Source organism: Pedobacter sp. KBW06 (genome assembly GCF_003852525.1).
Classification (GTDB): domain Bacteria; phylum Bacteroidota; class Bacteroidia; order Sphingobacteriales; family Sphingobacteriaceae; genus Pedobacter.
Genome location: NZ_QAJL01000005.1, coordinates 617893 through 675563, shown reverse-complemented (window position 1 = coordinate 675563; position 57671 = coordinate 617893). Strand labels below are relative to the sequence as shown.

47 protein-coding genes and 1 pseudogene (2 of these 48 only partly in view) are annotated in these 57671 nt (G+C 43.3%); 28 read left to right on the top strand and 20 right to left on the bottom strand.

Translation table 11 applies throughout. From position 1 onward, the window contains the following. Positions 1 to 321, bottom strand: partial view of an FAD-binding dehydrogenase gene (locus DBR43_RS28955; RefSeq protein WP_124586805.1) — the beginning only. Its footprint begins 1344 nt before the window's first position; the window shows 321 of its 1665 coding nt (coding positions 1–321); the start codon lies at positions 319 to 321; the stop codon falls past the left edge of the window. A gap of 233 nt (positions 322 to 554) precedes the next feature. On the opposite strand from DBR43_RS28955, the gene DBR43_RS28950 reads away from it, so the two are divergent. The 5 genes and pseudogenes from DBR43_RS28950 (at position 555) to DBR43_RS28930 (ending at position 10918) form a co-directional block, all read left to right on the top strand. Continuing rightward, positions 555 to 2918 carry an outer membrane beta-barrel family protein gene (locus DBR43_RS28950; protein ID WP_158622624.1) on the top strand — a complete coding sequence of 788 codons (2364 nt, stop codon included), beginning with the start codon at positions 555 to 557 and terminating at the stop codon, positions 2916 to 2918. Positions 2919 to 3203: 285 nt separating this feature from the next. Beyond that, positions 3204 to 6221, top strand: a complete 3018-nt coding sequence (locus tag DBR43_RS28945) for a glycoside hydrolase family 38 C-terminal domain-containing protein (RefSeq protein ID WP_124586803.1) — start codon at positions 3204 to 3206, stop codon at positions 6219 to 6221. A gap of 67 nt (positions 6222 to 6288) precedes the next feature. Beyond that, positions 6289 to 6639 (top strand): annotated as a pseudogene (locus tag DBR43_RS28940) (glycoside hydrolase domain-containing protein); the annotation flags it as partial. A gap of 1 nt (position 6640) precedes the next feature. After that, positions 6641 to 9859: a GH92 family glycosyl hydrolase gene (locus tag DBR43_RS28935; protein ID WP_199757156.1), complete on the top strand. Its 3219-nt coding sequence runs from the start codon at positions 6641 to 6643 to the stop codon at positions 9857 to 9859. 168 nt (positions 9860 to 10027) lie between these two features. After that, a complete protein-coding gene (locus DBR43_RS28930; RefSeq protein WP_124586801.1) occupies positions 10028 to 10918 on the top strand; it encodes a helix-turn-helix domain-containing protein in 891 nt (296 codons plus the stop codon). Between the two features lie 34 nt (positions 10919 to 10952). On the opposite strand, the gene DBR43_RS28925 is transcribed toward DBR43_RS28930, so the two are convergent. Continuing rightward, on the bottom strand, positions 10953 to 11282 hold the full coding sequence (locus DBR43_RS28925) for a MazG-like protein (protein WP_233603259.1): 330 nt from the start codon (positions 11280 to 11282) through the stop codon (positions 10953 to 10955). Between the two features lie 177 nt (positions 11283 to 11459). Here DBR43_RS28925 and DBR43_RS28920 point away from each other — a divergent pair, with 177 nt between their 5' ends. Then, on the top strand, positions 11460 to 12266 hold the full coding sequence (locus DBR43_RS28920) for an SDR family NAD(P)-dependent oxidoreductase (RefSeq protein ID WP_124586800.1): 807 nt from the start codon (positions 11460 to 11462) through the stop codon (positions 12264 to 12266). Between the two features lie 66 nt (positions 12267 to 12332). Next, positions 12333 to 13259 (top strand): helix-turn-helix domain-containing protein, encoded by a 927-nt coding sequence (locus DBR43_RS28915; RefSeq protein ID WP_124586799.1) that lies wholly within the window; start codon positions 12333 to 12335, stop codon positions 13257 to 13259. Positions 13260 to 13372: 113 nt separating this feature from the next. On the opposite strand, the gene DBR43_RS28910 is transcribed toward DBR43_RS28915, so the two are convergent. Beyond that, positions 13373 to 14122, bottom strand: coding sequence for a M57 family metalloprotease (locus DBR43_RS28910; RefSeq protein WP_124586798.1), 750 nt, complete (start codon positions 14120 to 14122; stop codon positions 13373 to 13375). A gap of 141 nt (positions 14123 to 14263) precedes the next feature. Then, the gene (locus DBR43_RS28905) at positions 14264 to 14725 is read right to left on the bottom strand and encodes an Lrp/AsnC family transcriptional regulator (protein WP_124586797.1); all 462 of its coding nucleotides are present in this window, start codon (positions 14723 to 14725) and stop codon (positions 14264 to 14266) included. A gap of 235 nt (positions 14726 to 14960) precedes the next feature. Here DBR43_RS28905 and metE point away from each other — a divergent pair, with 235 nt between their 5' ends. From metE to DBR43_RS28885, 4 genes are all read left to right on the top strand, one after another. Further along, positions 14961 to 17276, top strand: coding sequence for a 5-methyltetrahydropteroyltriglutamate--homocysteine S-methyltransferase (gene metE, locus DBR43_RS28900; RefSeq protein WP_124586796.1), 2316 nt, complete (start codon positions 14961 to 14963; stop codon positions 17274 to 17276). A 508-nt stretch (positions 17277 to 17784) separates the two neighbouring features. Next, positions 17785 to 19314 (top strand): endonuclease/exonuclease/phosphatase family protein, encoded by a 1530-nt coding sequence (locus DBR43_RS28895; RefSeq protein WP_124586795.1) that lies wholly within the window; start codon positions 17785 to 17787, stop codon positions 19312 to 19314. Positions 19315 to 19444: 130 nt separating this feature from the next. Continuing rightward, entirely contained in the window at positions 19445 to 20581 is a 1137-nt protein-coding gene (locus DBR43_RS28890) for a peptide-N-glycosidase F-related protein (protein WP_124586794.1), read from the top strand. Between the two features lie 120 nt (positions 20582 to 20701). Next, positions 20702 to 21445 (top strand): phosphodiester glycosidase family protein, encoded by a 744-nt coding sequence (locus DBR43_RS28885; protein ID WP_199757155.1) that lies wholly within the window; start codon positions 20702 to 20704, stop codon positions 21443 to 21445. 4 nt (positions 21446 to 21449) lie between these two features. Here the strand turns inward: DBR43_RS28885 and DBR43_RS28880 are convergent, their stop codons facing one another. Then, positions 21450 to 22919: a serine hydrolase domain-containing protein gene (locus DBR43_RS28880; RefSeq protein ID WP_158622623.1), complete on the bottom strand. Its 1470-nt coding sequence runs from the start codon at positions 22917 to 22919 to the stop codon at positions 21450 to 21452. 221 nt (positions 22920 to 23140) lie between these two features. Here DBR43_RS28880 and DBR43_RS28875 point away from each other — a divergent pair, with 221 nt between their 5' ends. From DBR43_RS28875 to DBR43_RS28865, 3 genes are read left to right on the top strand one after another with little or no spacing between them, the layout of a single operon-like run. Further along, entirely contained in the window at positions 23141 to 23458 is a 318-nt protein-coding gene (locus DBR43_RS28875; RefSeq protein ID WP_124586792.1) for a hypothetical protein, read from the top strand. A 32-nt stretch (positions 23459 to 23490) separates the two neighbouring features. Next, entirely contained in the window at positions 23491 to 28419 is a 4929-nt protein-coding gene (locus DBR43_RS28870; protein WP_124586791.1) for an ELWxxDGT repeat protein, read from the top strand. Then, positions 28416 to 29102 (top strand): hypothetical protein, encoded by a 687-nt coding sequence (locus DBR43_RS28865; protein WP_124586790.1) that lies wholly within the window; start codon positions 28416 to 28418, stop codon positions 29100 to 29102. The genes DBR43_RS28870 and DBR43_RS28865 overlap by 4 nt, the downstream gene beginning before the upstream one ends. Positions 29103 to 29183: 81 nt before the next feature. Here the strand turns inward: DBR43_RS28865 and map are convergent, their stop codons facing one another. Next, complete coding sequence (map, locus tag DBR43_RS28860; protein ID WP_124586789.1) at positions 29184 to 29948, bottom strand: type I methionyl aminopeptidase; 765 nt, start codon at positions 29946 to 29948, stop codon at positions 29184 to 29186. Between the two features lie 204 nt (positions 29949 to 30152). Here map and DBR43_RS28855 point away from each other — a divergent pair, with 204 nt between their 5' ends. Next, on the top strand, positions 30153 to 30839 hold the full coding sequence (locus DBR43_RS28855; protein WP_124586788.1) for a substrate-binding periplasmic protein: 687 nt from the start codon (positions 30153 to 30155) through the stop codon (positions 30837 to 30839). A gap of 10 nt (positions 30840 to 30849) precedes the next feature. On the opposite strand, the gene DBR43_RS28850 is transcribed toward DBR43_RS28855, so the two are convergent. Both DBR43_RS28850 and DBR43_RS28845 read right to left on the bottom strand, forming a co-directional pair. Continuing rightward, positions 30850 to 31674, bottom strand: coding sequence for an ion transporter (locus DBR43_RS28850; protein ID WP_124586787.1), 825 nt, complete (start codon positions 31672 to 31674; stop codon positions 30850 to 30852). Positions 31675 to 31702: 28 nt separating this feature from the next. After that, positions 31703 to 32410 carry an arylesterase gene (locus tag DBR43_RS28845; RefSeq protein ID WP_233603258.1) on the bottom strand — a complete coding sequence of 236 codons (708 nt, stop codon included), beginning with the start codon at positions 32408 to 32410 and terminating at the stop codon, positions 31703 to 31705. A 74-nt stretch (positions 32411 to 32484) separates the two neighbouring features. Between DBR43_RS28845 and DBR43_RS28840 the strand changes: the two genes are divergently transcribed. The 4 genes from DBR43_RS28840 to DBR43_RS28825 all read left to right on the top strand — a co-directional run bounded on the left by DBR43_RS28840 (position 32485) and on the right by DBR43_RS28825 (position 37060). Beyond that, positions 32485 to 33174, top strand: a complete 690-nt coding sequence (locus DBR43_RS28840) for an ABC transporter ATP-binding protein (protein WP_124586786.1) — start codon at positions 32485 to 32487, stop codon at positions 33172 to 33174. Continuing rightward, a complete protein-coding gene (locus DBR43_RS28835; RefSeq protein WP_124586785.1) occupies positions 33167 to 35740 on the top strand; it encodes an ABC transporter permease in 2574 nt (857 codons plus the stop codon). Before DBR43_RS28840 ends, DBR43_RS28835 begins: the two co-directional genes overlap by 8 nt. Further along, entirely contained in the window at positions 35741 to 36130 is a 390-nt protein-coding gene (locus tag DBR43_RS28830) for a DUF2784 domain-containing protein (RefSeq protein ID WP_124586784.1), read from the top strand. Positions 36131 to 36307: 177 nt separating this feature from the next. After that, positions 36308 to 37060, top strand: a complete 753-nt coding sequence (locus DBR43_RS28825; RefSeq protein WP_124586783.1) for a hypothetical protein — start codon at positions 36308 to 36310, stop codon at positions 37058 to 37060. Here DBR43_RS28825 and DBR43_RS28820 read toward each other — a convergent pair. Further along, positions 37053 to 37910 carry an HD domain-containing protein gene (locus DBR43_RS28820; protein WP_124586782.1) on the bottom strand — a complete coding sequence of 286 codons (858 nt, stop codon included), beginning with the start codon at positions 37908 to 37910 and terminating at the stop codon, positions 37053 to 37055. The genes DBR43_RS28825 and DBR43_RS28820 overlap by 8 nt on opposite strands. 178 nt (positions 37911 to 38088) lie before the next feature. Between DBR43_RS28820 and DBR43_RS28815 the strand changes: the two genes are divergently transcribed. The 3 genes from DBR43_RS28815 (at position 38089) to DBR43_RS28805 (ending at position 42294) form a co-directional block, all read left to right on the top strand. After that, on the top strand, positions 38089 to 39276 hold the full coding sequence (locus tag DBR43_RS28815) for an MFS transporter (protein ID WP_124586781.1): 1188 nt from the start codon (positions 38089 to 38091) through the stop codon (positions 39274 to 39276). Between the two features lie 111 nt (positions 39277 to 39387). Then, on the top strand, positions 39388 to 41073 hold the full coding sequence (locus DBR43_RS28810; RefSeq protein WP_124586780.1) for a sodium/sugar symporter: 1686 nt from the start codon (positions 39388 to 39390) through the stop codon (positions 41071 to 41073). A 207-nt stretch (positions 41074 to 41280) separates the two neighbouring features. After that, positions 41281 to 42294, top strand: coding sequence for a type IX secretion system membrane protein PorP/SprF (locus tag DBR43_RS28805; RefSeq protein WP_233603256.1), 1014 nt, complete (start codon positions 41281 to 41283; stop codon positions 42292 to 42294). 38 nt (positions 42295 to 42332) lie between these two features. Here DBR43_RS28805 and DBR43_RS28800 read toward each other — a convergent pair whose 3' ends face one another. The 4 genes from DBR43_RS28800 to DBR43_RS28785 are packed head-to-tail and all read right to left on the bottom strand — an operon-like array spanning position 42333 to position 47334. Then, on the bottom strand, positions 42333 to 43535 hold the full coding sequence (locus DBR43_RS28800; protein WP_124586779.1) for a Gfo/Idh/MocA family protein: 1203 nt from the start codon (positions 43533 to 43535) through the stop codon (positions 42333 to 42335). Positions 43536 to 43537: 2 nt separating this feature from the next. Beyond that, positions 43538 to 44896: a Gfo/Idh/MocA family protein gene (locus tag DBR43_RS28795; RefSeq protein ID WP_124586778.1), complete on the bottom strand. Its 1359-nt coding sequence runs from the start codon at positions 44894 to 44896 to the stop codon at positions 43538 to 43540. Between the two features lie 12 nt (positions 44897 to 44908). Further along, positions 44909 to 46270 (bottom strand): DUF1080 domain-containing protein, encoded by a 1362-nt coding sequence (locus tag DBR43_RS28790; protein ID WP_124586777.1) that lies wholly within the window; start codon positions 46268 to 46270, stop codon positions 44909 to 44911. A 32-nt stretch (positions 46271 to 46302) separates the two neighbouring features. After that, on the bottom strand, positions 46303 to 47334 hold the full coding sequence (locus tag DBR43_RS28785) for a PmoA family protein (protein WP_124586776.1): 1032 nt from the start codon (positions 47332 to 47334) through the stop codon (positions 46303 to 46305). 185 nt (positions 47335 to 47519) lie between these two features. Between DBR43_RS28785 and DBR43_RS28780 the strand changes: the two genes are divergently transcribed. Continuing rightward, the gene (locus DBR43_RS28780) at positions 47520 to 48548 is read left to right on the top strand and encodes an LD-carboxypeptidase (RefSeq protein ID WP_124586775.1); all 1029 of its coding nucleotides are present in this window, start codon (positions 47520 to 47522) and stop codon (positions 48546 to 48548) included. Here DBR43_RS28780 and DBR43_RS28775 read toward each other — a convergent pair. Together DBR43_RS28775 and DBR43_RS28770 are read right to left on the bottom strand one after the other, a co-directional pair. Next, complete coding sequence (locus DBR43_RS28775) at positions 48545 to 48784, bottom strand: hypothetical protein (protein WP_124586774.1); 240 nt, start codon at positions 48782 to 48784, stop codon at positions 48545 to 48547. The two genes, DBR43_RS28780 and DBR43_RS28775, sit on opposite strands and share 4 nt — an antisense overlap. An 8-nt stretch (positions 48785 to 48792) precedes the next feature. Then, positions 48793 to 49053: a YtxH domain-containing protein gene (locus DBR43_RS28770; RefSeq protein WP_124586773.1), complete on the bottom strand. Its 261-nt coding sequence runs from the start codon at positions 49051 to 49053 to the stop codon at positions 48793 to 48795. A gap of 99 nt (positions 49054 to 49152) precedes the next feature. On the opposite strand from DBR43_RS28770, the gene xseA reads away from it, so the two are divergent. From xseA to DBR43_RS28755, 3 genes are read left to right on the top strand one after another with little or no spacing between them, the layout of a single operon-like run. Beyond that, positions 49153 to 50526, top strand: coding sequence for an exodeoxyribonuclease VII large subunit (gene xseA / locus DBR43_RS28765; RefSeq protein WP_124586772.1), 1374 nt, complete (start codon positions 49153 to 49155; stop codon positions 50524 to 50526). Then, positions 50504 to 50707 (top strand): exodeoxyribonuclease VII small subunit, encoded by a 204-nt coding sequence (gene xseB / locus DBR43_RS28760; RefSeq protein ID WP_069381539.1) that lies wholly within the window; start codon positions 50504 to 50506, stop codon positions 50705 to 50707. The genes xseA and xseB overlap by 23 nt, the downstream gene beginning before the upstream one ends. A 40-nt stretch (positions 50708 to 50747) precedes the next feature. Next, the gene (locus tag DBR43_RS28755) at positions 50748 to 51668 is read left to right on the top strand and encodes a tetratricopeptide repeat protein (protein ID WP_124586771.1); all 921 of its coding nucleotides are present in this window, start codon (positions 50748 to 50750) and stop codon (positions 51666 to 51668) included. On the opposite strand, the gene DBR43_RS28750 is transcribed toward DBR43_RS28755, so the two are convergent. The 3 genes from DBR43_RS28750 to spt form a co-directional block, all read right to left on the bottom strand. Continuing rightward, positions 51663 to 52649: an NAD-dependent epimerase/dehydratase family protein gene (locus tag DBR43_RS28750; RefSeq protein ID WP_124586770.1), complete on the bottom strand. Its 987-nt coding sequence runs from the start codon at positions 52647 to 52649 to the stop codon at positions 51663 to 51665. The genes DBR43_RS28755 and DBR43_RS28750 overlap by 6 nt on opposite strands. A 75-nt stretch (positions 52650 to 52724) precedes the next feature. Beyond that, positions 52725 to 53846, bottom strand: coding sequence for a hypothetical protein (locus DBR43_RS28745; protein ID WP_124586769.1), 1122 nt, complete (start codon positions 53844 to 53846; stop codon positions 52725 to 52727). Continuing rightward, positions 53843 to 55048, bottom strand: coding sequence for a serine palmitoyltransferase (gene spt / locus DBR43_RS28740; protein ID WP_124586768.1), 1206 nt, complete (start codon positions 55046 to 55048; stop codon positions 53843 to 53845). The genes DBR43_RS28745 and spt overlap by 4 nt, the downstream gene beginning before the upstream one ends. 448 nt (positions 55049 to 55496) lie before the next feature. Between spt and DBR43_RS28735 the strand changes: the two genes are divergently transcribed. Then, complete coding sequence (locus tag DBR43_RS28735) at positions 55497 to 55841, top strand: hypothetical protein (RefSeq protein ID WP_124586767.1); 345 nt, start codon at positions 55497 to 55499, stop codon at positions 55839 to 55841. Positions 55842 to 55913: 72 nt separating this feature from the next. On the opposite strand, the gene DBR43_RS28730 is transcribed toward DBR43_RS28735, so the two are convergent. Then, positions 55914 to 56558 (bottom strand): hypothetical protein, encoded by a 645-nt coding sequence (locus DBR43_RS28730; protein ID WP_124586766.1) that lies wholly within the window; start codon positions 56556 to 56558, stop codon positions 55914 to 55916. 228 nt (positions 56559 to 56786) lie between these two features. On the opposite strand from DBR43_RS28730, the gene DBR43_RS28725 reads away from it, so the two are divergent. Next, complete coding sequence (locus tag DBR43_RS28725; RefSeq protein WP_124586765.1) at positions 56787 to 57638, top strand: dienelactone hydrolase family protein; 852 nt, start codon at positions 56787 to 56789, stop codon at positions 57636 to 57638. On the opposite strand, the gene DBR43_RS28720 is transcribed toward DBR43_RS28725, so the two are convergent. Further along, positions 57619 to 57671, bottom strand: the final stretch of a protein-coding gene (locus tag DBR43_RS28720; protein ID WP_124586764.1) for a 7TM diverse intracellular signaling domain-containing protein. The gene runs 1306 nt beyond the window's last position; only the last 53 of its 1359 coding nucleotides appear in the window; its start codon lies off the right edge, out of view; the stop codon is at positions 57619 to 57621. The two genes, DBR43_RS28725 and DBR43_RS28720, sit on opposite strands and share 20 nt — an antisense overlap.

Sequence of the window (57671 nt, the reverse complement as noted above, 5' to 3'; positions counted from 1 at the left end):
TCCAGCGGCAAACTTCAGGTAAGCTTCGGCCCATTGCCTGGGCCAATAGTCTTCTTTACGATCGAAAGCCGCGGTACCCATCCAGTCCTGTAGGGCTAGTTCATAAGAATCTTTGATGCCCATTCTTCGTTGCTGGGGGGAATTGATTAAAAACAAGCCTCCAAATGACCAGAATGCTTGTCCGCCGATATTTTGCTCCGTTTCCTGATCGAGTAACAATACTTTTTTTCCAGAATTGGTAATTTCCATAGCGGCAACCAGTCCCGCCAATCCGGAACCAATGATGATGGCGTCAGCTTTAAACTCTTCCTTTATAGGCATATACACAAATATAAAAGAAAAGTTGAGGGTTTTATTTCAAAGAGATGGATAGTTTCATTTAACGATCGTGAATGCTGTCAATTGTAAATGTAACAATATTGTCATAGGATGATTATAATTATTTATAAGCATTCTAAATAATATACTTTTGTGCTTTTTCAATTATACCTCTTATGCGATTAACTCTACGATTGTTAAGCTTATTCCTTTTCTCTTTTATCTCCGGCAATTTAATGGCCCAGTCAAACCAAGGCATATCTGGAAGGATCCTGGATTCGATCTCCCGGGAGCCATTGGAGTTCATCACTGTTGGCTTATTCAATAAAGAGGGTAAGGTCATGCTAACCACGGTTACTACTCCGGAAGGTCGTTTTGAGCTGAAGACTGCCAATACTGAGGCATCTTTCATACGGATCTCATTTGTGGGTTATGTGACCAAACAACTTTCTGTTGCCTTACAGAGCGATAAGTCGCTTAAGGATATTTTACTTTCGCCTACGGTTAGCCAGCTCAGTGAAGTGAACGTTACAGCACTAAAGAAAATGGTGATACAAAAGCCGGGTATGCTGATCTATGATGCCGGCAATGACCCCGGAAACAAGGGAGGAACGGCAGCCGATGTATTGCGGAAAGCGCCTGTGCTCAATGTAGACGCACAGGGAAATGTGAGTATGCGTGGCAGTAAGAACATTAAAATCCTGATTGATGGGAAATATTCCGGACAAATGGCGCGAAGCCCTGCGGATGCCTTAAACATGATGCCTTCAAATATCATTGCCTCTGTAGAGATCATTACCACACCATCTGCCAAATATGATGCGGAAGGTGCGGCCGGGGTGATCAATATCATCACAAAAAAGGATAAAAAGCAAATGAACGGGGCTTTGGAAGCAGTTGCCAGTAACTGGGAACAGGCATTAAATCCGCGTTTCTCTATGGCAGATCAGAAATGGAATATTAATGTCAATGCGCACCTTCACCGTTTGCGTATGAAAAGTACAAGTGCTTACAGCCGAAACAATTTTAACGATCAGGGAGCTTTACTTTCTTCCCTTGATCAGACGAAAATACAAGACAATACAGCACCTCATGGTTCGGCTAATATTGCTATCGACTATACGGCAGATACATTGAACCGGTTTAGCTTTGGTTTTACGTCCTGGTTTGGCAACTGGCCAAACAACAACCGCCTTTTTAGTCAGGTTTCCGCAGCCAATGGCACTGTTCTGGAAAGCTATCGTCAGGATGTGGATACTAAAGCCGCCTACCTCGGCGGGGACATTAATTTTGGCTATATCCGGAAGTTTAAGGCCCCCGGACGTGAACTCGCTTTGCTGGCACAGTTCTCTCCTTCAAAAGACCGGTCACGATACCTGTCTGACAGGAGTGCTACAGACGATCAGCTTCTTTACCGGGAACTGAACAACAGCGGGACACGGAACTCCGAATGGACTTTTCAAACGGATTACCTGCATCCTTTTGGCAAAGAAAATAAATATAGTTTTGAAGGAGGGCTTAAAATGATCAGCCGGAATGTCAGCAATGATTACCGGGTAGAAGGAAGCAAAGCAGGGCAGCCAACGGTACTCGAACCAATCTCTGAACGGAACGATATATTTGAATACGGTCAGCAGGTGTATTCGGGCTATGCGATATTAAAATTCAACTTGCCGGCCAACTGGTATATAGAAACCGGTGCCCGTTTGGAGCATACCCGTTTGAATGGAAATTTCATTTCCGCCGGTAATACCTTCGCCAAGGATTTTACAAACCTGATTCCAACGGCTACCTTATCAAAAAAACTCAATGAGCGCCAGTCTTTAAGCATGAGTTATACCAGGCGACTTACCCGTCCCTATATCTGGGACCTGAATCCGAATTTAGATACCAGCGATCCGAAAAACATCGTTACCGGAAATCCTCAGCTGGAGCCGGAACTCGCTGATCAGGCCGAATTGTCTTATGCGATTTCCTTTAATTCAGGCCTTTCCCTGAACAGTGCTTTCTTTTGGAAACAGACCAACAATTCCATTGAAGACTTTACGGTTACCGATGCAAATGGGATCTCCACTACGAATAAACAAAATCTTGCGGCCAACCGTCAGCTTGGTCTGAACCTTTCTGTAGCATTGCCTTTGACCAGCAAATGGAACGTCAATTCGAATGTTAATATTTACAAGCTGGACTTTCAAAGTAAGGCCTTACAAGTGGATAACAAGGGCTGGAATGCAGAATTTAACCTGAACACTTCCTATAAGCTACCCGGGAATTTCACCGTACAGGCATTTGGGGATTACAACAGCAGGATAAGGATGCTGCAGGGCTATAAAACCTTTAAATATTTCTACAGCATTGCAGGGAAAAAGGAGCTGCCGTCTAAAAGGCTTTCTTTCACTTTAGCCTTTATCAATCCCTTTAACGAGACAATTAACCAGAGAGAAGTGATCAATAGTAAGACCTTTATTTCCAGTGCATACAACCGTAATTACAACCAGACCATAAAGATGAGTGTCACCTGGGAATTTGGAAGACTTTTCGAGCAAAAGGAAAGCAGGAAAATAAGCAATGATGATGTAAAGAGCCGCCCGAATGGCTAAGCTTTGCTGAAAAATATAAAGGAAGACCTTTTTTAGGAACAAGCCTGCAATCTTAGGATGAGCAGGCTTTTTTTATTTGCATCTTATCATTAAATCACTATGTTTGTACATGTTGTTTTGATTGGTTTGCTCGTAGCCGAGCTTATTTCTTTTAATTGCTGCTATTTAGCTTTATATAGGTGATTTGTGTTGGTTTTATATGTTTGTACATGTTGTGTTGTTTTCTCAGGTGATCTGGGGTTGCCTGACATAAACGAGGAACGTCCGACTTAAAAAAATATAGAAATGAAAGTGTTAAATTTTGCCTTGTCGATTAATTTAATTTTCGCGCTGAGCGGCTTTGATGGTTTTGCGGTGAGTAGCGCTAACAGTGGCCATTGCGCTGCCGGTATAAATCTTGCTTTCCCCAGTGGTATGGAATGTAAGTCAACCAGCGTGTACAGGTATGATAAAGACAGGAAGCCCGCGAGAGAAATCATACTCAATTTCAGCGGAAGTAATTTATATCAGGCTGCTGTAATTGAAGTTTCAGCAGAGGGAAGAACAGTAAGTACTGCTGTTCCGGCGCATAAAGAGGGCCTGGCATCAACCAAAGTAATCTTGCCATTTGGTCTTGGTGTGGAAAATGAGCTCTCCATCGCCGTTACCTTAAAATCAGGAAATAGAATTTTAAAAAAATCATTTGTTCTCGCCGCACAAAGACAATGGACCGTTTATATCTATCCGCATGCTCACGTAGACATCGGCTATACTAATACTCAGGCCAACGCGGAAATCATCCATAAACGAAACATTGTGAATGGGATAAAGCTGGCAAAAGAAACTGCAGGTTATCCGGAAGGGGCCCGGTATCTTTGGAATCCTGAAGTGATCTGGCCGGTAGAACGTTATTTAAAGGATGCCACGGCAAGCGAGAAGGAAACCTTGTTGGACGCGGTTAGAAAAGGTTACATCCATCTTGATGCCGGTTACATCAATGACAATACAAGTGTTACCGCAGATGAAGAATTTCCAAGGTATTTTAAAGATGCGAAGCTGTTGGAAAAGGCAACCGGAGTCCCCGTAAAGACGATTGTTCAGGTCGATGTGCCTGGCATGACCTGGGGAATTGTACCTATGGCCGCCCAGTTCGGGATAAAATATGTTTTTGCGCCTTTCAATGGATCTGATCGTGTAGGATTGGCTGATAAATTTAACTTTAAACCATTCTGGTGGATTGGGCAGGACGGTACTTCAAAAGTATTGTTCCTTCAGCCAGGTGATTATACGCCGGGAGCAAAAGCAAAGGGATTTAAGTACTGGCCGCTGATGGCTGGCCAAAAGGATCCTGAAAAATTGTTGCAAATTGTTAAAACCGATCATCCCCGCGAAAACTTTATTGATGGTTATTTATGGGAAAAGCTCACCGAGCTGGAAAATCATAAGGAATATCCTTATGATTTATTTCCAATGACCTGGGCCATGGCAGACAATACGCCCATTGATGCTGACTTGCCCGATGCCGTAAAAAGCTGGAATGAAGAATATGCATTTCCCCGTCTCGTCATTTCAAGTGCTACAACCATCATGTCTGCTTTCGAAAAAAAGTATGGAGATGTAATTCCTTCCTATCGGGGAGATTTTACAGAATACTGGACGGACGGTCTTGGCACAGCAGCTAAGGAAACGGCCATGAACCGCAATTCTAAGGAAAGACTGATTCAGTCTGACATTCTTTGGTCAATGCTTCATCCCAAAGAAAAAGCACCCAGGGCTGAACTGGACGAAGCCTGGCGTAATGTACTAATGGGATCGGAACATACCTGGTGTTATATGAATCCCGGACAGGCGGATATGCAGGATGTGATCTGGAAGACGAAGCAGGATTTCTTTAAAACAGCCGAACAGCTTAGTCTGCAATTGATTTCAAATGCCCTGAAACCTATGGCTGCTGAGAAATCATCTATAATAGGTGTTTTCAATACCTTGTCATGGTCACGGGATGGCTTAATTACACTCAGTGCGGATCAAAGTAAAGGCTATAATTCGGTCCGGGATGAACATAAAAATCCGGTTATTTCTCAGCGCCTGAGCACAGGTGAATTGGTTTTCCTGGCCAGTGATGTTCCGGCGTTTGGAACAAAAAACTATACGCTGAGCACCAGGTCTGCCCCTAAAACGGATCTTAAAATGGCAAAAGGGAATACCCTGGACAATGGCCTGTTCAAAGTAAGCATAGATCCGGTATCGGGAGATATTGTAAATATAACAGACAAAGCGGGGACTGAGTTTGTAAGTAAGACCGATGATGCTAAAATCAATAGCTTCAGGTATCTTCCCGGAACTGGCGAGCCGGCATCAGGAGGGCCTCAGTATGCGGCAAGCGCAGCAAGTATTAAACGCGACGATATTCAGAAAACGGTAAAAGCCAGCGGTCCGACAGAAGTGACGACTTTGATCAGGGAAAACGGGCCTCTTTTAGCCTCCATTCTGGTCAGCTCAAAAGCAGAAGGATGTAACAGCCTAACCCGGGAAGTCCGCGTAATTGCGGGCAAGCCTGAAATTGAAATCCATAATTTGATAGACAAAATAGCAATCACTAAAAAAGAAGGAATCCATTTTGGATTTGCCTTTGATATTCCAAAAGGGCATACCCGAATGGACATTCCCTGGGGAGTGGTAGAGGTGGAAAAAGACCAGCTTCCTGCTGCAAACCGCAACTGGATGAGTTTTCAACGTTGGCTGGACATCTCTAATGAAGAAAAGGGAGTTTCCTGGTGTGCCCTGGATGCGCCCACCTTTGAAAGTGGACACATGACCGCCAATGTGATTGGGGGAGCCTTTCATTCCCCGGAATGGATCAGTCACCTGCTCTTAAGTTCGACGATTTACTCCTGGGCACTTAACAACCACTGGCATACCAATTACCCTTTGTCCCAGGAAGGTAAACTGAATTTCCGTTACCGGATATTGCCACATAAACACGCTTACAACGCGGTGAAAGCGAATCGTTTTGGTCTTGAACAGTCACAACCCTTAATTGCTGCAGCCCTTAAAGAAAAAGTAAATCTTAAACCTGTAGTGACCCTGGATAATGAAAATGTGTTCATTTCGATCGTTAAGACTGCTGCAGATGGAAAGTCTATGATTATCCGGCTACGCTCCTTATCCGAAAAGGCAGAAACGGTAAAGCTGAGCCTTGCTGCTGCCAGTGGAGTAACCATCAGGAATTGCATCGCAGACGAAAGTCCGGCTGAGGAGGTAGGAAGCAGTATAAATCTGTTGCCATATGGATTAAAAACACTGACGATTGAATACAAATAATGACCATCAATCAAAACCACAGGAATCATGAAACTTAAGTTGGTAGCCTTACCAGGCCTGGGAAGGGGATGAAGACGAAGGGCAAATGGGCGCCTGGTTTGTCATGAGCTCCATGGGGTTGTTTGAAATGCGTGGCAGTACGGAAAGCAAGCCGGAACTTGACCTTACGACTCCCTTGTTTGATAAAATTGCGATTCAGCTGGACCCCAAGTATTATAAGGGAAAAACGTTTGTTATCGAAGTACATAATAATTCAAAAGAGAACATTTACATCCAGTCGGCTACCCTGAACGGCAAGGCTTTAGCCGGACCTAAAATTCATTTTAAAGATATCGTGAAAGGCGGTAAATTGCATTTTGAAGTCGGGCCGGTACCCAACAAAAGCTGGGCAGGAAAAGTACTGAAAATTGAGCTATAGCATGATACCATTAACTCCCTTAAAAGACAAATATACGCTAATGAAAAAAACCGGATTACTTTTAATATGCGCGCTCTTTTGCCTCTCTGCTTATGGCCAGACGCATACGGTTTGGCAAATCGGGAAGCAAGACAACAGTGCTGCCGAATTTGCATTGGCGTCCGATGGAAAAGGCGGTTTCCTCGCCGATTTTGGTGGCGAAAACACGGTGTTCTCCATAGGCTATTCTACACCTCAAAAACATTGGCCTTATCTATTGCCCGGTCCTTTGGATAGCTGGGCAGGCGGAGGGTACTGGTCCGGATTCTATCCACGTCATTTTCCGAGAATAGTGTTCAATCTCAAGGATCCTGTTGCCAAAGGAAGCTGCAGGCTCCTGATTGATTTTCAGGAAGTGAACGCAAAGCAGCCGACTGTATTACGTGTCGAGATAAATGGACATCGCCGGGAATTGGACCTGCCTGCGGGAAAAGGAACAACTGTATCGGTTGAAATACCGGAAAACTGGTTGAAAAAGGGACTCAATACGATCCAAATGGGAATGATTTCAGGATCATGGGCCTCATTTGACGACATTCGTATGGAAGGGAGCAGGGGCCTCAGGATTGAAGACATTTCCTCCTCCCTGGTTCTTTCGGCCAAAGCCGCATCATTCGAATTGAAACAGGGAAATAAGCGGGTTCAGCCCTTACTCGTTGACATCATTCAAATGGATAAAGAGAAAGCTGTGCGCATTTCCATTGCCGGCTTACCTTCAGTTACGAAGACAATAGAAAAGGGACATGCAATTATAGAGATCCCAATGCCGGCGGTAGCCGGTGCAAAGCAAGGCCTGACCTCGGCTGTTGCCATAACATCAGGCAATAAAACCATCTATCGCGGAACTATCACCCGATCCCGGCAAAACCTTCAAACCTATGCGGACTATGTAGACCTGCTAATGGGGACCGGCAACTCCCGCTGGATGTTTAAACCAGGACCTTCACTGCCCCTGAGTATGGTGCAGATCGCGCCCGACAACCAGGACGAAACCTGGAAAGCTGGATATGAATACAGCGTAGAAAATATTATGGGTTTCAGTCATTTTTCCGACTGGACAATGTGTGGTCTGCTGACCATGCCAACCAGTGGCCGGCTGCAGGTGAATCCCGGCACAGAAAAAGATCCCGATGGCGGTTACCGTTCCAGGATTGATAAAAAAACAGAGTCGGCACAGATCGGGAAATACAGTGTGTTTATGACAGACACCCGTATTAAAGCCGAAATCACTTCCACAAGACGGGCTTCTCTTCAGCGCTATACATTCCCTGCTTTAGATTCGGCAAGAATCCTGGTTGACTTGTTTACGCCAAACGAGTATCCCCATAACCTGAAAGCCGCGAAAATCACAAAGGTTTCCGATTCCGAAATAGAAGGCTTTGCCACTTATGATAACGCCTTTACCGGCTATTCTCTGGAGCAATTGTATACCGTTCATTTTGTGATGCAGTTCAGTAAGCCATTTCAATCTATGGGAGGCTGGGTTAACAATGAGGTAAAGCCGGTTACGGGATATATCGGGTCATGGAACCGTACCCATGAGTTTGATACTCAGGCCGCCATCCGGACAGATATCGATGCCATACAGGGAAAAGGAGACCTCGGGGTATTCCTGAATTTTAAAACAAACAACAAGGAAGCCATCCTGGTAAGAACAGGGGTGTCTTTGGTGGATTTAGCCGGGGCCAGAAACAATCTTGAAAAAGAAATGACCGGAGCTTTCGGCTGGGATTTTGAAAAAGTGGTGCAAAATGCGCGTACGATCTGGAACGAATACCTTGGGCGAATTCAGATAGAGACCGATGATTACCTGCAAAAAAAGAAGTTTTATACCAATTTGTACCGTGCGGTTGCAGCCAAAGCGATTTGGAGTGACGTTGATGGAAGGTATGTGGACGAGGAGGAAAAGATTCGTCAGTTTAAAAACAAAGAAGACTGCATTGTGAGCGGGGAATACTGGAATACCTTTTGGAATAACCAGCAATTGTTCAATTTGGTTACTCCCGAAATATCCTCAAAATGGGCACGTTCGGCCATTGAGCTTTACCAGAATAGCGGCTGGTTTAATACTGATCCGGCAGGAGTAGAGCATACCGGTGTGATGGTAGCCATGCATGGTATTTCACAGATACAGGGTGCCTGGCAAAGTGGGATCAGGGATTTTGACCTGGATGCGGCTTACAGGGGGTTCAAAAAAATGCTGACAACCCCTCCTCAGCACGCTCCAGGTGGTGGTACGGTAGGTGTAGAGGATATTCAGCCCTATATGAAATATGGATATGTTCCATCTGGAATGGGTTCGGTATCCAATACCATGGAGTATGCCTACGACGATTGGTGTTTGGCTCAAATGGCTTTGGTTTTAAATAAAAAAGATGACCACGCTTATTTTGATAAGCGGTCTGAAAACTGGAAAAACGTCTTTGATAAAGAATCCGGTTTTGCCCGGCCAAAAGACAAGGAAGGAAATTGGTTAAAGCCATTTGATCCCTATCATACGCCGGGTTTTGTGGAAGGAAATGCTTTTAATTACACCTGGTTTGTACCACATCGTCCGGAAGAACTGATCTTCGAAATGGGAAAGGAACGTTTTGTTGGTCGTTTAAATGAGGCTATGGAGAAATCAGCGGCAGCTAATTTTAATGCCTCCGGTGATGATTTTTCTTCATTTCCTATTAATCATGGCAATGAACCGGCAATGCAGGTTTCCTATTTGTTCAACTGGGCAGGCAAACCCTGGCTTAGCCAGAAATGGAACCGCGCCATTCAGGAACAGTATTATGGAACAACGCCTTATGATGCCTATCCTGGTGATGAAGATCTTGGACAAATGAGCAGTTGGTTCATCATGAGTGCCATTGGTTTATTTCAAATGGATGGAGGATGTTCGGCACAGCCGGTTTATGAAATCGGAAGCCCAAGGTACCCCCGGATCACCATCTTACTGAATCATAAATATAACAGAGGAGCGAAATTTATAATAGAAGCGCGGAAAGCCTCAAAAGAGCATAAATATATTCAGTCTGCGAAGTTAAACGGAAAGCCGATAGCGGATTTCAGGATTTTACAGAAGGAAGTCTTAAAAGGTGGAATATTGGAACTGCAGATGGGCCGGGAGCCAAACGAAGAATGGGGTGTTCTAATCCACTATTGCCAAGTTTACGCTTTTCCATATTTTTAATTTATAATGTAAGTTGATTTAAATTCTATACAACAAAGGTGAGGACTGAAAATGAACAGACAGGTATACATATTCCTGTATTTACTACCAATATTACTGATTGCATAACCGGTATGATTATAGAAACTTTCTAATGTTTATTTTTGTTTCATAGAAACAACAGCAGCTATGGAAGAGACGGTGAATTTTGCCAAGATCAGCGAATACAATGCTTTTAATAATCAGGAAACCTTACATCCACTGGTTAGTGTGGTGCATTTGGATAAAGCTGAGCCTCGACAGCTTAAGCGTTTGCGCTATGAATTCTATACTGTTTTCCTGAAGCAGATCAAATGCGGTGACCTCCGTTATGGACTAAATAATTATGATTATGAGGAGGGAACACTCATATTTCTAGCACCAGGTCAGGTCATCGGCGAAAATAAAGAGGGTTATTATCAGCCCCAGGGAATTGCACTTGTGTTTCATCCTGATTTGATCCAGGGCATGACATTGGGCAAGACCATTGCTAATTATTCATTTTTCTCTTATGCCGTGAATGAAGCCTTGCATTTATCAGAACAGGAGCGGAAAATCATAATGGATTGTTTTGCTAAAATTGAATATGAACTGCAACACGCCATTGATAAACACAGCAAACAACTGATCGTCTCCAATATTGAATTGTTCCTGAATTACTGTGAACGGTTTTATGATCGTCAGTTTATTACAAGAGACCATGCCAATAAAGGAATTTTAGAAAAGTTTGAGGAATTGCTGAATGGCTATTTTGCCTCGGAAAAACCATATTCCATAGGATTGCCTTCCGTTGCCTATTGCGCTGAAGAATTGCATCTTTCCCCAAATTATTTTGGTGATCTGATAAAAAAAGAAACAGGTAAATCTGCTCAGGAATACCTGCAAAACAAAATTATTGAAGTTGCAAAAAACAAGATCTTCGACCATAATAAAACGGTAAGCGAAATTGCCTATGAACTGGGCTTTAAATATCCTCAGCATTTTAACCGGCTTTTTAAAAAGCGTGTTGGCGTTACACCAAATGAGTACCGAAGCCAGTAGCAGGAACTCCTGGCTCCGGTAAGCATCACATCGCTTATTTTTCTAAAAGCTTTTCTGTTTTGCTGAGGAAACCTTCAAGGGCGGTATTAATGTCCATTCCCATACGGTCTGCTAAAATGGTCAGCCACCAGATACATTCGCCTAATTTATGTGATAGCTCGGTATTGGTATCGGCACCTTTAGGCCATCGGCCTTGCTGTGACATGGTCAACCTGCCGACCAGACCGGCGTCGGTCAAAAATGCCAGGGCATCTTCCTCAATGGTCCATTCGCTGCCATGGTGTTGTAATTCTAACTGGCGATAAAGTTCCCTGATCTTTTGCGACCTGGATATTACTTCATTGAAATTCAATTCAGTCATCATGATTTGGTTTAAATGTAATCGTTGTTATTTTCTGCTGCAAGTTAGTCTGTCTGGTGTATTGCAAGTAAACCGAATCTGTTTAAGTTGTAACCAAATAAACCGGATGAATGTTTTTTTGGTTACAACATTGACGGAAACGGCAACATAAGAGGAGGGAGTGCAATCTACATTTGGAGAATGAAAACTATACTCATCACAGGCGCATCTTCTGGATTAGGAAAAGCCGCAGCAAAATTATTTCAGGCAAGGGGATGGCAGGTAATTGCCACGATGCGCAATCCGGAAAAAGAAACTGAGCTTACCGGGCTTGAAAATATATCATTACTGGAAATGGACCTGACCAGACCGGATCAGGTGCAAAATGCAATAGAAATGGCCATTCGCGCTACAGATATTGATGTGGTACTGAACAACGCAGGTTATGGACTCACCGGACCATTTGAAGCATATGCTGCCGGGCAAATCGAAAAGCAGATTGACACCAATCTCACCGGTGTGTTGCGTGTTGCCCATCCATTCGTTAAATATTTCCGGGAAAACCAGCGAAAGGGATTGTTTATTACAGTGACCTCCGCTGTGGCCATTGCTGCAAGTCCTTTCGCCTCTGTATATACGGCAACAAAATACGCTTTGGAAGGCTGGTCTGAGTCGATGAACTACGATTTGAATGCCTTCGGTATCCAATTCAAAACAGTGGCTCCTGGAGGTATTAAAACCAATTTCGGCAGTGGCGCATTGGTGTTGGTGCAGCATCCGGCTTATGAGCCGCTTTGGAATAAGATGATGGCCGGTTTTCAGGATGGGAGCCTGATCCATTTTTCTGAACCTGAAGAAATCGCTGCGGTGATCTATCAGGCAGCTACCGATGGAAAAGACCAGCAGAAGTATGCCGCAGGAAAGGATGCCCTTGCTTTGTCGGCCAAAAGAGCGGAACTGGGTTTTGAAGCACACCGCAAAGAAATCACAAGCTATTATCAGGTTTAACCTTTCCAAGGGATGTTTATCCGGTATATGATCAGGTCCGACCGAAAAATAATTTGCTAACTTAGCATGGTGACTTCAGCAAAAGGAAATGCCCGGCCAGTAATCTTCCAAAGTATTTCAGCACTTCTTAAAGCGCTGGGCCTGGCCAGGCCAATGCATCCTCTAATCGCCCTTGTAGATTATAAAGACATCAAAGTAGATACTACTGAGATTGGCAAAGGGTACCTGCTTGATTTTTTTAAGATCTCCTTTAAAGCTCATTTTGCCGGACAAATCAGATATGGTCAGGGACATTATGATTTCGAGGAAGGGGGCTTGTCTTTCACAGCCCCAAACCAACTGATCGCTGCCGCGTCGGAGGAAAAGGATTATAGCGGATATACCTTGTTGTTTCATCCGGACTTTATCCGGAATTATCCTTTGGGAAAGCAGATCACTAAATATGGCTTTTTTGCCTATTCCGTCGCCGAAGCTTTGTATTTGTCAGATAAGGAAAAGAAAATTATTTTTTCTGTTTTTGATAACATCGCGATGGAATTGGATACCAATATTGATCATTTTAGTCAGGATGTACTGATCTCGCAGATCGAGGTGCTGCTTAATTACAGCAATCGTTTCTATGGGCGGCAGTTTATTACGAGAAAGGTGGTACATAATGATTTGATCTCCGAAATGGAAACCTATCTGTCGGATGTTTTTAAGAACGAGAAAGCGCTTATTAATGGACCGCTTGCCGTCCAGGAGATCGCGGATCACCTGAAGGTTTCAGCCCGTTACTTAAATGATATGCTGCGTTCGTTAACAGGGCAGACAACACAGCAACATATTCACGGCAAACTGATCGAAAAGGCCAAGGAGATCCTGAGCACAAGTAATCTGACCGTAGCTGAGATTGCCTATAGTCTGGGATTTGAACATCCTCAGTCGTTCAACAGGCTTTTTAAAACCAAGGTGAAAATGTCCCCACTTGAATTCAGACAGTTGTTTAATTGATGAAGCAGGTGTTTTAAAGATTAGGGGAAGATCAAAAGCTAAAAAAGAGCTGCCTTTTTTGAGACAGCTCTTTTTGATCACCACGATGGAATAGTGAGTTGTTATTTTATAAATTATAAAGGATATAATGCTGCGGTTGCCTGTTTATCTTTCGCTGATAAAACGGTAGCACCGCTTCCACATTGTCCGCCGTTCATTAATGATGAAGCGTCAGTTCCTCCAACTCCCGGTACATCAATACTGGTGGATTGGTTGGTGTGTTTGAAAGATATCGTATGTCCAAATTCGTGTGTAATCGTTCTTGTGCGTTGTGCAAAAGAATTATTTTGGATCAAGGCCTGATTGATCCATACCACACTACCTGCTTTACCGTTGCTGGTTGATAAATAAGCCTGTCCACATGTCGAAGCTCCGATGGTATTGTCTACTTTGATCAGAATATCATAAGTGCTGCCGGTGGTAAGGACAAATTTGATTTTAGAGTTTGGTACAGCATTCCATTGTGCGATCGCTGCGTTGATTTCAGCGGCCATACTGGTAATAGATGCATCAACTTTAACAAGGATATTATTGCTGTTGGTTACCAGATATCCATTGTAATACTGCTCTGTTTTTGGCCCTCCGTTATCTGCCGGAACCTCCATGTTTTTGTCTACGACCATATCTCCATCAACGATATATCTATCGCCTTTTTCGACGATTTGTGCGTCTGTGAATCCGAGACTTTTGATGTAAGCAAGAACTTTGTCTTTTTGTTCGGTTTTAACTTCTTGATTTGCAGGATTGTCATTCTTTTTTGAGCATGAAGTAATTAAAATAGCGAATACTGCGATGAGCGCAATGCTTTTAAATAGGTTTTTCATAATTTGAATTTTAGGGATGATCGTGATGATGTTACAATTTAATAATTATTCCAGAAATATATCACAGAATAATTATTAATCGTACCCCCGGTCGCTCAAATTTTAATGTCCACCGGTTTAAACCCTGTCCATGAAGCTATTTTAAAAGCTAATATTATAAGAGTTCTTGATCTCTGCCATCGCAAAAGTGCTGTGCGTACTTCCTATACTTTTAACCGAGCCCAATTTGTTAAAAACAAAATCCTGGTAATGTTTCATATCCCTGGCATGGACCTTCAATATAAAATCATAGTCCCCGGAAATATTATAACATTCTACAACTTCATCGATCTTTAAAATGTCTTCTACAAACTGATGACCTATTTTTCTATCGTGCTGTTTGAGCTTAATGTTGCAAAAAACGATAAAGCCCTGATTAAACTTTTCCGCGTCCAGTATTGCGATGTATTTTTTAATATATCCGGTGCTTTCCAGTCTTTTTACGCGTTCAAAAACAGGAGAGGGAGATAGGTTTACCTTAACCGCCAGCTCTTTTATCGTGTAATTCGAATTGCTGCCCAATATCTTCAGCAGCAACAAATCCGTTTCATCCAATTCTTCCATAGAATAATTTCCCTTAATGGTGGTAAAAATAAGGAGTTAAAAGCATAATATGCTTAGGTTTATTCATAAAAAAGTTATTTATGCTTATTTATTGCTATATGTAAAGTTTTATAATCTGCGCTTATACATTTGTGAAGAATTTAAAACTGACTTGTAATAATAGAACACTAAAGATTAAGAAATAATCCGGGAGTTTTTTACAATGATTATTAACCATTTAAAAAGTTGAAGAAAAATGCAAACGCACAACCTTGGCTACCCGCGAATTGGTAGCAACAGAGAACTCAAAAAAGCCTGTGAACAATATTGGTCAGGTAACATTTCATTAGCAGAGCTGTTAAGTAAGGGTAAAAATATCTACGAGCAAAACTGGAAATTGCAGCAGGAAGCAGGAATAGATCTGATCCCCTCCAATGATTTTTCGTATTACGACCAGATCCTGGATATGTCCCTAACCGTAGGGGCGGTTCCGAAACGTTACAATCAGGTAGCTCTAAAATCCAATAATGAAATGGATTTATACTTTGCGATGGCAAGGGGCTACCAGAAAGACGGACTGGACATTACCGCAATGGAAATGACCAAATGGCTGGATACAAATTACCATTATATTGTTCCTGAATTTTACAAAGACCAGGAGTTTAAATTATTCTCGAACAAAATCGTCAATGAATTTGCCGCTGCAAAGCAATTGGGGATCAACAGTAAGCCGGTCATCATTGGACCAATATCCTATCTGTTATTAGGGAAGGAAAAGGAAGAGGGCTTTGATAAATTAGATTTAGTGAAAAGGCTGTTGCCGGTTTACATCCAGATTTTAAACGAATTGAAAGCTTATGGAGCGGAATGGGTACAATTTGACGAGCCATTTTTAGCCTTAGACATCAATGATAAAGCAAAAGAAGCTTACCAGTATGTGTATGCGGAGATCAGAAAACAATTTCCGTATCTGAAAATCCTCGTGGCTACCTATTTTGATGGCCTGAAAGATAACCTGACTTTAGCCTTGTCACTACCCGTTTATGCCTTGCATATTGATGTGGTACGTTCTCCGGAGCAGCTGGATGATGTGCTGAATGCCATTCCTGAACAACTGGTGCTGTCGCTGGGCATCGTAGACGGAAGAAACATCTGGAAAAATGATTTTGAACAGTCCTTGGCCATCATAAAAAAAGTCACAGATAAAATAGGAAGCGATCGCATCCTCCTGGCACCATCCTGCTCATTACTGCATTCCCCATGTGACCTGGATCTGGAAACCAATGATAAAACCTTAACTCCGGAAATTAAAGAATGGCTGGCTTTTGCTAAACAAAAAATTGATGAAGTCGTGGTATTGAAAGCCCTGGTGGGCGGAAGCACAGACCAAAGTGCATTGGATAAACTGGAAGAAAATAAAAGAGCCCTTTCCAGTCGCAGAACTTCCAAACTGATTCACAATGAGCAGATCAAACAACGGGTAAGTTCCATTACTGCTAAAGATGCGCAACGGGAAAATCCTTTTTCAATCCGTAAAAAAGCACAGCAGGAAATTTTACAGCTTCCGCTTTTTCCAACAACAACCATTGGTTCATTTCCACAGACGGCAGAAGTAAGAAGCTGGAGGGCACGCTTTAAAAAAGGCGAGATTAGTGCTCTGGAATACGATAACCTGCTGAAAAAGGAAACAGAAGAAACCATACGCTGGCAGGAAGAAATTGGTATTGATGTATTGGTTCACGGAGAGTTTGAACGCAATGATATGGTGGAGTATTTTGGCGAGCAGTTGAACGGTTTCAGCTTTACCAAAAATGGCTGGGTGCAAAGCTATGGCAGCCGCTGTGTTAAACCGCCTGTTATTTACGGAGATGTCTATCGTCCTGCAGCGATGACGGTTTACTGGACTGCCTATGCACAATCCTTAACCAAAAGCCTGGTAAAAGGGATGCTGACAGGCCCGGTTACGATTTTACAATGGTCTTTTGTCCGCAATGACCAGCCCCGTTCCCTGACCTGTAACCAGATCGCATTGGCGATCCGTGATGAAGTTGCAGATCTGGAAAAAGCAGGGATCAAAGTTATTCAGATTGATGAACCCGCCATTCGCGAAGGTTTACCATTGAGGAAAAACGATTGGCAAAATTACCTGCAATGGGCGGTAAATGCATTTAAAATCTCTTCCAGTGGTGTAAAAGATGAAACACAAATTCATACACACATGTGCTATTCTGAATTCAACGACATCATTCAGAACATTGCCGATATGGATGCCGATGTGATCACCATTGAATGCTCCCGTTCACAAATGGAATTATTAGATGCCTTTGCAGACTTTAAATATCCCAACGAAATAGGACCAGGGGTTTACGACATTCATTCCCCAAGGGTGCCTTCTAAAGAGGAAATGGTGCAGCTCTTGGAAAAAGCCAGGGCAGTAATCCCTGCAGAACAACTTTGGGTAAACCCGGACTGTGGATTAAAGACCCGTCATTGGCCGGAAACAAAAAGTGCTTTAATTGCAATGGTGGCGGCCGCTAAGGAATTGAGCGCGAATCAATTGGTTGCTTATTAGCCAGATTCTTTAGACCCCTTTTTACAAATTGTAAAGAGGGGTTTTTTACAGGTGTTTCCACCTGACCGATCCATGTTCAGCCTGCTGCAATGGCCTGCGCAAAAAAACAGGGCTCAGTAAGTCTGACCGCATTCTCCGCAACCCCAAAATTCCTCATTGCCATCGTTTACATAGCAGATGATCCCTTCAGCACATTGAGGACACTTAACAGGCTCAGCGCTGGTATGGGCTGATGGCTCATCTTTTTGGGCTTCATGAGATAGAAGATTGCCCGGATTGACAGGGACATTCCAATAACATTTGGGGCAGTCCAACATCACCAGTCTTTGGCCTTTGCCTATTGCATAGGTCAGTAATTCGGCTTGCTGTTGATCTGCTTAAAATGTTTCCTGACAATGTGGGCACCTTACGTTCATGTCATAAAAGTAAAAAGAAAAGATGCCAGTCACAATAGCGTAGAAAGAATGTTATGTTTGTCTACCTAAAACCAAACCATTGACCATAACAGATGACTTTTAAATTTAAATTGATGACCATGCTTGTGATGACCAACACAAGTATTTTTGCACAAAAACCAGTATACCTTCAGTCTTTTGAACCGGCTGCTCAATACAGTACGACAAAAGGAATCTCCGGATCTGCACTCGACCTTTCCGCCAGCGCAGGGATCCGTAAAATCTTAACCGTAAAAAATCAGCTGAAAGAAAGTGATGGAGATTTTTCCGTTATGCTATGGGTTAAGGCTTCCCCTCAGCTGGCCAGTGATTATGATGTGCTTTCTTCTACCAGTTTAACAGATAAAAAACCGAGGGGCTGGAGATTGGGTGTTCAGGCAAGTGGCGCATGGCGATGGGAAGCTATGGGCAAAAGCCGGTACGAATATAACCCCACTGTAGAACGTCAAACCGTAAAAGACAACAAATGGCACTTGCTCGCCTTTAGCTATTCAAAAGAAAAGGAAGAGGTACGGCTATATTATGATGGTTTAAATACCGCAATTTATTACTGTCCGGGTTTAGATTCTTTAAATGCAGATGAACTCTTTATCGGGGGGCGGATCGCAGATCCGACAAACTCCTCAAGCGCAGAATATCGCGACCAGTGGCATGCCTTCAACGGACTTCTGGACCAGGCGGCGCTGTTCGCGGAAATACTGAGTCCGGATTTTATTCAAAAACAATACCGTGCTTATTTTCCAGCGCTACATACAAAGTCCTTGTCCGGTGAAAAGGATGTGCTCAAAGTGATGAACTTTAATATCTTCCATGGAGGAAATGAGACCGGAAAAGAAGTGGGTGTGGAGCGGATTGTGGAAGTGATCAAAAATTCCGGAGCGGATTTGATTTCTATGCAGGAAACATATGGTTCAGGAGCAAAAATTGCAGACCGCCTGGGCTATTACTTCTATTTGAGAAGCACCAATATTTCGATCATGAGTCGTTATCCCATCGAAGAAACCCTGAAAGGCTATAAGTCATTTTATAATGGCGGCGCTCACATCAGATTGTCTAAAGATCAAAAAATAGCATTCTTTGCCAACTGGCTGAATTTTCCGACCGACTACTGGGGAGATCTGGAGAAAAAAGTTAAACTGAATGCAGATACCCTGACAAAACAAATGGACGAAGGAAATACCGGGGATTTGCGTCATATCCTGCAAATCATCCAGCCCTATGTTGATCAGTCATCCGCTACACCGGTAATCTTTTGCGGTGATTTTAATTCAGGGTCGCATCTGGACTGGATCGCATCAACCCAACACCTGAATGGTGGTTTGGTAGTTCCCTTTCCTTCCGGACTCTTGCTGATGAAAAACGGATTTAAAGATTCATTCCGGGAAATCCATCCTGACCCACTTAAAGTAAGAGGAATTACCTGGAGCCCGATGTCTGTTGATGCATTTAAAGACAGAATTGATTATATCTATTACAAGGGCTCAAAAATAAAGGCCATTGCTTCCAGAACCATCGATCAGCATCCGGTAAAATATCCTTCTGATCATGCTGCATTACTGACGACTTTTAAAATCCGGAAATAGTGGCAACTGTGTGCCAACCTTTGCGGGCACACAGGCGATACTTCCTCTGAAGAACGCAGAATAGGGATCTGGGTTTTGGTAAATAAGTATAACTTTATGATACTTAGTTATTAACCAAAACCCTCATCCCATGAAAAAAATCAATTTTATCTTATCCTTTCTGCTATTGTTAGGATCAACCGGCTTTTATGCTTGTAAGAAAAACGCCAATGAAACAGAAGCTGGCAAGTCAAAAATGGAAATGTCAAATGCCCCTAATGGAACTTTGGCCAATAATTTTACCATTAAAACTTTTAACAAAGAGCCAATTGCAAATGCTGCCGTAGTCTCAAAGAAATTCAGCTTTCCGGCAAGCTCAGATAGCGTTACCAAGGTACTCATGCATGTTTATCTTACTTGTCCTGCAGGTGGATGCCCGCCATGGGATGTGTACGCAAACCTGAGACTGATGAAAAGCAACGGCGACGATACCCGGACCTATGGCTATGAATTAGGGCGCTGGATTACGCCGTATGGCAAAGACAATACTTCTATTCCTGGCGGCTGGGTCATAGATGTAACCGACTTTCGCTCTCTCCTGATCGGAGACGTTACACTGGAAACCAGAGCGGAGGTCTATAGCGGGACCTGGCAGTTCTCCGTTGATTTCGAATATTTTATAGGTACACCACAGTATAAATATTCTGCCGTTGTGCCGGTCATGGAATACAATGCCTGGTCAACATCCGGCATCACTTTCGGTAAAGGCCTGGTTACTGCAAATTCATACAATGGCAAGCAAATGGGCTTTTCCATTCAAATGCCATCCAATGCAGAAAAGACATCTTTCAGGAGCATCATCTCAGGTTGGGGCCATGCTCAGCCATTGGCTCAGGGAGGACGCGGTTTTGCGGAATGGGCTTTTAGGAAACACCAGATAAACATAGATGATACCCCGGCTTTCTGGCACGAAATGGGGAGCCTGGGCTGCGGAACAAATCCTAAAGTGGTGAAAAACCAGGGTGGCAACTGGACGGGAAACAGGGCAGGATGGTGTCCGGGAATGGAAGTGCCGGTAAGAACAGATGTGCTGGCAACTCCAAAAGCAGGTCAGACTTTTAATTTTAATTATGTTTTACAGGAAGACCAGTGGAACCCCGCTGATATGACCAGAAAGTGGAGAGATAATGATGCAGTACCGGGCGCTTATTATGCGCTGTCTACTTATTTAGTGGTGCAAAGTAATACCCCGGTTACCACTATGCCGGTCCTGACCAACAGACCATAAAAACAGGAGAGGAGCTGAAGGTCAGAGATCTTTTAGCTCCTCTTTTTTGTCTTTTGCCAATGGAGAATAAATAGTTGTTTATGCTATATTTGTGTTGCCCTCAAACAGAATAGAAATTCGGTGAACAGTAACAAAATCTTCTTATCGACCACATTACTTGTGCTGATCACAACAGGGATGCTGGCTTTTGCCCAAAAACCAAAATCCGATGATGAGCACTTTCTAAGCTATATTGTCGACACCAAAAAGCAGGACATCAAACTTTACTGGAAAGACGATCGGCAGGAAATCTTTAAAAGCATACAGAATTTAAAAAGCTGGCTTGACAAAAAGCATAAAAAATTAGTGTTTGCAATGAATGCGGGAATGTATAAAAAGGACAATTCAGCACAGGGGCTTTTCATTGAAAATCAAAAATTAGTAACGGCTTTAGATACGACAAGCGGAGCCGGAAATTTCTACTTAAAGCCAAACGGTGTTTTTTATATCAGGGTCGACAACTTACCCTTCATCTGTACGACTTCAAAATTCATCAACAATGGAAAACTGAAGTATGCCAGCCAATCAGGCCCAATGCTGGTCATTGACGGACAAATTCATTCCGCCTTTAAAGAAGGCTCCACAAATCTTAACATCAGAAACGGAGTGGGAATTTTGCCAGACAACAGGGTTGTTTTTGCAATGTCAAAGACGGAAATGAATTTCTATGATTTTGCAAATTTCTTTAAAAAAATGGGCTGTAAAAATGCCTTGTATCTTGATGGGCTTGTTTCCAGAGCTTATCTGCCTGAAAAAAACTGGAAACAAACGGATGGTAATTTTGGCGTTATCATAGGTGTGACGGCAGACCCGCGCCAACGTTAAGCCCTTACAAACGCTTGAAATAACGGTCGTTAGAATAGACCCCTACAATCACCTTGTTTTCCTTTTTGACAGAGAAAGAACGAATCATTGTCCTGAAATTAATCAAGCCCGTGCTGTCACTTTGCAGGTGTAATTGTCCTTTCAGGTTGCCCCAGGAAACTTCCCCGGCACTGTTTATTTCCATTGTGCCGGATTTTTCAGCGCCGTCGTATTGTCCGGAAAGCTTTTGATCCATGGTCATTTTTTTGTTCATCACATCGCTTATTTCCTTCGTTTCCAATAGGTCCGACTCGAAGTTTTTCTGTAGTGAGGCGAGGTTTTCCCCGACAATGTTGTCCTTATTGCCTTTGTTCAAAAGCGAATTGTAGATGTAATTTGCTACCAAATGAGGCAGAGCCTCCATTCCTTTTTTGTTGCTCAAAACCACGATGCCTATCTTTTGATCTTTCATGAACGATAAATGTGAAGAAATGCCACTGTAACCGCCAAAACGCGAAACGAGCTGTTCCCCATTAAAAACGGATTGTTCCCATCCCAATCCATAACCGGATCTTTCATAAGATTGATAGCGGTTTTTTTGAGGAACAATGGCAGAGGTGGCCACAGCAATTTCTTCTTTGCTCAATATGCCAGGAACTGAATTTCCCCCGCTCATGAAAAATTGCAGGTATTTGAGCAGGTCATTTACCGTAGTCAGATGGCCACCAGCGGCCGACATCGAGTTATCTGCCTTATCAAATACACTTTTCAGTTTGCCTTCCGACTCGTCTATCATATAGCTGATGTACTTGGCATCTGCTTTTGAAACATAAGCGGTCGTCTTTTTCATGCCCAATGGCTGAAAAAGCTGTTCGTCCATCACCTGTTGCCAGGGCTTTCCTAAGTGCTTCTCCACGATCATTGCATAGATAACGGAGCCAAGATTAGAATAGCTAAAGCTGCGGTCCGGCAATGCAGTACTTCGCTTCCTGAGCAGTTCCAAAAGCTGTTCGGTACTCCTGATTCCGATGAAAGCGCTCCATACCACCGCATCATTGTTTTTGATGCCGTGGGTGTGGGTGATTAAGGAGCGTATGGTGATTTGACCGGGCCGGATCTTTTGATCATCAAAGTTAAACCCGGGAAGGTAATCTGCAATTGTTCCATCGAGCTTTATGATGTCTTTATGATCCAAAATGGCGGCTAGTGTTCCCGTTAACGACTTAGAAGTCGAAGCAATATATATTTGTGTCCGGTCAGAAAACGGTGTTTTGGTTTCAGGGTTTGAATAGCCGTAATTCTTTTTTAAGAAAACACGACCATCCTTTACTACGCCTATTGTTAAATCGGGCGCCTTTCCACCCAATGATTGCCTGACCTGATTTAACAGCACATCCAGAGAATCGCCTAATTTTTTTGCGGCTTTATCTTTATAGTAGTCGTTCCTGACATTTCTTTTTTCGTTGTTTGAGGAATAGCTAAGTGCTGAAAACAAGATAAAAATAATTAAGCAAAGCATATAGGATACTAATCTTGACGGCTGCTTAGGTTTGTGGAATAACATCATAAATCAATCAATTAAGTGATATAGATGCTAAGACCACAAAAGAGACTGGCAGGTTACAGCAGATTTAAGCAATGATGAAGTCGAAGATTTTCGTACTTGCATATTATTTTTTTACTTTTACTACTCCTATTTTTATTAAAACTATTTTCATGAAAAAATACGCTTTCATTCCATTTGCTTTGGCAATTGCTGCCTGTAATAACCACTCGGAAACCACAAATGCAGCACTTAGTGATAGTTTGCAGGTGGAAGCTGCAAAAACACTCCTTGATTCTTCAAATGCATATGTAGCCAGAGGAATAAAAAAGGAATGGACCAAAGTACAGGTAAATGAGAAAGTGAATCCAACAATGGAAAAATTTTGGGTGATCTATAAAAAATTAAAGCCAGCAGATACTTTAAAAGTTTATGAATATCGGATTGATGGAATTAATAAATTGATTGATTTGCAAATGAAACAACATTAATTCTCCTGAAACACTCTTATTCGTAAGTCTATATGTTTAAAAAAGCGTTCGCCGTGCTGGTAGTCATCGTACTCTGCGGCTATTCTTCTGTTTTTTCTCAGAATTTTATTAAAAGTTTTCGATCGGTTTCTTCTTTTACCAAACTGGATAACCTATTGCTATTTGCGGGCCAAAAGGATGCAAATGAGATAGAATTATGGAAAACCGACGCAAGCAAAGAAGGAACAAAGCTGGTCAAAGACATTAATCCGGGTGATGCCTCCGGCCAGGTCTCAAATCTTTATTTCTTTCGTGGAAAAGTCTATTTTTCTGCAAACGACGGGATCAACGGATTAGAGCTATGGGTTACGGACGGAACTACTGCCGGCACAGTAATGCTCAAGAACATTAATTCCGGAAACAACACTGAAAAAGGATCCAATCCCAGCCGGTTTACAGTTTGTAATGGCAGCTTATATTTTATTGCCAGTGAAGGGGGGCTTTATCCTGGTCTATGGAAAACCGATGGTACACCTGCCGGCACCATACAGCTGACAAAAGATGAATATTATGGGCCAGGGCAACTGACTCAGGTTGGAAATATATTATACTTTACCAATGGACCCGGTTCGTTATGGAAAACAGATGGAACGGTTGGTGGAACGGTGAAAATTGTGACCGACGACTACTACACTGTCGATTTGCTGACAAATATAAACGAGGAGCTTGTGTACATCACGAATACAAGTTACCGCCAGAAAATCAGACTTTATAAAAGAAATCCGGCCACTGATGCTGCGACGCTGCTGCAGTCTTTTGAGGCTGCTACGTATGGTGATCTTGATATCGACAACATTACACAGGTTGGAAATGATTTCTATTTTTCAATCAGGACGGATAAGGAAAATAACAATGATGTGTTATGGAAAAGTAACGGCAGCCCGGAGGGTACCAAAGCCGTCAAATCTTTCAGTAGGCAGGTACACATCAGTGCTTCAGGCATGAGCAGTTTTTGCCAGTTTAAGAATAAGTTATACTTTGCCGTTTCAAATAATCATTCCTTATTCAGCAGTGATGGAACCGAAGGCGGGACGGTCAAAGTTTCTGATGTGACATTACTAAAGAAGCCGATCGTGTCTAACCAAAAACTATATTTTACAGGCAACCGGACTTTGTGGAGCTATGATGGCAGCACCGCCCCAAGGGAAGAGCAGAGCCGCCCTGAAAATCCGGATAACTTGTTTGATGTAAATGGCCTGATATATTTTATCGCCGGTGGACAAAACCTTTGGAATAACAAAGCCGAGGGGCAAATGCAAATGACAGGTGGCTATCAGAATCTGGTTGACGGTAGTATCCTTAAAATGGAAACGAAAAAGGACAGCGTATCGACCACCCTGATCACCATAAAAAATACAGGAAATGCGGCTCTTGGATTTGGAGACATCAGCGTAACAGGATCATCGTTTTACCTGAGCGGCCTACCTGATCAAACCTTGTCACCCGGTCAGTCAACTACTTTTAACCTGCATTATCTTCCTTCCAAAGAGGAGGAAATAAAAGGCATGCTGATTGTGAAAAGTAACGATAGCTTTAATGGTGAGACAAGCGTGAACCTGAATGGACTGGCTTCTGGTACCGCGAAAACAATGGTCGCGGTGGAGGGACTGGTCAAGACGATTTCCTTTAGTAACAGCATTACCGCGTTCGACCTGACTAACAAATCAATCGGAGAAAATGCAGCTTTAAATACGTTAATAGGGAATTTTAAGGCGGAAAATGGGGGAGAGAGCTACCAATATACATTTACGACCGGTCTGGGAGATACAGACAATAAGAGTTTTAAAATTGAAGACGGCATACTAAAGTCCGGTCAGTTGTTTGATTTCAATACCAAAAATAGTTACACGATCAGGGTAAAAGCAAGTACTGCTACGGTAAGCAATGAAAAAACGTTCAACATCTCTGTCAGCAATATTCAGAAAAACCTGGCTGCAGAAACCTGTGGCCCTGCTGTCGAAATGATGAATTATACCCTTGATGATGTCGCTTACGTCAATTCTCGCATTATCGCCGTCGGCAACAATGGCAAGATTCTATTGTCTGATAACGATGGGAAGGACTGGAAAGTGATCAACTCCGGGGTCAGTGACTCTTTTTCAAAGATACAGATGACAGACGAACGTACAGGTTATATTATAGGTTATTATGGAACGATACTAAAAACGGAAAATGGAGGCGACAGCTGGTTCCCGATTTCCTCTCCTGACATGGCTTATCCCTACCTCAATAATTTTCAGTTCTATTCTTCCCTGATTGGATTTGCTTTTGGTGAAAACAAGCTTTATAAGACGATAGACGGCGGTAAAACCTGGAAAAAAATGAATGCAAATTTCTCCAGTGACCGGCCATACAGTGCAGCATTCACTGATGAAAATAATGGCTTTATCTGCGGTTCTGGAAAATTACTCACCCGTACTAAAGACGGTGGTGTAACCTGGGAAAGGATCACCATAGCTGATCCCGGATATAATTCAGCGTTTAATGCGATCACTTTTGTGAATAGCAAAACAGGCTATATGACAAGTTCATCCGGAATTGTGCAAAAAACAATAGATGGTGGAAATACCTGGACAAAAGCGGGTACCTATACAGACGGTAGCGTTACGCGAATCAATTTTACAGACGAGCAAAACGGATATATCCTGTCTGGATTTAATGGTTCGTCATTGTATAAGACCACAGATGGTGGCCAAAGCTGGAGTCTTGAACCATACGCATCGGGCACTTTGCTGGGACTCGCCTATAACAAGGTTTCCAACAAATATTGCATCGTGGGGCATGGTACAGGTTTAGGCAGTACAGCTGAGCAGGCCAGGACAATACTTCTGAAAGATGGCGCCGGACCATGGAAAACCAGATCAATCATGATGGATGGTGATTATTATAGAGGTCACTTTTTTGAAAACAAGGTGGGTTATATTTTTGGTTCGGATAATTTAAAAACAAATGACGGAGGCATAAACTGGGAGAAAATAAACATCAGCAGTGATAGCTATAATAGCGTACGGAGCAGTTTCTTTATAAACAAAGATATCGGCTTCTATGGAGACCTGTATAATCTTTACAAAACTGTTGATGCCGGAGCAACATGGGTAAAACGTACCCCGGCCGATTATTCAAATGCTTACAACATATATTTCATAAATGAGAAGATTGGCTTTGTGACAAACCATACCTACATCTTTAAAACTACAGATGGCGGAGATTCATGGTCAAAGATGGCGGTAAATGAAGGGGCCGCAGGGCTCTGGGATTTTCAGTTCATTGATGAACAAAACGGATTTGGACTTACGTATGGTAAATTGTACAAAACTACGGATCAGGGTAAATCATGGTCAGGCTCAGCTTTGCCAGGTGAGCCCTTCATGCGGGCACTTTATTTTTTTGATGCTCAAACTGGTCTGATTGGCGCAAATGATGGTAAACTATTTCGCACCACCGACGGAGGCAACACATGGACCCCGATTATATCACAGATCAGGCTTCATTTTGTTGCGCTTAAATTTACAGATAAACTGCATGGCTATGGTCTTGTGAACTACAATGGGAATACAAGTGAGCTATATGAGTCTTTTGATGGAGGGATCAGCTGGAAGCTCGTCCTTTCTGATTCAGATATTTACGGTCTTACCGTTGTTGATAAGGTGGTATACCTTATGGGAAAACGGGGAAAATTGATCAAAGTAGGTGGTCAAACAAAACTACCTGTAAACGCCGGCTATATCAGTGGAGAAACTAAGGTGGCTTCATCGGTCAGGAATAGCTATTCCGTACCGGCAGTTAATGGTACGTTTTACAACTGGACGGCAAATGGCCCCGCCGATATTGAATACAAAAACAACCTCATCCAGGTGACCTGGAAGCAGGCAGGTAAATTCCAATTGACGGCCAGGCCTTACAACAGCTGTGGTCAGGCTGAAACCAGGTCTTTAGAAGTGAATGTTCAGGATATGCCGGCACCGGAAATTACAGGCCCGGATAGTGTTGCAAATTTTTCCAATAACATTCGCTACACAACAATGAACCATGCGGGGAATACTTATGCCTGGGCTGCAGTAGGTGGTACAGTGAGTTCCACAGGCAATGATGCCAGCGTAAACTGGGACCTGCCGGGAGCGGGTAAAATTATAGTAACGGAAATCAATCCGGAACTCAATATGAAAAAATCAGCAATACGTTATGTAAATATCCATAAACCACCTGTATTGCCAGCCGATCTTTTCAGCATCAGTATGAATGAAGTGAGCTGTAAGGGGAATAGCAATGGTCTGATCAAAGTAAAAGCGAAGCAGAAGTTCAACTACAAAGCTGTAGTAACAGCTGTAGGCCAGACGGCGCAAAATTATGCATTTACTGATAGTCTTAATGTAAACGGATTGGCAAGCGGAGATTATAAGCTGTGTTTATCGATTGAAGGTAATGCTTCTTTTGAGCGCTGTTTTAACCTGACTATAGGCGCACCTCAGAACCTGTCGGTCTATTCTGCAGTGAACGAGCGGGACCAGTCACTGACCCTGAACATGAGCGGGGCAGATCTTTACATCGTAACGCTCAATGGAAAGCGCTTTGAAACCAATAAATCACAGTTGAGCCTGAAACTGGAAAATGGACCGAATAAGCTCAGCGTTTCTACGGATAAGGCCTGCCAGGGAGTCTTCGAAAAAAATCTTCCGCTAAGCACCATCACACCCTACCCGAATCCGGTTACAGATTGGCTTAATATAGATTTAAGCAGCAGCAGCGCCTCGAAAGGTAGCGTTGATGTCACTGATATCAGTGGAAGAATCATCTACAGTAAAACTTTTGTAAACAGCGGTAGTCCCATAGCGGTCGATATGACCAGATTCGTTTCCGGATTGTATGTTTTGAAACTGACGCTTGACGATACCCGGACCATTCATAAAATTGTTAAAAAATGAGAAACTTTATCTATATCATCATTGCCTGTTTCCTGCTGACAGGATGTAGCAAGAAAAAGACAGATGGTCCTGTTCTGGAGCCGGGAAAAGCATTGTTGGTTTTCCCGGAACAAAATGCCTTGTGTATTACAGGAACAGAAACATCTTCGGCGCAGAGTACAGTCGTATTTAAGTGGAATAACGCGGTGAATACCGGGAGCTATGATCTTGTTATTAAAAACCTGCTGACCGGACTCTCTGATACCAAATCGGTACCTGCAACTGAAGCCTCAGTCTCCCTGCTAAAAAATACGCCTTATTCCTGGTTTGTCGTATCCAAATCAGCCTCCGGTAACAGGACTACACAAAGTGAGAGCTGGAAATTTTATAATTCCGGAGATGGAATTCTTTCTTATGCGCCATTTCCTGCAGACGGATTAACTCCGGCCAGCGGTCAGCTGAACGCGCTGAATGGTAAAATAACACTAAATTGGAAGGGAAGTGATACTGATAATGATATTTTGAACTATGATGTCTACTTTGGGACCGTTGCAAATCCACCTTTGTTATATAAAGGAGTGACAGAGATGCGTTTAGAGAATGTTTTTGTGACCTCTAAAACGAAATATTACTGGCGGGTACTGACCCGGGATACCAAAGGAAATACTTCTGAATCTGAACTCGCTGTATTTTCTGTAAACTAAGGGCGCTTAAATGACCACATTTTCCTGAAAAATAAGACATATTGTATGAGGTCTGGTTTTCTCCAGACCTCATACAGTTAGTTAAGAAAAAATCTCATTCATCGAGGTCAGGATCACCGGAGCGCCACCTGTAACCATAATCGTATGCTCATGCTGAGCTACAAAACCACCTTTATTTCCTAAGAATGTCCATCCGTCAGCTTGTTCCACTGCAAGGCTGGACTGGGTAGCAATAAAAGTCTCAATCGCCACTACAGAATTTTTCTTGAATCTTTCCTGATTAAAGCGGTCATAATAATTAAGGATCTGATGCGGTTCTTCATGTAAGCTTCTGCCCACACCATGTCCCGCAAGATTTTTAATCACCATATAACCTGCTTTTTTGGCTTCTGTTTCTATGATTCTTCCAATTTCAGAAATTTTTACACCTCCTTTAATATGTTGAAGTGCCTTTGTTAAAATTCTTTTCGATGCTGCTACCAAGGGGGCGTGGTTGTAAAAATCCTGTCCCAATACGAAGGATCCTCCGTTGTCAGACCAGAAGCCATCCAGCTCTGCAGATACATCTATATTGATCAGGTCACCTTCTTTAAAGACCTTATTCTCAGTAGGAATACCATGTGCAATTTCATTATTTACGCTGATACAGGTCCATCCCGGAAAACCGTAAGTCAACCTCGGTGCTGATTTTGCTCCTTTAGACTGAAGCAGCGCTCCGCCAAAATTATCCAGCTCTAAAGCCGACATTCCTGGCTCCGCATATTCCCTCATTTCCTTTAAAACAAGGGCTACAATTTCACTTATTTTACTGATACCCAGTAACTCGGCTTCTGATGATATCGACATATTTTCTCGTTTATTTCTTCAATCAAAGTTACAGAATTAGCTATAACCTTTCATTTCATTGATGTAATTTTATTTATTTTGTCCAACATGTAAAGTTTTTGCTTAAATTCCTGTAAGAAATATCTTCTTTACATTCATTATAGGAACAAATTGCTTTTACTGTCGTAAATTAGCCGCGCCAAATCACTTAATCCCGGAATAATTATGGCCCCAAAGAGAGTATTGAAAGTCGGTTTAGATTCTGCCGCACCATTTCCCATGCATTCGGACTATAATTCTGAAAAATTTGAAGGATTTGAGGTAGATTTATTAAGTGAAATTGCTAAACACCTTGATTTTGAGATACATTACGAAGTTTCTTTGTGGAAAACGATCCTGGAGAAACTTTTTAAAGGAGAATTAGACCTGATTTGTTCGGCAGTAACAGTAACTTCCTCACGCAAGCACATTCTTGAGTTTACAGAACCTTATTTACATTTCAGACTTTGTGCAGTAGTACCTGCAGAAGGCGCACTGGATGAGCTTAAAGACTTTAAAAACAAAACCATTGGGGTTAGAACGGCAACAGAAGCAGAAAGACATGTCCATACCAAATTCCCTGATAACAACATGTTTCATGCAGATACCAATAAGGAACTGTATAGAAAGCTTCAGGCAGGAAAGATCGATATGCTCGTTGATGATTCGCCGATTGCGGGAGGTTTTCTTCAGAATAACAGCAAGCTGAAAATAGGCATGTTCCTGCCCAATACCGATTCCCATTATGCCATTGCCATGAAAAAAGGGGACCTGGAGTTGAGAAAACAATTCAATACAGGTCTGAAAATGCTGAGAGAAAACGGAATCTATGATGCCATTTATGCAAAATGGTTCAGTGAGATTCAGTTCTAAAACTTAGCACTTAAAGCTTTGTTGCGCAATACTTACAGAATTTAGCATCCTGATCATGGCCTTCACGTCCACATCCGGGACATACCTGATGGTGGAATCCTTTATTTCTTGCTGCTGCAGCCATTTCGGTGGTGATAATTCCGGTGGGGACGGCAATGATCGCATAGCCGATCAGCATCATGAATGAGGCCACAAACTTGCCCATAGGCGTAACAGGGGAGATGTCTCCATAACCAACGGTGGTAATGGTCACAATGGCCCAGTAAATGCTCTCGGGAATACTGGAAAATCCGTTTTCCCTGTTCTCCACCAGGTACATGACAGAACCCAGAATCACCACAAGCGTAAGAACAGTGAGCATAAATATGCTGATCTTGCGCAGGCTGCCACTGATGGCCACGGTTAGGAACTTCATTTCCGAAAGAAACCGGCCTAACTTAAAGATCCTGAAAATCCGCAATAGCCTTAAAGCACGCAAAGCGAGCAAAGACTGCGCACCTACAAAAATGACGCTCAGATAGGAAGGAATCAGGGCGAGCAGATCAATGATGCCAAGCGGGCTTTTCACATAATTGAGCGGATGTTTAATGATCACAAGCCGAAGTATATATTCTATGGTAAACAGCACCGTAAATGTCCATTCAATCGCAGAAAAAAACGAGCCGAATTGCCTGTGATAACTTTCAATGCTGTCCAGCATCACCACGAGGATACTGGCAAAAATAGCAATGAGCAGCGCTACATCGAAAGCTTTTCCGGCAAAGGTATTGGATTCATAAATGATTTCATGGAGCTTCGCCCGCCAGTCTTTATTCTTTTCGTTCTCCGTATTCATAGTTCTTTATTGGAATTCCCTGATTTCTTTACAAAAGCCCTTTTAGCTGGGCCCATACATTGTCGGCCAGAATTTTTTGTCCTTCCACTGTCGGATGAATTCCGTCTTTCTGGTTGAGTTTAGGTACACCACCAACGCCCTGCAGCAGGAAAGGGATCAATACCATATTGTTTTTCTTTGCCAATGCCGGAAAAATAGATTTGAATTCCTGCGCATACTCAGCGCCCATGCTCGGTGGAATTTGCATTCCTGCAAGTACAAACCTGACCTGAGGGTATTTCTTTTTCACCTTATCGGTGATTTGCTGAAGGTTCTCTTTTGTTTCAGCCAGCGGAAGGCCTCTTAATCCATCATTTGCCCCAAGTTCCAGGACCATGATGTCAAAAGGCTGGTTCAATAACCAGTCGATCCTTGTTTTTCCTGCGGCTGAGGTTTCCCCGCTTAATCCTGCATTAACTACTTTATAAGGCAATTTCAGGGAATCGATCTTATGATGGATCAGCGCGGGAAAAGCTTCCGTCACATCAAGGCCATAACCTGCCGTAAGGCTCGTTCCAAAAAACAGGATCTTCTTTAAGCCTTTATCATCGGTTTTCTTTTCCGTGGATTTCGTTGAATCTGCTTTTTCTTTTCCGGATTGCTCATTTCCTTGTCCGCCGGCACAGGAAGAAAACAAGGATGCCATGGAAAACAGCGTTGTTAAAACGATAGAACTTACAAAATAATGACGTAACATATGTGTTGAATAAGGGTCTGAATATAGTCAATATTGCCGATAGCGTGTATATTTAAACAAAAAGAACTCCGCCTGTGGAAAATATCCTTAACATCCGAAACGTAAGTAAAATTTATCAAAATGCCGGGCATCAGCTCACTGTACTGGACAACATTAGCTTTTCCATTCAAACCGGATCAACAGTTTCCATTACAGGACCTTCAGGAAGCGGAAAAACAACTTTATTAGGGCTTTGCGCCGGACTGGACCGTTCCAGTTCAGGTAGCGTCGAACTAAATCAGGTGGCATTAGATCAGTTAACGGAGGATCAGCGTGCGGCGGTGAGAAATAAATATGTAGGATTCATTTTTCAGAATTTCCAGCTCTTGCCCACCTTAACAGCATTAGAAAATGTGATGGTGCCGCTGGAGCTGAGGGGAGAGAAAAACATTAAAAGCCATGCAATGGATTTGCTGGATAAGGTTGGTCTTGCCGATCGTTCCGGACATTATCCGGTTCAACTCTCCGGAGGAGAACAGCAGCGGGTATCCCTTGCACGTGCATTTTCAAATAAACCGGCCATACTTTTTGCAGATGAACCCACCGGAAACCTGGATGCAGAGACCAGTGATAAGGTCATCAAACTCATGTTCGACCTGAACAGGGAGGCCGGAACCACACTGGTGATCGTTACCCACGACCTGGACCTTGCGGGGAAAACCAACAGAATGATCAAATTAAAAGGTGGCGTCATCATCTCAGACTTAGAATTAAGCCATGCCTGATCATAAATTCGATATCAAAAGACCGGTAAACTATGCCTGGCTGTTAAAGATGGCCTGGAGAGACAGCCGGAAAAACAGATCCAGACTTTTTCTTTTTATCTCTTCCATCGTATTGGGAATTGCAGCATTGGTGGCCGTTTATTCTTTCAGAGATAACCTTCAAAGAGACATTGACAATCAGGCCAAAGAACTGACTGGTGCAGATTTGGTGATCGATAGCCGGAGGGCACCGAAGGAAACGGTTGCTGCTTTACTGGATACCCTGGGGCAACAACGGGCCCGGGAAAGAAACTTTGTTTCTATGGTCTATTTTATCAAAGGAGCAGGAAGCAGGTTAATTCAGGTAAGGGCACTGGAAGGAAATTATCCTTTTTATGGAACAATAGAAACCAGTCCGGTTACTGCTGCCCAGACTTTTAAACAGGGTAGAAATGCTTTGGTAGATAAAACACTGATGTTGCAGTTTAACGCAGCGGTAGGAGATTCCATCAAAATCGGATCTGTTCATTTTGCGATTGCCGGAAACCTGGAAAGCGTTCCCGGACAAAGTGGAATTGCCAGCACGGTTACCCCGGTAGTATATATTCCCCTTCGATATCTGGAACAAACAGGATTAAACCAGGTAGGCAGCAGAATCCAATACCGTTATTTTTATAAGTACGACCGGCTTGCAGCTGTAGAACGGGACCTGAAACGTCATCAGCGGCTTTTCAATAAAGAAGGACTGGACCATGAAACAGTGGCGACTAAAAAAGCAAGTACCGGAAGGGCTTTTGGAAATCTGAATAAATTTCTGGCGTTGTCAGGTTTTATTGCCCTTTTATTGGGATGCGTTGGCGTAGGAAGCGCAATTCATGTGTATATCAAAGAAAAACTGGGCACAATAGCTACTTTAAGGTGCCTGGGCTTAAATGCGGGAGAAGCCTTTCTCATTTACCTGATCCAAATTGCGGTGATCGGTTTTATTGGTGCCATCGCCGGCGCTGTGTTAGGAACCCTGGTGCAGTTTGTCTTGCCTTTAGTACTGCAGGATTTTATCCCGATTGACATCAGCATGCAGATTTCATGGATGGCCATCGCACAGGGACTGGCCATCGGACTGATCATTTCGATTTTATTTGCCCTGCCTTCTTTACTTTCGGTGAGGAATATCTCTCCTTTAAATGCCATCAGGGCTTCTTTTGATTCGGTTGTCGCAAAGCGCGATCCTTTAAAATGGATGGTTTATGGGGTGATTGTGCTGTTTGTTTATGGCTTTACGTACCTGCAAATGAACGGATGGATAGAAGCACTGGTATTTATGATGGGGATCCTGATTGCTTTTCTTTTACTCGCAGGACTTTCAAAACTGCTCATGCTGATATTGAAAAAGTCTATTCCGGATACGATGAACTATTTATGGCGACAAGGTTTTGCAAATCTTTACCGGCCCAATAACCAGACCTTAATGCTGACAGTGTCGATAGGTTTGTCGACTGTTTTTATTGTGACGCTATACCTGGTGCAGGGTGTCCTGCTGAACAAGGTTTCCCTTTCATCTGATTCATCACAATCCAATATGGTGTTGTTTGACATTCAAACCAGTCAAAAAGAGGCGCTGGCGGGTTTAACCAGGCAGTATAAATTACCGGTGCTGGGGCAGGTGCCTATCGTCACGATGAGAATTGAAGAGATCAACGGCAAAACTGCGGAGGAACTGGACCGGGCGGATAGTCTGCAGCAAAAAGGTGGCAACTCGGCTTTGCGTGCCTTCAGAGGAGAAATCCGGGCAACTTATCAGGCTGATTTGAGAGGAACTGAAGAGCTGGTGGAAGGAAAATGGACAGGATCAACACCTGCAGGGAGAGCCGTTAAGATCTCTTTGGAAAAAGGCTATGCCGAAAGGATCAATGTGAAAGTTGGCGATAAAATTGTTTTCAATGTGCAGGGATTATTATTGCCCACAGAAATCGGGAGTTTAAGAATGGTAGACTGGAATACGGTACAGCCTAATTTCAGGGTGGTGTTCCCTACAGGAGTGCTGGAGCAGGCACCACAATTCTATGTCCTGATGACCCATGTGCCTACAGAAAAAGTATCTGCTGATTTTCAGGTTGCAGTAGTGAAAAGCTTTCCGAATGTCTCAATAATCAATTTAGGAATGATATTGCAAATACTTAATGATCTGCTTACTAAGATTAATTTTGTGATTCGTTTTATGGCCGGTTTCAGTATGGCCACGGGTTGGATTGTACTCTTGTCCGCAGTGATGAGCAGTAAGGGCCAGCGAATGAGGGAGAGCGTTTTATTGAGGACCCTTGGTGCGAACAGAAAACAAATCCTGACCATCACTGCACTGGAATATTTGTTTTTAGGCGTCCTGGCTTCGGCAGCGGGAATCATTCTCGCACTGGCAGCCAGCTGGGCAGTTGCCGCTTTTAGCCTGAATGCTACCTTTGCCCCGGATATCCTGCCTTTAATCGTATTTTTCATCGTCATCCCATTATTGGTGATGATCACAGGAATTTATAGCAGCAGGAGTGTACTGAACCATCCTCCATTGGAGATTTTAAGAAAAGAAGCGTAAATGAGCCTGAATGTTTTAGATTTTATATATACCCTTGTTCACCTGCTGATTATTGGTTTTAACCTTTTTGCATGGGCATTCCCGGCAACCAGAAGACTTCATTTATATGGGGTCGCGGTTACCCTGGCTTGCTGGCTGATCCTGGGCATCTGGTACGGCATCGGCTATTGCCCGGTAACGGATTGGCAATGGCAGGTAAAAGCGCAGCTTGGAGAACAAAATCTACCGAATTCATTCGTTAAATATTATGCGGACAAGATCATCGGACAGTCAGTTGATGCAAATCTGATTGATGCGCTTACCGCTGGTTCTTTTCTTTTATCGATCATCATCTCTGTTTATCTAAATTTTTTCAGTAAAAAATCAAAGCTGAAAGCGAAGTCTAACTGAACTTGGTAACAGCGCTGTTACTCTGCTTTTTATGGGCGTTCATCTGTGGTTTCTGGAGCTTAACTCCCAGTGTAAAAGCACATTTAACGAAGGTTTTTTGTATGTAATTTCCTATGTTTAGAAAATTTAGCATCAAAAATCACGTTTGATTATTGTTTTGTTAACGAATCTGCAGCTATGAATAAACCATTGATATACCCTTTCTTTTTCCTGCTGATTTTATTCAGCTCCTGTTCTTCCGTATACATGCCAAACGTTCCGAATACACCGATGTTGAGTCAAAAAGGAGAGTTTAGCGGGGGAGCACACATTACACCCAGAGGGAATGCCAGCATCAATGGTGCCTATGCAATTTCCAATCACCTTGGCGTCTTGTTTAGCGGTGCCTATTTGAACAAAGAAAGAACAACAAAAGATTACCGCAATAAATCCATAGAGATTGGCGGAGGATATTTTGACACTTTTGGTCCGGACAATAACAGGATTATTGAGTTGTATGTAGGCTATGGTGGTGGCAGTACTGACCGTAATTTCCGGGAATATGATGACAATAAGGTGTTAACCAAAAATATTGCAGAGGAATTTACCTATACCAAGACCTTCCTGCAGGTAAATTACAGCTCCAAGAAAAACAGCAACTTCCGCCTGTTTGGAACTAATTTTCCTTTAAATTACGGAACAGCACTCCGGATCAGCCATGTGAAGATGGATACATTCCTAAGCAATAATGTGGCTCAGCCTAAGGAAGACAACATGTTCATAGAGCCCATTTTCTTCACCAGGATGCGTTTAAGCGATGCCGTTCAACTCCAATATACCACTAGCGGTAATTTTGGCTTAAAGAGCCGCAAATTCATGAATGCAGGCAATTCCATCTTTACCGTAGGTGCGGTAGTGAACCTCGGCGGAAAGAAAAAAGAAGTTAAATAGACAATATCGCCTTCAGGTTCCGGAGTTTGGTTTTTAACCCGGAGCCCTTTTTTAAAAATGCAGGATAACCTTTCTGAAGCTTAATGGCTTTTACGGCCTCATATCCTAAAGCAATACTCCGGATCTTATTCAGCAGAAAAGTATCGTCTTTAAACAGGTCCGCTTCATTTAGAAAACCATTCTTTAGAAAGTCACGAATCAATACCGCCATTTGCTGGTTGGCATAAAGGTGCAGCGGGAGGTTAAAGATCTCCTGATTTAAGCGCTCAAAAAGCTGGTTGATCCAATCTACCTGCTCCACATCCGTTACCACGAGTTTACCCTCATGAATCCTGATGTGCTCCAAAAAGAGTTTTGCTGCCGGCCGGTTGATCAATCCCGCATGCAAAGCATCCCTTAAAGTATAATCCAGCCGGTCTGCACATAAATGAGGTAAGGGCTGCTCCAGAATAGGAAAAGATCCGTCAAGGACCTGGTCCAGGTGATAACCATGTTTAACCAGTACCGCAGGTATATCTGAATTCATCAGGATCTCGGCAAACATTTCTTCATGATAGTTCTCCTCCCTGTTTTGAAATACATAATCCCCTACATGTGAAAAGGCCGTATGGGAAGCATCGTGCAGCAATCCGGCAATCTGCTCCAGTTCCGTACCTCCAAGCTTGCGGATGAGCAGCATCACGCCAATAGAGTGCTCCAGACGGGAATGGCTTAAATCAGGGTTTACTAAAAATATGGCCCCGCTCTGGTGAATTCCGGCTAGCCGCTTCATCGCCGCAGTAGCCAACAAATCTTCAAAAACTGCAGGCAGTTCTACATTTCCATAAAGCAAATCACTTACTCTTACCATATTTTTTAAGCTAAATTAATTCCTCATCCTTCCGTTTGGCAATACTGAATAACGGAGATACAATATTACTAATTATTTTAGTTTTAAACCTATGTTGCTAACATAAATAGTTTTCAACTTATCCGGTTTTCATAAGAATGATATTTACCTATCTTTGGCGGATATCCATTCCTTTCCGATGCAGCGATCTTCCGATACCATTTATACTTTACAGTTTGGACTTGTTTGTTTGAGCTCATTTCTCTTTTCCGCAAGTTTCAACATGTTGATTCCGGAATTGCCGGCCTATTTAAGCAATATGGGAGGAGCGGAGTACAAAGGACTGATCATTGCATTATTTACACTTACCGCGGGGATCTCCAGGCCATTCAGCGGAAAGCTGACAGATACCATTGGAAGGGTACCCGTGATGGCCGTAGGTTCACTCGTTTGTTTTGTATGCGGTTTCCTGTATCCGCTACTCACTACTGTTGCCGGTTTTCTTTTTCTGCGGTTAATTCACGGCTTTTCTACCGGATTTAAACCTACAGCTACCGCGGCTTATGTTGCAGACCTTGTGCCGGTTAACCGATGGGGAGAAGCCATGGGGGTGCATGGGGTTTGTTTCAGCACCGGACTGGCCATTGGCCCGGCAATCGGGAGTACGATCACCGATCATTATTCCATCAATATCCTTTTCTATTGTTCCTCCTTGTTCGCGCTGTTGTCCATTGTGATCCTGGCGAATATGAAAGAAACATTGCCCAATAAAGAGAAATTCAGGTTCGCTCATTTAAAGATCAGCAGAAAAGACATCATCGAATGGAGGGTAATTCCCTCGGTGATCATCATTTTCCTGAGTTATGTGAGCTATGGCGCTATCCTCACCGTAATCTCCGACTGGAGTAAACACCTTGGAACGAGCAACAAAGGGCTGTTCTTTATGGTTTTTACATTGACTTCCCTTTTGATCCGCTTTGTTGCAGGAAAGGCTTCAGACCGTTATGGAAGACCGATTATCTTAAAAATCTCTCTGTTCCTGCTGGCCATCTCCCTGTTCTGGATCGCGGTATCGGACTCCTCTGTAATGCTGATGTCGGCCTCAGCGCTCTACGGTGTTGCTACCGGGATGCTCTCTCCAACAGCCACCGCATGGACGGTAGACCTGAGCAATCCGCTGCACCGCGGCAAGGCAATGGCCACGATGTACATCGCATTGGAAGCCGGTATCGGATTAGGCGCATTACTTGCAGGATGGCTGTTTATTGATGATCTCGCAATGATTCCGGTTACTTTTTATTATTGTACAGGAATTACGCTGATGGCGCTCGTTTATTTGCAATTCATCTATAAACCAAAGCCTTTGATTCCGGAATCAACTTCCTGATCAACTTCGGGCTTAAGCCTGCATTTAAAATTATTTGGCTTTTCTGCTACTTTCTGGAAGTTATGCCAAATAAATTTATATTTTAGCTAGCTAATCAACATTTAAACCACAATGAGCTCACTTCACAAATACGATTACATCGTATTTTTCATTTACTTCGTCATCGTATCCTCCTACGGTTTCTGGATTTACTACAAAAAGAAGACTGCATCGGCAGACTCTAAAGACTATTTTTTAGCCGAAGGTTCTCTAACCTGGTGGGCCATTGGTGCCTCCCTGATTGCCTCTAACATCTCTGCAGAGCAGATGATTGGAATGAGTGGTTCCGGATTTAAACTCGGTCTCGCCATTTCTGCCTACGAGTGGATGGCTTCCGCAACATTAATCATTGTTGCAGTGTTCTTTATGCCGGTCTATCTAAAGAATAAGATCTTTACCATGCCTCAGTTTCTGAGCCAGCGTTACAATGAAAAGGTGGCGATGATCATGGCCGTATTCTGGCTGATGCTGTACATTGTTGTGAACCTGATGTCTATCCTTTATCTGGGTGCATTGGCCATCAGCGGAATTTCAGGACTTGACCTTACTGCCTGTATCCTTGCACTTGCCATATTTGCCATTTTCATTACCCTCGGTGGAATGAAGGTAATTGGCTATACCGATGTGATCCAGGTTTTCTTCCTGATTCTTGGTGGACTGGTCGCTACTTATATCGCTTTAAATCTAATCTCCGGTGGAGAAGGAATCATAAAAGGTTTTGGATTGCTGAAGACAGGTGCTTCAGAACACTTCCACCTGATCTTTAAAAAGGATAACCCGAATTATATGGACCTTCCGGGATTAAGTGTCCTGATCGGAGGGATGTGGATTGCCAACCTGAGTTACTGGGGTTGTAACCAGTACATTACGCAAAGGGCATTGGGTGCTTCGTTACCGGTTGCCAGATCAGGTCTTTTATTTGCAGCCTTTTTGAAAATGCTGATGCCGGTGATTGTCGTGATTCCTGGTATTGCTGTATACTTAATCGTTAAAGACAATATGGGTGGCATAAATGGAAACAGCCTGCTGACTGCCTCTGGTGTTCAGGATCCAAACAAAGCTTATCCAGCTTTACTTGGTCTGTTGCCGGTTGGCTTAAAAGGACTTTCCTTTGCAGCTTTAACTGCAGCCATTGTTGCTTCCCTTGCCGGAAAAGCAAACAGTATCGCCACAATTTTTACCCTTGATATTTATAAGAAAGCATTCGAACCTAATGCCGGAGAGCAAAGAATGGTCAACGTAGGAAAGATCACGGTAGTGGTATCTATGCTGATTGCTGTTGTACTTTCGCTGATCGTAGGTGATGCCCTGATGGGAGAAGGAAAACAAGGGTTCCAGTACATTCAGGAATATACAGGATTTGTATCTCCGGGAATCTTTGCCATGTTTATTCTTGGGTTCTTCTGGAAGAAAACAACCTCCAATGCCGCATTATTCGCTACCATCGGTGGTTTCATCGTTTCGGTAGTCCTTAAATTCTTACCTGGATGGGTTGACCTTTCAGGTTTATACGAGTACGGATGGGCAGTAGCCAATTCTTCAGGTGTATTTGAAATTCCGTTTATGGATAGAATGCTGATCGTGTTCGCAGTCTGTATCCTGGGTATGTACCTGATCAGTATTTATGAGAACAAAAAAGGAATCGTTCCTAAAGGCCTCGAAATCGACGTTAAGATGTTTAAAGTATCCACTTCATTTGCAATTGGTGCAGTAATCATCATGGCCTTAATTGTTGCCTTGTATTCGGCCTTCTGGTAAGGAGAGGAATTGAGATATAAGAAAAACGCCTTCATGCATAATGAAGGCGTTTTTTTTGTGATCATCCCTTCAGTATTCCGATATAAAAGCCACTAATTTGATTTAAACACCAATAATATTTCAAAAATGAAATATTATTTATATTACGATAAAATATTTGGTAATTAGAAATTTGTTTAACTAATTATATCTATCTAGATTAGTGGTGTGTCTAAAGGAGTATTGTTTACCCATTTATTATTGAGCGTTGCCATGTTGTGTAAAGCGCAACAAAGGCCTCAGTATACCCAGTATATATTCAACAACTATATATTGAATCCTGCCATTTCCGGGATAGAGAATTATACCGACGTTAAATTCGGATACAGAAATCAATGGCGTGGAATAGACCAGGCGCCGATTACAGCATATTTTTCTGTGCACATGCCTTTGGGAAAACAATACCTGTATGGGAACTCTAATTCCTTTGATGAAAAGGGAAACAACCCGATGAAGAGAAGCTATGTGCATACCTATATGGCCTTAGAGCCACACCATGGCATAGGTGTGTATGGAGTGGTGGACAGAACAGGCCCGATCACGAGCAGTGATTTCAAGATCACTTATGCCTACCACCTGGGGCTTTCCCCGAAATTAAACCTGAGCGTAGGCATCGCAGGGGGGATTTCGAGGTTGATGCTGGACATTTCCAAGATCAGCCTGGAGAATAACTTTGATCCGGCAATCTCTGAAAATGCAAATAATAAATTAAAACCCGACCTCGCAGCGGGGCTCTGGCTTTATGGGGCCAATTTTTTTGCGGGGCTTTCTGCCCAGCAGCTCCTGAACAGGCCCATCAGTTTCAGCGAAGATGATAACTATAACCAGGGAAAACAAGTCCCGCATGTATTTCTGACTGGTGGTTATAAGTTTTTCGTTAGCGATGAGATTGCTGCCCTGCCTTCTGTGATGTTTAAATATGTTAGTCCGACACCAATATCAACAGATGTAAACTTAAAGTTTGCTTTTAAAGACAAGTTCTGGTTGGGGGCGAGTTATCGTTCCAACGATGCCTTTGCACTGCTTGCAGGCTTTAACGTCAGCTCGCTCTTTGTATTGGGCTATTCTTATGATTTTACGACTTCCGAGTTGGGCAAAGTCAGTACGGGAAGTCATGAGGTGGTATTGGGAATTCTGCTAAACAACAGATACAAAGTAACCTGTCCGCAGAAGAACTGGTAAATTTAAGGCTTTAACGGTTCTTCTGCAGACAGGGAAATTTAAACATTATACTTGCTGTCCCATTTCTCTATGCGTTCCTCATACAAAGCTTTATTAGCGAGGTGGACGCATATTGCGGTTCTGGCTCCGGTAATCACATTGGAATCCGGTTGTTTTTTCTCTGCGATTGCGCGATGAAAGTCTTTCAGTGAATAGTAAGTCCCATCTTTACCGGGAAGATCTGTCCTGATCGGAATTCCGCCATCCTTGTCCCAAACAATTTTTGTGGCACCAGTTACCCCGTCAACGGTTTCCAGTTCTTTTCTATTGCTTTTTTCAGGATAAAATATCGCGTCATTCACCAATAGGGAAATCGTTCCTTTTGTGCCCTTCAGCTTAAACAAATAGCTGTCGCGCTCATTTGCCAGTGTGGTTCCGAAGTTCCCGATCATTCCTTCTTTGGCATAACGGAACATTACCTGGACATTGTCGTAAGTCTCCCTGCCATCCTTGTAAAAGTCGATTCCGCCAGTGGCGAAGATTTCCTGAGGATGGGTATCAAAAGCCCAGTTGATGAAGTCCATCTGATGGGAAAGCAGTTCGGCCATCAGGCCTCCGGAATACTCTTTGTACATCCGCCAGTTGATCTTTCGTTCCAGTGAAGGCTCCGGAACACTTCTGCGCCAGTTGTTGTTCCTGTCCCAGCGACTGTCGATCTGCGTCACTTTCCCCAGATAACCTTTATCGATCATCTCTTTGACCTTATAGTAAATAGGTGCATAGCGGTATTGATGACCTACCTGCAGAATCTGATCCGGATGCTGTTTCACGATCTTTACCAGATCTAAAGCCTCGGTAATGTTATAGGTCATGGTTTTTTCCAGATACACATGCTTTCCGGCTTGCAGCGCAGCTACAGCGATCGGAAAATGCATGTTCAAAGGTGTGGAAATAAACACTGCCCTGATCGTTTTATCATCGAGCAGGGCACGGTAATCCTGGTATTGCTTTAATCCCGGCTGTTGTTTTAAGGTTTCTTTGAGTCTGAAATCCAGTACATCACAAATCGCCGCGACTTCAAATTCTGCGGGAAGCTGGGCTGCAATATGAAGCAATCCTTTTCCCCGGTCTCCGCAACCTATAACGGCGACTTTGATCCTTCCTTCCTGATCTCCGGCAGCTGTTCTTCCAAACATATCCTTAGGGAGCAATAATCCGCCCGCAAGGATGCCTGTATTTTGTATGAATTCTCTTCTGAACATGTTTAATATTTAAATACTTTACCATCCACCATCACTTCCTGCGTTCTTTCATCGAAGGTCGCTTTTTTACCGGTTCTTGCGGCAGCATTGGTCATGATATTTGCGATCGAATGGTAATAACCTGCTTCTACCGGCGCATTCGTTTGCTCCCGGCTGCGCACACATTCCATCCAGTTCCGCATATGGGCAGAAGTCAGCTTATCTCCACCTGTATTGGCCGAGGCGGCCACTTTCTCTACCATATCGGTCAGCTTTAGTTCCGGCAGCAAATTGGGCTGCATGTGCATCGCACTGGCTGCATTGGCTTTTAATCCGCCTTTTGGAGAAACCATATTGGTATTCAGGTTCAGCTCTCCGCCATTGGCATAGTAAATCTCTGCGGGGTTTTCATCACCATTGTGCATCCTGGAAGTGAAGACCACCTGAAACCCGTTTTGCGGGTCATCGGCTTTGCCATAATCGAATACTGCGGTCGTGGTATCCCAGTTCCGGCGGCCATCTTTCCATTGGTAAATCCCTCCATTGGCCACCACGCTTCTCGGGTGTTTGAGCCCGGTAAACCAATGTACCGTATCAATCTGGTGCGACATCCATTGTCCCGGCATCCCCGACGAATAGGGCCAGAACAAACGGTACTCCAGGTATTTGCGCGGATCCCATTCTTCAAAAGGACGGTTGATGAGGAAGCGCTTCCAGTCGGTGTCTTCCTGTTTTAATTTTGCCACCAATTCTGGTCTGCGCCAGCGCCCCGGCTGGTTTACATTCCAGCTGAGTTCTACCATGGTGATGTCGCCAAACTTACCGTCCTGAATAAATTTGGAAGCTGCCTTGTAGTTGCCGCCGCTTCTTCTCTGCGAACCGATCTGAACAATTTGTTTGGATGCTTTAACGGCCTTCAAAGCGGCACGGGCATCTTCCATCGTTTCCGCAAAGGGTTTTTCGCAATACACATCACATTTGGCCCTGATGGCTTCCATGGCATGAACCGCATGTTGAAAATCAGCAGTGCTGACAATCACGGCATCAATATCTTTCAGGTTGTATAATTCTTCATTGTTCCGGCATGCAGTGATGTCATGCCCGAGTTTTGTTTTGAGCAGGTCCACACCGAGGTTCCTGCGGTAATTCCAGAGGTCAGAAACTGCAGCGATGTCGAAGTTGAGTTCTTTATGGTGGTTTAAGAAACTGGGCAGGAGGGAGCTGGCAAAGCGGTCAGAGAAGCCGACCACGCCAACCCTTACCCGGTCGTTGGCACCAATGATATTTCCATAGCTTTTTGCACTTAAACCCATTGTTCCCATATAGGTTCCTGCAGCGGCAATTGCCGATTGTTTAATGAATTTTCTTCTTGAGGATAACATACACAGTGGGATTTAAAGTTGTTTTAATTTAATGCTTCTGAAAGAAACCTGATCGCCATGGTCCTGAATCAGGATATGGCCTTTTGCTGCCATTCCGAAATTTTTCCAGTCCTTGTATTTGCTGCCAGCCACCAGGGCAAGAAATTCTGCTGATCCTCTGGTATATTCCAGGATTTTATAGCCGTTTAACCAGTATTCAATTTTATTATCCGGATAAACCCTGATCAGGCCCCTGTTCCATTCCCCGATTTTCTTTTGCGCATTGGGGATCTTTTTGCTTGCGATCAGGTCGTACAAAGAGCCCAGGGTACGGTTGCCGCCTTTTCCAAGTTTTGCATCCGGATGTTTCGCATCGTCAAGAATCTGATATTCCGGGCCGATTGCCGAACCTTTGTTTCCTTCTGTCAGCGTTACAAAATATTTAATCCCGCTATTTGCACCTTCAGTTAATTTGAAATCAAATTTCAGTTCAAATGCGGAATACTGTTTTTCCGTTACAATATCACCACCATTGGTAGATTCTGCGCCAGTGGATTTCTGAACACTCAGCTCTCCATCAATCATAAACCAGCCTGTTTTCGGGAAGGTTGATTTATAGGCGCCTTTCCATCCTTTGCTTGTTTTACCATCCCATAATAAGGAATAGCCTTCTGCTTTTTCCTGAGAAGACAGGTCATTTGGAACAAGGTTCACGACAAATATTCCGTCATTTTTAGAAGGTTTAAGGTTTGTTGTCTGAATGCGGATATTGCGCCAGCGGATCTGTTTACCCGGCTGGTCATTTTTGCCGATGCTATGAACCTGCAGGGCGATAAATCCGCTGGGGGTCATGGCATCCACCACATTTGCGGTCGGGATACCGTTTACCCAGGTTCTGATGGAGTTGCCAATACATTCTACGCGGTATTTATTCCATTGGTTATTTTTGAAAGCTGCTTTTCCTGCCGGATTGATGTCCAAAGGATATAACCAGCCTCTTCTTGATTCGTCGTAAATCCCACCACTGAACTGTCTGTCGGAAGGATCGATCTCTACCTGATAGCCATGAACCCTGCCATTGGCATAATCGGCCTTGCTTTCGCTCCGGATCTGCACACCTGAATTCATGGATGGGTCTACCCATAGTTCCAGTTCCAGGATAAAGTCCCCGTAATTTTTTTCTGTGGTCAGAAAGGAATTGGGTTGATTGGATACCGTAGTGCCCACAATTTCCCCGTTAACCGCTTCATATTTTGCCTGCCCGTTGAGCTGTTTCCATCCGGTAAGGTCCTTTCCGTTAAACAGGTTCTGCCATTTCTGGCTCTGGGCCTGCAGGGTCATGGGGGCAGTGCCAAGGAATAAGGCGGCTAAGACTAATAATTTTTTACTTTTCATTTGTGTGTGTTTACTGCTGTTTTAGGTGGTTCTTATTTGATTTTACTGAATTCTAATGCTTGTTTTTGCAGATTGGAAATGTCTGGCTTCTCTGAGGAGCTGAGCAGCACCCGGTAGCGGAAGGTCACTGATGTTCCTGGCAGTAAGCGCAGGTTTAAACTTTCCTTTCCCTTGCTGAACACTTCCTGGCCGAGCGGATTTGCGGCAAATAAGCCATAATCACGGGCGTGCCAGTAAGTAGGGTAGCCGGGATTTTTAGGGTGGTCAATGATGGCCACAGAGATTTCCTGTCCCTCTTTTATTCCCGACAACAGGCACCAGTCTGCCCTGGTTCCCCAGGCCTCGTTTCCTTTTTTTCCGGCGCTCGTGAGGTAATCTCCGTTTGCCCCGTTCGTAGAAGCAGATACTTTAGTGCGGTTGCCCTGGCTGTCACTAAACTCTGCCACCTGATTGGAAGGCATTTCAAGTTCTTTGGTCACCCGCAGGCCCAGCATTCCATCTTTCACATCTTTGAAAAAGACGGTATCCTTTACTGCGGTCAGGGTCGTAATTCTGTCAACAGTTCTGGTATGGGCTGTCCCGGAGAATACCAGCGTAGTCCGTTCTTTCAGCAATACATGCCGGTCTTGTCTTTCCCAGTTAGCGGTATAAACCAGCTTTCCTTCTTTAGCCCCGGCTTTGGTCTGAACAACCTCCACCGACCTGATCCAGCCGTATTTGCTTTTCTTCTCTGCGGGAATATTATAGGAATTGTTCCAGAAATCAAGTCCGTTCACGCTTTCATAATTTAGCCATAAGCCAACATGGTGCGGGTGGTCTGTTCTTTCCTGGTCCCTGGGGTTCAGTGGAAATCCACGGGTAATGGTTTGTCCGCTTGCTGTATTTAATGGATATAAGATGGGTTTTTCGAGTTGACTGGAATAGAGAAAACTGCTAAAAAGAGCGCCATCAATGAGCACATCAATTTTATTTCCGTCCTTATAGGGGATGAAACCTACGTTTTTAGTCTGCGCGTCGACTTGCAGACTCCCGCTTAAAAGCGCCAGGATCAGGTATTTCTTCATATTTGGTTAGCGAACTTACTCCGATATTCAGAGGTAACAGTATCGGTTGTTTTAAGCTAATATACTTTTCTTCGGATAGAAAGTACTCAGAAACAGGCTTTATCGCCTAAAAAAATTACGAAAACGATGGAGTAAACTGGCGATGTCCGGAATTACCCTTATCATTGTGTATAGCAATCTGCAAAATGAACAGGAAACATTTTCTTTCTTTTATGGCGATGGCGGGCGCAACATTTCCGGCATTAAAGTCTTTTGGAAGCCCGGAAGGATCAGATCCGGCAGTGCCGGTAAAAATCCCCGGCTATTTAAAGGCAGGGGATGCCATAGGGATCACTTGTCCGGCGGGCTTTATTACCATGGCAGAGATCCTGCCTTCCGTTCAGCTGATGGAAAGCTGGGGCTTCCGCGTCAAGATAGGGAAAACCGTAGACCGGAGGGATTTTACTTTCGGGGGCTCAGATCAGGAAAGAACGCAGGACATGCAAAACATGCTTGACGATCCGGATCTAAAAGCCATCATGTGTGCCAGGGGAGGCTATGGGGCCGTTCGCATCATAGACCAGTTGAATTTTGACCGCTTTGTGGCCAGTCCGAAATGGATGATCGGCTTTAGTGATGTGACGGTATTACATTGCCACCTCAACCGCAAATACGGAATTGCTTCTATACATTCTAAAATGTGCAATAGTTTTCCCTCAGACTGGACGCTTGCAGATCCAATGCAGATTGAAACGATCCTTTCTATCCGGCAGGCATTGAGCGGAACGCTCTTGAAGTACGCAGCGCCTCCCAGTCCTTTTAACAGGCCGGGTAAAGCAGAAGCTGTGCTTGTTGGCGGGAACCTCAGTATCATTGAAACGCTGGCGGGCAGTAAATCTGATTTAAAGACGGAAGGTAAAATTCTGTTCCTGGAGGATACCGGAGAATACCTGTACCGGCTGGACCGCATGTTCTGGAACCTGAAACGGACCGGGAAACTGGAGCAGCTGCAGGGGCTGATCATTGGAGGCTTTAAAGTAAAACCCGATGATCCCGGTGAAGAATTCGGCAAAACCCTTTACGATATTGTACAGGAAAAAGTAAAAGACTACCACTATCCGCTTTGCTTTGATTTCCCCGTTGGACATCAAAAGAACAACTTTGCCCTGAAATGTGGGGTCAGACATAGCTTTGAAGTCAATGCCAATGGCAGCAGCCTGACTTCCTTGTCCTAATTTTTCTTTTTTTTTCCAAACCAGGACCTGACCTTGTTAAACAAAGAAGCGACCTTTTCTTTGGGCTTTTTCGTGTACTTGCTGATCAGATAGCCGGGGCTGTACTGATGAATATAGGTCTTTACCCCATTTTTTATGGAGTCTTCATGCAGCTGAGTATCGGTCTGAAGTTCCCTTTGCTTATTTTTAAGATCCGTTAAATTGTGAATCTCTTTGTAATCGTAAATTTTTCCCATCTATCTGTCTATACGTGTTCCACATGGTCATTGTAATCGTCCTGGTCAAATCCAAGACTGATGGCATTGCTCAGGCGGTCCTTAATGTTTTCTAAATGATCCATCTTATTTTCTGCTCCATCCTGAAGATTCTTGCCCAAATCATTTAATGAAAGGCTCAGGTCATCACGGGTATCACTTCCTTTTTCCGGAGCAAGTAATAAACCCAGGGCAGCACCGGCGGCCAGCCCTGCAAATACTCCCAATAGTATTCTTGTATTTTCGTTCATAAAAAATTTATTGTTCTTCGTCCATTATAAACTGTAACAAGGGCAGATTTGTTTTTAGAATTCCTAACTTTAGACAATTATCATAGATATCTATAACCCTTGAGCACTATTCCTTCTATAAAGCTGTCTGAGCTGACGAGTCAAATCCAACAGGTAATTGATGGGGCTTTCGGACATAAAACATTCTGGATCATTGCAGATATCACCAATTACACCTATAAACCTCAAAGCAATTACCATTATTTTGAGCTGGTGGAAAAGGATAAAACGGCCGCGAAGATCCTGGCAAAGGTCTCTGGCAGGGCATGGGGTAACGCCTCGCTGAACATCAGCAATTTTGAGAAAGCAACCGGCCAGAAATTCAAGAACGACATCAATGTATTAATTCAGGTTTCGGTACAGTATAATCCATCTTTTGGCCTGCAGCTCAATTTATTGGATATCGATACCAATTTCACACTGGGCTTATTTGAGCAACAGCGTAAAGAAACCCTGGAAAGGCTGGTCCGCGAGAATCAGGCCTTTATCAAAAAAGCAGGAGAGGGATACATCACCAGGAACAGCGAGCTGGCACTCAATCAGGTGATCCAGCGGATTGCAGTCATTTCTTCGGATACCTCTGCAGGGTTTCAGGATTTTAAACATACCCTCGAGCACAACCCATTCGACTATAAATTTCATATTGACGATTACTTTGCCTTGGTGCAGGGCGATGGAAACGCAAAACAGTTCCTCGCCAGGATCATTGAAGTTTTCGAATCACAGAAACCCTATGATGCCCTGGTCATCATTCGCGGAGGTGGCGCACAGACTGACTTCCTGATTTTTGACAATTATGAACTTAACCGGGCAATCGCCAAATTTCCCATTCCGGTCATCACCGGGATCGGGCACCAGAAGAACGAGACCATCGCCGATCTGATGGCACATACTTCTACCAAAACACCTACCAAAGCCGCAGAGTTTATCATTGCCCATAACCGGGCTTTTGAAGACAACCTGATTGGTACACAGAAAATGATCCTGATCAAGACCTATCAAATGATCAATCACCATAAAGACAGGCTGGTGAGGCTCAACCAGATCACGATCAATACCACCCGCAACCTGTTGCATGAACACCATAAAACCATCATGAATTTATCGGGAATGATCCTGACCAATCCAAGGATCATCATTTCCAACAGGCGGAAAGACCTGAGCAACCTCCAGCTCAACCTGCAGTCTTACAGCAAGCTGTATTTTCTGAATAAAACGGCACACATTGCCCATTTTCAGTCGGTCATGAGGATCATGAGCCCGCAAAATATCCTGAACAAAGGATTTGCCATCATAAAAGTAGATGGAAAGATTGCCGGGAATGCAGACCAGATTGAGGTGGGTACAGAATTAACAGTGAGGTTGGCAAACTCCGAAATAAAAACAATTGTAAAATCTAAATCAGCATACGATGAAAACGAATTTAACTTATGAGTTGGCTTATAGGGAACTTGCCGAGATTGCTCAGGAAATAGAGACAGAATCGGTTTCTGTGGATATTCTTGCAGAAAAGGTAAAACGGGCATCCGAACTCATTGAATTCTGTCAGAACAAGTTGCGGGCAACAGAGACTGAAGTAAATAAAATCATTAAGCAAATGGAGAATCAAAAGTAGTATCTTAGTCAGATTCGTAAACCATTAAAGCTTAAACAATATGTCTACACAAGGGAATTTTAATGCCGAACAAGAAGAAGAGTTTTTCAATAAGATTGACCAGGTTTATGATTTAACGGAGGCCTCAGATTTTGATGCTGCAGAACAATTGTTGTTGCAGATCGATGGTTCCATTTCAGGGCCTAAGGAGAACAGTAGCGTGGGAGGGGTGGTGCTCGACAGCATTTACTCTTTTTATGAGCAGACAGGAGCACTGGAAAAGGCCTTGCCTTTCTTCCTGGAAGAGACTGATTATCTGAAAGAAAAAATGAATCATCAAAAGATCAGCTCGACACGTCATTTCTTAACTACCGGAGCAATCTATTATGCTTTAAAAGAGCTGGACCATGCCCGTACTTATTTTGGCATTGCCTATGAAAAAGAAGGCAGCAGGATCTTTCAGGATGAGAACTCAGATTACCTGAGAATCGCTTTGATGGATGATGCCGAATTTGAAGCCTTTAAAACGGACTTCGTTCCGAACAAAGACGAGGAACAGCTGGAACTCACAGAAGAACAGCAGGAATTGCTGGACCAGTACTGTGAAGAAGGAAATGCAGAGATGGACAAAGAGAATTTCTCCGGAGCCATTGCCGCATTTAACAAAGCGCTGGAAGTTTTACCCGCACCAAAAGACGACTGGGAAGCCACAGCCTGGATTTCAGCTTCTATTGGGGATGCCTATTTCAGCGAGAAAAAATACAAAGAAGCTTTAGACCATTTACACCGTGCGTACCAGATTTACGGTGCTGAAGATCCCAGTGCATTTGTATTGCTGCGTATGGGACAAAGTTACCTTGAGCTTAACGAAGAAAAACATGCCACAGATTACCTGCACCATGCCTATAAACTGGAAGGGAAGGAGTTATTTGAGGACGATAAGAAATACCTTAAATTTTTAAGCTCGAAAGTGAAACTATAACCAGTTATTGCTTTTGTACCAGCTCACGGTTTCATGGAGGCCTTTTTCAAGGTCATATTCCGGTTCGTAGCCCAGGTCAGCTTTTGCATGGTCGATATTACAAGCCCAGTTGATTGCGGTGAGTTCGGCCATCTTTTCCTTATTAAGAGCAGGAGTATTCCTGCTCTTTGCATAAAATACATCCATTAAAGTTGCCATAGCCCCTACAATAGGTACCGGCAGGTGGAATTTGAAAGTCTTTTTATGCAAAGACTTTTTGAGGTAATCTGCCAGGGCATAGCGGTTATAAATCTTACCATCTGAAATGTTGTACTGTTTGGAAACCAGCGGAGAGAACAGCGCTTTCACGAGTATGGCAGCAAGGTCTTTGACATAAACAAAGCTCAGTTGCTGTGTAAAACTGCCGATATGAGGCTCCAGTCCTTTATTGATGCTGTTGAACAGGATAAACAAATCTTTTTCCCTTGGACCGTATACCGCCGTAGGGCGGATCACAATCAGCGGAAGTCCTGGGATTTCAGCAAGGTATTGTTCTGCCAGTAATTTGCTCGCCCCATAATTGGTGACGGGTTTTCCGGCGGTATCGTCCTGAATCTCGGCAGTCAGATCACTCAGCGGCCCCAAAGCAGCCAGGCTGCTCACAAATACAAATTTATGCAGGTCTATCGCAGCAGTGCTTGCCGCCAGGGCCAGGTTTCTGGTATATTCCGCATTTATCTTATTATAGGTTTCCTTTGTCTTTGCTTTGGTGATCCCGGCAACATGAATGATGTAATGGTACTGCTTTTCCTCCAGTGCGCTTTTAAGGCGGTCTACGGAACTATAATCCAGGTGGGTATATTCTATGTCAAACTCCTTTAAATGTGATCTGTCCGTGTCCGGACGAACTGCAGCATAGACTTCTAATCCGGCAGCCAATGCTTTATTGATCAAATGATAACCAACAAAGCCTGTCGCTCCGGTAATCAGTACCTTTTTCATCTGGGATCTGTTTTTGTAGGATGGTTTAATGATGATCTGAATCAGGCATTAGCGGAAGGCCAATGCCTGATCTGATTATATTGATTTTTCGAGAATTCTGTATTTACGGTACAGCTTGCCATTGATCTGTTCAATTGCGCTGTTTACCAGGGTATTGTGTTCCAAAGTCCAGGATGCTTCTGCATACTCAAACTTTTTCTCCTGAAAGGTCTTAATGGTCAGTCCGTACAGACAGGCTTCGATGCCCATTTTACGGTAACCGTCCATCACACCCAGGGCCATAATTCTAAGGCCTTTGATTTTCCGTTTGTACCATAACAACTTGATTAGTCCCCATGGGAATAAACGGCCTCTTTTAACTTTGATCAGCGCCTGGTTAAGGTCGGGAACAGAAAGCGAGATCGCCACCATTTTTCCTTCCTGTTCTGCGATGTATACAAAGTCGGGGTCGACAATCATTTTCAGGTCTTTGGCTAGATAATCGAATTCCTTATCTGTTGCCGGTACAAAACCTGTATTGTGGTCCCATGCCGCATTATATACTTCACGGACTTTCACTACCTCATTCCAGAAATCTTTCATATTGATCTTTCTGATGATAATGTTGTTGCGTTTCAGACGTTCCTGAATGGCTTCCGCCAGTTTTAAGGAGCGGTCATTGTACTCACCTGCAAGAAATTTATAAGCCCTTAAATCTACCTTTTTCGCAAAACCGGCATCTTCTAAAAGCTGCAGGTAATAAGGTGGGTTATAAGGCATCATGGCTACCGGAGGGCCATCGAAACCTTCAATTAATAAGGCACAGATGTCGTTGGTGGAAAAATTCAGCGGGCCAACCATGCTGGTCATGTTTCTTTCTTTCAGCCATTTCGCTGCCACTTCAATCAGCTGATTGGCGGTTTCCTGATCATTGATGCAATCAAAGAAACCAAAGTGACCTTCCGTCGTATTGTCTTTCTTATTGTGGTTGTTGTTTTGAATGGCCGCAATTCTTCCCACAACCTTATCTCCCTCGTAGGCAAGGAAACATTGTAAAGTGGAATGCTCATGAAAAGGATGCTTACCAGGGGTAAGCATGTCACTTTGTGCAATAAATAATTCCGGAACATAGTTCGGGTCATTTTTATGCAAATCATGTGGGAAATCAATAAAAGCGGCTAATTTCTTCTTGTCGTTTACCGCAACAATGTTTCTCATATTTCTACCTGAGAAGGTTTTAACTGTACTTCTTTAGCAGCTGACGCGATCTTTTCAACGGCCTCTTCAATCTGTGCGAAAGTATGGGTAGCCATTAAAGAGAACCTGATCAGGGAAGCATCTGAAGGTACAGCCGGAGAAACTACCGGGTTTACAAAAATCCCGTTATTGCTCAGGATATTGGTAATCATAAAGGTTTTATCATTATCCCTGATGTATACCGGGATGATCGGGCTATCGGTATGGCCGATATCAAAACCTGCCTCTAACAATAGTTTTTTAGCATGGTTTGTATTTGCCCAAAGCTGGTCAATGCGTTCCGGCTCTGATTCAATGATGTCTAAAGCAGCAATTACACTCGCTACTGCCGAAGGTGGCATACTTGCACTGAACATCAGGGAGCGGGCCCTGTGTTTCACATATTCAATGGTTTCCTCTGTTCCGGCGATGAAACCTCCCAAAGAAGCAAGGGATTTAGAGAAAGTACCCATAATCAGGTCAACCTGATCGGTAAGACCGAAATGAGAAGCTGTTCCTGAACCATTAAATCCGATTACCCCTAAACTATGGGCATCGTCCATCATGATGTTTGCACCAAACTCTTCTGCAATTTTAACAATCTCAGGTAAGTTAACCAGGTCACCTTCCATGCTGAAGATTCCGTCGGCAACGATCAGTTTAGCGGAGTCTTCCGGTAAACGGCTGAGCTTCTTGCGAAGATCATCCATGTCGTTATGTGCATATTTAATAGATCTTGAAAAAGAAAGACGGCTTCCGTCAATGATCGAAGCATGGTCATATTCATCCAGGATCAGGTAATCGTTTCTGTCCAGGAGGCAAGAGATCACACCCAGGTTTACCTGGAATCCTGTGCTAAAAAGAACGGCAGCTTCCTTGCCAACGTAAGCAGCAAGTCTTCTTTCCAGTTCTATATGTATGTCAAGTGTTCCGTTCAGGAACCTTGATCCGGCACAACCCGTACCGTATTTATCAATTGCAGCTTTTGCTGCTTCTTTAATTTTTGGGTGATTTGTCAATCCCAGATAGGAGTTAGAGCCAAACATCAGCACCTTTTTTCCATCTATAACCACCTCAGTGTCCTGTGCTGATTCTATGGCCCGAAAATAAGGGTATAAGCCTTTTTCCTTGATTGCTGTAGCGTCTTTAAAAGCGGCTATCCTATCGTGTAATTTTTTGCGCATGCTAGTACTGTATGTTTAGATCACTGAGCTTTTGTTGATGTGTTGTTGGTTTCGCCGAAAAATTATTAGCTCTGTATTTAATAATTTCTCCCTGGGTTTAGCTTGTTAAATTTGACAAATTTGTCAAATACAAAAAAACTTATCAAATCTAAGATCATAAACACAGAAAACAAAACTTGAGGCCATCCAAGTTTGAATATATTACTTTTTAAAACAAAAATTACAATTTTCTTATAATTTCTATAGGTTATAGCCCCAGTAAAGTACAAATCCTTCACATCAATTGTCAACCAAGTATACAATATTGATACCAAAAAATAAAGTGATTTTTAAAAAGACGTTATAATTCACCGGGTTAAATTTAAAAAGCCACCTCATGTTCCCCAATAAATCGGTCCGGAGCGGACTGATCTAAAGATTTTGTGTATTTTTGAAGAAAAAAGATTAGATGAGTACTATTAATGTGATACCAACCTTCGAGAATTTTACAGAATTTTACCAAAAAGCCGTTGAACCGCTAAAGCAGGAGAACGTCGCTTACATAAGATTGGATGGAAAGCTAAAAGGAGGAACACGAAATATTTTTGCCTATTTCTGGTATAAAGATAAAAAATGGAGTGTATCCGCGGATACCTTTATCGACAGGCTGAAGATTGCTTTCGAAGCAGCTCAGAAAACAGAAGAACCTTTTGTGATCAAAGCTACCCGTGACCAAAAAGGAGAGTCTCTATCGATCAAAGGACAACCGATCAGAAACAACAAATTCAGTGTCTACAAAGTAGGAGAGAGATAATCCTGCTGATCAGGCCATAAAAAAAGCGATAAGGTAATGCCTTATCGCTTTTTTTATGGAAACAAAGAGGGATTAACCTTCTCTTTTTACATAAGTTTTGTTTCCGTTTTTATTGATATAGTATTTTCCACCGCGTGGACCGGTTAAAATTTCTTCTCCGTTTGGTCCTTTCAGGCTTCTGTCAACTGTTGGCTTGTAATCTTTTGGCGCTACGGTCGAAGTGGCTTCTTTTTTTACCTGAGCTGCTGTAGTTTTTGTTTCTTTTACTGCTGCAGCTGCTTTTTCCTTATTGGCAGAGTAACGCTTATCCGGTGTGCCATCTTTTTTCAGGCCCGGAGTCGCAGTTGCTTTCACTTCTTTTACCACTTCTTCCTTTTTAGCTGCAGCTTTTGTCGCCGCTTTTTTCGGAGCCTCAGCAGCTACATCTTTTGCATTCGCGTAACGTTTGTCGGGTGTGCCATCTTTTTTAAGCTTTGTACCCGCTGCCACTGCCTGGTCTGCAGCTTTCTTCGTATCCGCTTTTGCGGCTTTCTTGGCGGCTGCTGCCTCTTTTTTTGCTGCTGCAGCTTCTTTTTTTGCATCTGCAGTGGCTTTGCTTACTTCTTTTTTAGCCTTTTGTTTTTGAGTCGCAACGGCTTGTGCAGGCTGGGCTGTTTGTGCCATACCCAAACTCACACAGAAGCTCAGGATGGTCAGTAATGAAAGTAGTTTTTTCATGGTTTTCTTTTTTGATACGCTGTTTTATAAATTCTTCTTAATTTATTTTTCTGTTGGCTTTACAAACATTAAACCAATTTAACATATTAACAGGAAATTTCTACCAAAAAACTAGAATATTTTGCAGTAATTTTCTTGGTATCAACAGCCTACAATCCTTTCGGGCCTTTCTTGTCGCCGGAAAATTTTATATCTTGCTACAGATTTAGCCCATTTAAACCTTCAATTATGGACCAGCGCATCATCAACCTCTACGACGAATACACGCATAGCGGCATCAACAGAAAAGATTTTCTAAAGAAACTTGCCATCCTGACCGGTAGTACGGCCATGGCTTTAACTGTGCTTCCCTTACTGGAAAACAACTATGCTGCTGCAGCGGAAACCGATGATGAAAACCTCAGCTTGGAGAACATTACCTATCCCGGGGTAGAAGGCGAAATGAAAGCTTTCCTGGCTAAGCCAAAAGGAAAAAAACATTTGGGCGCAGTATTGGTCATTCATGAGAACCGGGGATTAAACCCGCATACCATAGCGGTCACAAAAAGGGTCGCTGCTGCAGGTTTTTTAGCCCTGGGAGTAGACGCACTGTCCCCTTTTGGGGGCACACCTGCCGATGAAGACAAAGCAAGGGAGCTCATCGGTCAGCTGGATCCGGATAAAAACCTTCAGAACTACCTCAAAGGACTGGATTATTTAAGAAAACATAAAGACGGAAACGGAAAAGCAGGTTGCGTTGGCTTTTGCTGGGGTGGAGGAATGGCCAATAAACTGGCCGTAAATGATCCTAAACTTCTGGCCGCTGTAGCTTATTACGGGGCACAGGCAAAAACCGAAGAGGTAGGAAAGATCAAAGCCAGTATCCTGCTGCATTATGCCGGGCTCGATGAGCGGATCAATGCCGGAATTCCTGCCTATGAAGCCGCATTAAAACTTCAGCACATCCCATACCAGTTGTTTATATACGAGGGCGTGAACCATGCTTTCAACAACGATACTTCTCCGACAAGGTACAATGAAGCGGCTGCAAAGCTGGCTTGGGGCAGAACCATTGAGCTGTTTAAATCGAAGTTGTCATAATCGGAATTTCAATGACCACAATGGTTCCCTGTT

Excerpts from the sequence above, each read along its gene's own strand:
- DBR43_RS28950 (WP_158622624.1), top strand. The coding sequence starts at position 555 with ATGGCCCAGTCAAACCAAGGCATATCTGGAAGGATCCTGGATTCGATC.
- DBR43_RS28945 (WP_124586803.1), top strand. The coding sequence starts at position 3,204 with ATGAAAGTGTTAAATTTTGCCTTGTCGATTAATTTAATTTTCGCGCTG.
- DBR43_RS28935 (WP_199757156.1), top strand. The coding sequence starts at position 6,641 with ATGATACCATTAACTCCCTTAAAAGACAAATATACGCTAATGAAAAAA.
- DBR43_RS28930 (WP_124586801.1), top strand. The coding sequence starts at position 10,028 with ATGGAAGAGACGGTGAATTTTGCCAAGATCAGCGAATACAATGCTTTT.
- DBR43_RS28925 (WP_233603259.1), bottom strand. The coding sequence starts at position 11,282 with ATGATGACTGAATTGAATTTCAATGAAGTAATATCCAGGTCGCAAAAG.
- DBR43_RS28920 (WP_124586800.1), top strand. The coding sequence starts at position 11,460 with ATGAAAACTATACTCATCACAGGCGCATCTTCTGGATTAGGAAAAGCC.
- DBR43_RS28915 (WP_124586799.1), top strand. The coding sequence starts at position 12,333 with ATGGTGACTTCAGCAAAAGGAAATGCCCGGCCAGTAATCTTCCAAAGT.
- DBR43_RS28910 (WP_124586798.1), bottom strand. The coding sequence starts at position 14,122 with ATGAAAAACCTATTTAAAAGCATTGCGCTCATCGCAGTATTCGCTATT.
- DBR43_RS28905 (WP_124586797.1), bottom strand. The coding sequence starts at position 14,725 with ATGGAAGAATTGGATGAAACGGATTTGTTGCTGCTGAAGATATTGGGC.
- metE (WP_124586796.1), top strand. The coding sequence starts at position 14,961 with ATGCAAACGCACAACCTTGGCTACCCGCGAATTGGTAGCAACAGAGAA.
- DBR43_RS28895 (WP_124586795.1), top strand. The coding sequence starts at position 17,785 with ATGACTTTTAAATTTAAATTGATGACCATGCTTGTGATGACCAACACA.
- DBR43_RS28890 (WP_124586794.1), top strand. The coding sequence starts at position 19,445 with ATGAAAAAAATCAATTTTATCTTATCCTTTCTGCTATTGTTAGGATCA.
- DBR43_RS28875 (WP_124586792.1), top strand. The coding sequence starts at position 23,141 with ATGAAAAAATACGCTTTCATTCCATTTGCTTTGGCAATTGCTGCCTGT.
- DBR43_RS28870 (WP_124586791.1), top strand. The coding sequence starts at position 23,491 with ATGTTTAAAAAAGCGTTCGCCGTGCTGGTAGTCATCGTACTCTGCGGC.
- DBR43_RS28865 (WP_124586790.1), top strand. The coding sequence starts at position 28,416 with ATGAGAAACTTTATCTATATCATCATTGCCTGTTTCCTGCTGACAGGA.
- map (WP_124586789.1), bottom strand. The coding sequence starts at position 29,948 with ATGTCGATATCATCAGAAGCCGAGTTACTGGGTATCAGTAAAATAAGT.
- DBR43_RS28855 (WP_124586788.1), top strand. The coding sequence starts at position 30,153 with ATGGCCCCAAAGAGAGTATTGAAAGTCGGTTTAGATTCTGCCGCACCA.
- DBR43_RS28850 (WP_124586787.1), bottom strand. The coding sequence starts at position 31,674 with ATGAATACGGAGAACGAAAAGAATAAAGACTGGCGGGCGAAGCTCCAT.
- DBR43_RS28845 (WP_233603258.1), bottom strand. The coding sequence starts at position 32,410 with ATGTTACGTCATTATTTTGTAAGTTCTATCGTTTTAACAACGCTGTTT.
- DBR43_RS28835 (WP_124586785.1), top strand. The coding sequence starts at position 33,167 with ATGCCTGATCATAAATTCGATATCAAAAGACCGGTAAACTATGCCTGG.
- DBR43_RS28830 (WP_124586784.1), top strand. The coding sequence starts at position 35,741 with ATGAGCCTGAATGTTTTAGATTTTATATATACCCTTGTTCACCTGCTG.
- DBR43_RS28825 (WP_124586783.1), top strand. The coding sequence starts at position 36,308 with ATGAATAAACCATTGATATACCCTTTCTTTTTCCTGCTGATTTTATTC.
- DBR43_RS28820 (WP_124586782.1), bottom strand. The coding sequence starts at position 37,910 with ATGGTAAGAGTAAGTGATTTGCTTTATGGAAATGTAGAACTGCCTGCA.
- DBR43_RS28815 (WP_124586781.1), top strand. The coding sequence starts at position 38,089 with ATGCAGCGATCTTCCGATACCATTTATACTTTACAGTTTGGACTTGTT.
- DBR43_RS28810 (WP_124586780.1), top strand. The coding sequence starts at position 39,388 with ATGAGCTCACTTCACAAATACGATTACATCGTATTTTTCATTTACTTC.
- DBR43_RS28800 (WP_124586779.1), bottom strand. The coding sequence starts at position 43,535 with ATGTTCAGAAGAGAATTCATACAAAATACAGGCATCCTTGCGGGCGGA.
- DBR43_RS28795 (WP_124586778.1), bottom strand. The coding sequence starts at position 44,896 with ATGTTATCCTCAAGAAGAAAATTCATTAAACAATCGGCAATTGCCGCT.
- DBR43_RS28790 (WP_124586777.1), bottom strand. The coding sequence starts at position 46,270 with ATGAAAAGTAAAAAATTATTAGTCTTAGCCGCCTTATTCCTTGGCACT.
- DBR43_RS28785 (WP_124586776.1), bottom strand. The coding sequence starts at position 47,334 with ATGAAGAAATACCTGATCCTGGCGCTTTTAAGCGGGAGTCTGCAAGTC.
- DBR43_RS28780 (WP_124586775.1), top strand. The coding sequence starts at position 47,520 with ATGAACAGGAAACATTTTCTTTCTTTTATGGCGATGGCGGGCGCAACA.
- DBR43_RS28775 (WP_124586774.1), bottom strand. The coding sequence starts at position 48,784 with ATGGGAAAAATTTACGATTACAAAGAGATTCACAATTTAACGGATCTT.
- DBR43_RS28770 (WP_124586773.1), bottom strand. The coding sequence starts at position 49,053 with ATGAACGAAAATACAAGAATACTATTGGGAGTATTTGCAGGGCTGGCC.
- xseB (WP_069381539.1), top strand. The coding sequence starts at position 50,504 with ATGAAAACGAATTTAACTTATGAGTTGGCTTATAGGGAACTTGCCGAG.
- DBR43_RS28755 (WP_124586771.1), top strand. The coding sequence starts at position 50,748 with ATGTCTACACAAGGGAATTTTAATGCCGAACAAGAAGAAGAGTTTTTC.
- DBR43_RS28750 (WP_124586770.1), bottom strand. The coding sequence starts at position 52,649 with ATGAAAAAGGTACTGATTACCGGAGCGACAGGCTTTGTTGGTTATCAT.
- DBR43_RS28745 (WP_124586769.1), bottom strand. The coding sequence starts at position 53,846 with ATGAGAAACATTGTTGCGGTAAACGACAAGAAGAAATTAGCCGCTTTT.
- spt (WP_124586768.1), bottom strand. The coding sequence starts at position 55,048 with ATGCGCAAAAAATTACACGATAGGATAGCCGCTTTTAAAGACGCTACA.
- DBR43_RS28735 (WP_124586767.1), top strand. The coding sequence starts at position 55,497 with ATGAGTACTATTAATGTGATACCAACCTTCGAGAATTTTACAGAATTT.
- DBR43_RS28730 (WP_124586766.1), bottom strand. The coding sequence starts at position 56,558 with ATGAAAAAACTACTTTCATTACTGACCATCCTGAGCTTCTGTGTGAGT.
- DBR43_RS28725 (WP_124586765.1), top strand. The coding sequence starts at position 56,787 with ATGGACCAGCGCATCATCAACCTCTACGACGAATACACGCATAGCGGC.